Consider the following 55,334-nt stretch of genomic DNA (forward strand, 5'->3'; position numbering starts at 1 on the left):
ATCTCTCCGGGGTGCCCCGCAGCAAGTTGTGGGAGGGGATGAACATGATCGGCCTGGTCGAATCGCGCCGCGAGATCGACGGCCAGGTCGCGATCGAAACCCGGTATTTCATCGGCAGCATCGGCACCAGCGCGACCCGGTTTGCCCACGCCGTGCGCGGTCACTGGGGCGTTGAAAACAGCTTGCATTGGAACCTCGACATCGCCTTTCGCGAGGATGAGTGCCGTGTGCGCCAGCCGGTGGCGCGTGAGAATCTCGCCGTCTTGCGTCACCTCGCGCTCTCACGGCTGAAGAATGATGACACCAAGCTTGGGCTGCAGAACAAACGCTTGAAGGCCGCTTGCAACGAGGATTACCTGACAAAACTGCTCTTTGAGTGGCCCAAAAGTGACGAGAAAACAAAATTATCAGGAAACGCTAATATTAGCAAAGCTTGATGCGATTGCCCTGGCCGCCAGGGCCGGCTCGCGCTGGGCACCTGGCAAGGGCTGTTTCTGTGGGAACACCGCACACACAGCCATCAGCGCACACTGGTGGTGACCTGCTTTGGGTCAACTCAGGCCAAATGAATCCGCTCCAGACTGCCGCGCGTGACATTGCCGCACTGATCCTCGGCCTCGATGTAATAGCGAATATCACCGGCGCCGACCGGCAGTTGCGCGGTGAAGTCATGGGCGATCAATGCGGCGCCGGTCTGCGACGGATAGGGACCGTGATCGTGCATCGGTAGGCGCTGCTCACCGGCCTCACCGCGCAGCACCAGCTCGACCCGCTTCAGCCCCGAGCAGTCGGCGACGAAGCTGTGTACCACCGCCTCGCGCGGGGCATCGAGCAGGCAGCCCTGGCCCCAGCACTTGCCGCCTGGATTCTCCGGCATGATCCAGGGCGGGAAGATGGTCGGCCCGCGCCGATCGCGACCGGCGGCGACCAGCGCGTCGAGTTTGGCCTTCAGCCGGCTGTAGCCCAGGTTGGCTGCGTTGGTCACCTGCTGATCCCACGCCGACTGCCCGGTCCAGTACCAATAGCAGCTCGTTTCTGCGGTCAGCAGCAGGCGCACCGCCTCGGCCAGCGCCGGATGCTCGGGCACGCTGTCCTCGAGCGTGTGTACCAGATCCTGAAAAGCGGTGAGCACGGCCCAGGAGTTGAGATCCGGCGAATAGGGCTGATCGTAGCGGCTGAACCACTTCATGAACTGCGGATCGCCGTTGTCGGCGCCAGCCCAGGAGCCGGGTTCGATGTGAACGACCTGATTCGGGTCCGGCGGGAAGCGCTGCAGATAGTCCTCGGCCGTGGTCAGCTCGAAGCGCGGATCGCGTTGCAGCCACTCGACCAACTGGCCGGTGTTGTGATGGTAGTAGCTGTCGGCGCCGCCGCCGTGGTTGTCGCCATCGGAGTGCAGCAGGAAGAACGGCGGATGCTCGGGATCGAAACTGCCAGTGTCGACGATGCGCTGGTAGAGCTGACCGAGCACATCGGGATACTGCAGCGCACCGAAGCCGCCGCGTGCATCCTCGTTGCCGATGTAACGCTCGGCCGGGATCGCGATGAGCTTGTGCAGCTCACCGTCGGCGTCTTCGTAGCCGACATACTCGGGCCGCAGCAGGCTCGGGCTGATCTTCGAGGCGGCCCAGATGTTGTGCAGCTGCAGCCAGTCGTCGACCGGCGGGTTGACCTGGTCGGCCGGGTTCGGCGGCAGCATGCCTTCCTCGATGCCGGCGTAGGGGTAGTCCTGGCAGGCCCGGAAGCGATGGATGGAGTCATAGATCACCGCCTCGACGCCGGCCTCGACCAGCGCCGGGATCATGCGTACATGGAACGCCGTCTCGGGCGGGAAGAGTACGCGCGAGGCCTCGGCGCCGAACACGCGCTCGATCAGCTGACGATGGCGCTGGAGATTGCGCACGATGTCACGGTGCGGGATCAGCGGCATCAGCGGGTGGTAGAAGCCGAACGCCGAGAACGCCAGGCGCGGGTTGCCGAGCCTGGTCTTGGCGGCCGCCATCTCGCGCAGCGCGCCGTTCCAGCCGCTGAAGCGCCCGCCACAGCGACCCAGCTCGGCGCTGCGCTCGAGCTGCTCGATCAGGGTGCCGCTCCAGCTCGTCGACAGCCCCGCGTGCGCCAGACCGCCATCGATGTACTGGCGCACCGCCGCCGGGACGAAATCGGTGTAATTGCCACCGCGCGAGCCGAAGATCTCGTCCTTCTCGCCATCCCAGTCGTCTGGGTTGGTGGTGTCGTAATAGGGCTGGTGCATGTGCTTGTGGATGCCGAAGTAGAGCTTGACTTCGGCCCCGTTGGACATCGCGGGCTGGACCTGGGCGCTTGTAGAGCGGTGTTCGCTCGCCGCCCGGTCTGCGTCCTCAGCCGCCGCGCCCCCGCCAGCGCGCTCGAGCCGCACTTCAGTGAAGGTCTTGATCCAATCGCCACCGCCGGCCTGCTGGATCTCGGCGCGCCGACAGCCCTCGAGCTGCAGTTCGAGCCGCTCGCCCGCTGCGCGGCCGGCCGGCACCGTCGCCTGATAATGCCAGCGACCGCCGGCCTCCTCGGAGCCGACGATGGCGTCGCCATTGACCAGGGTCTCGCGGCCGGACGCCCGAACGATGATCTGCGGGAATGGGATCTCACCATCGGCGCTGAAGCCAACCCGAAAGGCGGGATAGGCGCCATCAGCGGCCATCTCGAGCCGCGACGGGCATTCGATGCCAAGAAAACGAGTGAAGAGGGGCATGGGTTTGAATCCTTCGATCAACATGATCCATGTATTGTACGATTGTCCCAAGACGGCATGCCGACACAGCCGGCCATGCCCGCTGCCTCCATTGACGCCACCAACCGCAGACGCTGTTGCCAACGACGATGCCTGTATTCAGCCCTCGCGCCCTCGCCGCGCAGCCCCTCCACCCGTTTGTTCGCTCCTGCGCCAGCGCGCTGCTCGCCTCCTGGCTGGCGCTAACGACACCGCTGGCGCTCGCGGTGCTGCCCGCGGCGGTCGAAGGCGAGCCGATGCCGTCGCTGGCGCCCATGCTCGCCGAGACCGTGCCCGGCGTGGTCAATGTCTCGACCGTCACCGAGATCGCGGCCACCGAGCATCCGCTGCTGCGCGATCCGTTCTTTCGCCGCTTCTTCGACATCCCCGGTCATCAGCGCAATCGCGAGAGCCAGAGCCTGGGCTCGGGCGTGGTGATCGACGCCAAGCGCGGCATCATCCTGACCAACCATCATGTGGTGCGCGCCGCCGATGCCATTCGCGTCACCTTCGATGATGGCCGCCGGCTCGAGGCCGAGCTGGTCGGCTCGGACCCGGAGACCGACATCGCGGTGCTGCGGGTCGCGGCCGATGAGCTGACCGCGATTCCGCTCGCCGACTCCGATGCGCTGCAAGTCGGCGACTTCGTCGTCGCCATCGGCAGCCCGTTCGGGCTCGCGCACACGGTCACTTCCGGCATCGTCAGCGCGCTCGGGCGCACTGGGCTCGGCATCGAGGGCTACGAGAGCTTCATCCAGACCGATGCCTCGATCAATCCTGGCAACTCGGGCGGGCCGCTGGTCAACCTGCGTGGCGAGCTGGTCGGCATCAACACCGCCATCCTCGCCCCTGGTGGCGGCAACGTCGGCATCGGCTTCGCGATCCCGACCAACATGGTGAAGATCGTGCTCGAGCAGATCCTCGAGCATGGCAGCGTGCGCCGCGGCCTGTTCGGCGCCGGCGTTCAGGATCTGACCCCGGAGATCGCCAGCGCCTTGGAGATCGATCGCTTTCGCGGCGCCGTGGTCGCCGCGTTGGAGCCCGACTCGCCCGCGTTGCGGGCTGGTCTCAAGCCAGGCGACATCATCACCGGTGTCGATGGGCGTGTGGTGAACAGCGCCAACGATCTGCGCTCCCGGGTCGGCCTGTTGCCGCCCGGCACCCGCATCGAGCTGGAGGTGCTGCGCGACGGCAAGACCCGTCGGCTCAAGGCGCAGATCGACGACCCCTATGCCGATTTTGTTCACGGCGAGACCCTCAGCCCAGCGCTCGAAGGCGCCTTGATCGGCGAGGCAACGCGACGCCCAAACCGTACCCAAACCCGCGTCGTCGTGGTCGGCCCGCTGCGCCCCGGCAGCCCGGCCTGGCAGAACGGCTTGCGCGAGGGAGATCTGATCGTCCAAGCCAACCGCCGCTCGATCGCACAGCTCGATGATCTGGCCGCAGCGCTGAACGCAGCCGGCGGGCTCTTCAGCGCACAAGTCTTCCGCGATGGCCAACTGCTCTTGCTCGCGCGGCGCTGATGCGGCAGCTGAGCCTGCTCGATGGACTCGATCTTGTCGATGCGCCTAACCCACCTGATGCGCCCGACGGACGAGACCTGATCGAGCAGGCTGCTAACGCGGCGCAGAACGATGAGCGAGGGGTGCTCGCGAAGGTCGACCGCGATCCGCCACCTACGGACCATGAGAAGCCGCCAACCATTCCTGCGGCGACGCCTACGGCTGAGGTCCAGGATCTAGCCACCGCGCTAGCCGACACGCTCAACAACGGCCTCTACCTCGGCACCTCGTCCTGGTCTTTCCCGGGCTGGTCCGGGCTGATCTACGGCGCGCCCACCGGCAAGGCCAATCTATCCCGGCAGGGATTGCCGGCCTATGCCCAGCATCCGCTGCTGCGCAGCGTTGGCATCGATAGCGGCTTCTACGCGCCGCTCGATGCAACGAGACTGCGGCACTGGGCCGAGCAGGTGCCAGCGCAGTTCCGGTTCGTCGTCAAGGCGCCGGCCTTGATCACGGATCGCTATCGGCGCGCCGCGCGGGGGCGTCCGATCGGCCCCAACCCCGGCTTTCTCGATCCGGAACAGGCAACAGAGGTCGCGGTGCAGCCCTATCAAGAGGCTTTGGGCAGCAAGGCTGGCGTCTTGCTGTGGCAGTTCCCGCCCATGGCCGGAAGCGATCGCATCGCGCCACGCCGCTTCGCTGAGGCCCTCTATCGCTTCCTGATTCGGTTACCCAAGGGGCCGGTGTATGCGGTGGAGCTGCGCGACGCCGCTCTCCTGACCCCTGATCTTGCCGCGGCCCTACATCATGGTGGCGCCGTCCCCGGGCTGGCGTTGCATCCTCGCCTGCCACCCCTGACCCAGCAGCTGGAACTGTTCTCAGGCTCCGCCGACGACGGCCCGATCGTGATCCGCTGGCTGCTCCGCCGCAATCATCGTTACGCCGAGGCACGCACTCACTACGCCCCCTTCGACCGCCTGTGCGAGCCTGACCCCGAAAGCCGCGCCCAAGTCGCCCGCGCGGTGTTGAAAGCACGAGCACAACGCCGCTCGACCTTCGTCATTGTCAACAACAAGGCCGAGGGCTCGGCCCCGCTCACCTTAGTCGAACTCGCTCGGCGGTTGCATCAATAGCACCCAGGCGAAGCAACAGCCAGGCGCAGCGGCACCTGAGCTGCAATTCCGCTAGCATGCGCCAATGCAAACAGACCCTGCGCCCTGGCGCGCATTCCTGCTCATCTTTCCGCTGTTGGCCCTGGTCCCGATTGTTGGTCTCAGCGGCTATGCGTTCTGGTCGATCTCAACGCGCTTAGACGCCGTCGAGCACCGCGAGCGCTTCGCCGTGGATCTGCAACGCCAAGCCGTCCAGAGCAGACTGCAGGCTGTGGCCACGGACCTCTGCGTACTCGCGCAACAGAACGAGCTTTACCGCCTGCTCCTGGACAACCGACCGCAAGCGCGCTTGGCGATGGCCGCGGAGTACCTCGCGCTCGCGCGCAATGCCGAGGATTACGACCAGATCCGATTTCTAGACGAACGCGGACAGGAGGTCGTCAGGGTCAATCACAATGACGGCTCACCCGCCATTGTCACTGACGCGGCACTGCAGGATAAGTCGCACCGCTACTACTTCAGCGATACCTTTGCGCTTGAGCCGGGACAGCTCTACGTCTCGCCTCTGGACCTGAACATGGAGCAGGGCATCATCGAGCAGCCGTACAAGCCGATGATCCGAATCGGCACCCCAGTGGCTGATGCCGAGGGACAGAAACGCGGCATCGTGCTGATCAATGTGATGGCGCAGAAGATGCTCGATCAGGTCAAGGCCGCCGGCGCCGTCAGTGTTGGTGAGCCGATGATGCTCAACAACAAGGGCTATTGGCTGGTGACACCCGAGCCGCCCCCGACGAGCTGGGGCTTCATGTTCCCGGAGCGCTCAGAAGAGCGGATGGGCCAGCTGTATCCTGCTGTTTGGGAGCAGATCGACCAGCAGCTCAGCGGAGCCATCTACTCGCCCGAGGGTCTGTTCACGTTCGAGAATTATTACCCCCTCAATGGCCTCAAGGGCTGCTTCCAGCGCAATGGCCTCCGGGCTGAGGCGCTGTCCGAGACGGGCTATCGTTGGACACTGGTATCCCATGTACCGCAAGCCGTAATCAACGGCTGGCGCCGTGAGGCCATCTTCCAGGCCGTGATCGCCGGCATTGTGGTCCTGGTGTTGCTCGCCATCGGCACCTGGGCCTGGCTGGTCGTCGCCACCGAACGACGCCGTCACCGCGCGCATCTCGAGTCCTTGGCGCGCTTCGACCCGCTCACCGGCCTGGCCAATCGGATCACCTTCGAAGAGCGGCTGTTGCAAGAGATCGAGCGTTCAAGGCGCCACGAGCGTCGCTTCGCGCTGCTCTACATGGACCTCGACGGCTTCAAGGCCATCAACGATCGCCATGGCCATAAAGCCGGCGACCAGGTGCTGATCGATGTGGCGCAGATCCTGAAGTCCAGCTGCCGCGCCTCTGATCTAGCAGCCCGGCAGGGTGGCGATGAGTTCGTGGTCTTGCTCGCAGAGGTCGCCAACCTTGCCGCGGCGCAGAAGGCTGCCCAAAAGCTGCGCGAAGGCATCGAGGCCTTGTCCTGGAACGAGATGCACGTTGGCGCCAGTATCAGGCTCGCCCTTTGGCCAGACGATAGCGAAGACCCCGAGACCCTGATGCGATTGGCGGATGACGCCATGTATCAGGCCAAGGGCGAGGGCAAGAATCGGATTTGTCTTGCTCTATCATGATCTGCTCTCGAGCCAGCCGCGCAAGCGCTCAACGGCCTCTTGTAGCCGATCGAGCGGGGCAGCATAGGAGAACCGCAGATGCTCAACTTGGCGGTAGTCGCCGAAATCCCGCCCGGGGGTGATCGCGACGCCTGTCTGCTCGAGCACATCCGCGGCAAAGCGCTGGCTGTCGTCGGTGAAGCCGCTCACATCGGCATAGACATAGAAGGCACCGGCCGGCTGTAACGGAATCCGAAAGCCAAGCTGGCGCAACGCTGGAACCAAAAAGTCGCGGCGCTCTTGGAATGCCCGGCGTCGGCGTTCCAGCTCAGCCAAGGTCGCCGGCTCGAAGGCGGCCAGCGCAGCGTGCTGAGAGACGGTCGGCGCCGAGATGAACAGGTTCTGGCATAGCCGCGTGACCGCATCGTCGTAGCCTTCTGGTGTGACTAGCCAGCCGAGCCGCCAGCCAGTCATGCCGTAGAACTTCGAGAAGCTGTTGATCACGAAGAGGTCGTCGCCGTCGTGCAGTGCGCTGCGCACTGGGGTGTCGTAGACCAGGCCATGATAGATCTCGTCGACGACCAGGGCGCCGCCGAGCCGACGCACCTCATCGACGATAGCGCTCATCGGCTCGGGCGCGATCACACTGCCAGTCGGATTCGCCGGCGAGCCGAGCAGCACCGCGCGGGTATGCTCGGTCCAATGCGCGCGGATCAGCTCAGGCGTGAGCTGATAGCCGGTGTCTGGACCACAAGGGATGCGCACCGGCACCCCACCGAAGAGTTGGATGAAGTTGGCGTTGCAGGGATAGCCCGGATCGGCCAGCAGCACCTCATCGCCAGGATCGAGCAGCAGCGCGAAGCTGACCAAGAGGGCCGCGGAGGAGCCCGGCACCAAGGCCACCCGCTCCGGTGCTGGGCGCGCCGCGGCGGGATACTGCGCGGCAATGAGTGCGCGCAGCTCCGGCAAACCTTGCGCAGCGGTATAGCGCGTCTGCCCAGCCTGCAAGGCCACCTGCGCACGCGCGACGATCGGCTCTGGAGTCGGGAAATCCGGCTCGCCGATCTCGAGGTGGATCACATCACGGCGGGCGCTCTCCAGCGCCTGCGCCTTGGCCAGCACTTCCATCACATGAAACGGCTGGATCAGCGCCATGCGTTGCGCCAGGCGGCCTGTCATTGCATCGATGCCGCTCACCATCCGCTGCGCACGAAATTCCTGCTAACGAAAGACGCCTGCAAGTCAATCTTATCTTGAGCGGTTGGCACTATTTCGGCCACAGCCAGGTCTCGAGGTCGGTCACGGGCTCGCGGCGCTCCAGCTGCTGCATGCCCTTCACGCAGCGCAGGATGAGCCAGATCAGCCAGAACAACAGCAGCAGGAAACCGACCAGCACCATGCTGAGCAACATCCCCAGGACGACATAGAGCAACCCAATCCAAAAGGTGCGGATCTGGAATTGATAGTGACTGCGGAGCCAGTCCGGCGCATCACCGCGATACACATAGGCCATGATCACGCCGACAATCCCAGTAACGCCAACCACCAGACTGACCAGATAGAGGATGTAGATGATCTGCGCGTTAGAGGTGGATGAGTTGGAGGTCGATGGCGGGGTTGGCATAGGCTCTTTCATAGCAGCGCTCCGGTCGAACATAAGGACATCGTCTGCATCGGTTGATCGAGCATCGCAACCGTAAACGTCACATCAGCAGACAGGCAGTAACGGAACCATATCAACGAGTCGGCTCCAGGACCGTCAAGCCACGCATGTACGGCTTAAGCACCTCAGGCACCTCAATACTGCCATCGGCCTGCTGATAGTTCTCCAACACCGCGACCAGCGTGCGCCCAACCGCAAGCCCGGAGCCGTTCAGCGTATGCAGCAGCTCGGGCTTGTTGGTCTCGGGATTGCGCCAGCGCGCCTGTAGCCGCCGCGCCTGGAAGTCGCCGAAGCAGGAGCAGGAGGAGATCTCGCGATAGCGTTGCTGGCCGGGCAGCCAGACCTCGAGATCGTAGGTCTTCACTGCCGAGAAGCCGAGATCGCCGGTGCAGAGGGTGACCACCTGATAGGGCAGCCCGAGGCGCTGCAGCACCGTCTCGGCATGGCCAGTGAGCGCTTCCAGTGCGGCGAATGCGTCTTGCGGGCGCACCGCCTGCACCAGCTCGACCTTCTCGAACTGATGCTGACGGATCATGCCGCGGGTGTCCTTGCCGTAGGAACCGGCCTCGCTGCGGAAGCAGGGCGTGTGCGCGACCCATTTGCGCGGCAAGCTAGCGGCATCGCAGATCAGATCCCGCACCAAGTTGGTGACTGGCACCTCGGCGGTCGGGATCAGGTAGAAGTCGCGCTCCGGCCCCGGCACCCGGAACAGGTCTTCCTCGAACTTCGGCAGCTGACCGGTGCCGCGCAGGCTGTCGGCGTTGACCAGATAGGGCACATAGGTCTCGCTGTAGCCGTGCTCTTCGGTGTGCAGATCGAGCATGAATTGGATCAGCGCCCGATGCAGCCGCGCCATCGGGCCGTTGAGCACGGCGAAGCGCGAGGCGGTGAGCTTGGCGGCGGCATCGAAATCGATCCAGCCCGCCGGTACGCCAAGGTCGACATGGTCCTTGGGCTCGAAGTCGAAGGCGCGCGGCTCGCCCCAGCGGCGCTCGACGCGGTTGGCGCTCTCATCGGCGCCATCGGGCACGCTGGCATCGGGCAGGTTGGGGATGCCGAGGGCGATCTCGCGCAGCGCCTGCTGGATGTCCTCGAGTTCGGCATCCATCGCCTTGAGTCGATCGGCAAAGGCGGCGACCTCGGCCTTGATCGGCTCGATGTCCTCGCCGGCCGCCTTGGCCTTGCCGATCGCCTTGGATTTCACGTTGCGCTGATTCTGCAGCTCCTGCACCTCGCCCTGCAGCGCCTTGCGGCGGGTCTCGAGGGCCTCGATGCGGGCGACATCGAGGGCGAAGCCGCGACGCGCGAGCTGCGCGGCGACCTGTTCGAGGTCGCTGCGAAGAAGTTTGGGGTCAAGCATGGTGTGTTCTGTTCAGTCAGGCGAGGTCATAGAATAGCCTGGCACTGATGAGGCCGAACCAGCAAGCGCCGAGACAGAGCAGCACGCTCCCAGCGACGTTCAGCAGCGCGCGCACCGCCTCGCCTTGCTCCACCAGCGCCAGGGTCTCGAGCGAGAAGGTCGAGAAGGTGGTGAAAGAACCGAGAAAGCCGACCAGCAGCGCCGCGCGCCATTCAGGCGCCACCGGGCCACGCTCCACGAAGAACACGAACAGCAGTCCCATCGCATAGGAGCCGAGCCCGTTCACGGCCAGGGTGCCCCAGGGAAAGTCGCGCCCGAGCCATCGATACAGACCATTCGAGACGCCGAAGCGCGCCATCGCGCCGAGCGCGCCGCCGCCCGCGATCACCAAGAGTTGCATCATCCGCGCACCCGTGTCCTCGGTCAGGATTCGGGCCGAATCTTACCCGAACCGGCAAGGCTGACCAAGGTCGCTCGCTGGTGGATGCAAGACGCCGCGTTGACCGACCCTGCGCCTCCGGCTAATCTTTAAGCTTCCTTTCGATCCGCCGAAGTCAGTGAGCGATCCGGATCTTTCGCACTGCGGCCCAGACCCCTTGCTCGTTGCGTCCATGGTCACTGTGAAATGTCCTCAATGCGGAAGCAGCAATATCCGTCGATCCCATAGAAAGACGTCGGACCCGAGCCGCAAGAGCCTTCCTTTTTTCACCCGATTCTTTCGTTGTCGCGACTGTCGTGCGCGTTTCCCGGCACGGGATCTGTCGACACTCTATTCTTGGGGATTGGGTGCCTTCGCTCTATTAGTGATGAGCGCTGCCCTCGCCGTGGTGATGCGTTATCAGCCCGCAACCTTGGAGTATGACATCACCGGGCAAGCGCGCAATGAAATGATCGCTGAAGCTAAAGCCGATACCGAAGCTGAAGCTGAAGCGGACGCCGAGGCGGGGATGCTCGACCACGCCGAGCACAACTACCGCAAGGGCATCGAACTCCTTCGTCGGTCAACCTATCGTGAAGACAGTTCTACGCTCCCCGACGCAGCGAAATGGCTACGGCAAGCCGCCGATGAGGGCCACGTCAGAGCGCAGTTGATGCTAGGCATCCTGCACGAAAACGGTAGCGGTGTTATTCAGGATTATGAACAGGCGCTCGAATGGTATCGCCGCGCGGCCGTGCAAGGCGAGGCCGTCGCGATGTACCGCGTGGGATCGATGTTAAGTAAGGGGATCGGCGCCGACAAAGATCTGATTAAAGCCTACGCCTGGTGCAATATCGCCGCGGCGCGCGGTCATCAGGACGCGGTCATCGACCGTCATCGGATCGCCAAGCTGCTGTCCACCGAGGAGATCAAGGAGGCGCAGCAACAGTCCAGGTCTTTCGATCAGGAGTTGCCCTATCGAGTCGCGGCGCCCTTTACCTTACCTGCGGGTCTATGACGCTCCCGAGCGTTGTTCAATCCCTCATTCATGCTTCGCAGCGGCGGCACGATCCAGCGCGGCGAGGCGCTCGAGCTTTTCCTTGATCCGAATCTCGAGCCCACGCTCGACGGGTTGATAGTAGCGCCGTGGAGCCATGCCATCCGGGAAATACGACTCCCCGGCGGCGTAGGCGTCGGGCTCATCATGGGCGTAACGGTAGGCATGGCCGTAGCCAAGCTCCTTCATCAGCCGGGTGGGCGCGTTGCGCAGATGCACCGGTACCTCCAGCGATCCCTCTTTGCGCACCTCGTCAAGGGCGCTGTTCCAGGCCAGATAGACGGCATTGCTCTTCGCCGCGCTGGCCAAATAGACCACCGCCTGCGCCAACGCCAGCTCACCCTCCGGGCTGCCGAGACGCTGCTGCGCGTCCCAGGCATCCATCGCGATGGCGAGCGCGCGCGGATCGGCATTGCCAATGTCCTCGCTGGCCATGCGCACGAGTCGTCGCGCAAGGTAGAGCGGGTCGCAGCCGCCGTCGATCATCCGCGCCAGCCAGTAGAGGGCGGCATCGGGTGCTGAGCCGCGCACTGATTTGTGCAGCGCCGAGATCTGGTCATAAAAGGCATCGCCGCCCTTATCGAAGCGGCGGACACTACCCTCAATCACCTGCCGCAGCGTCTCAACGCCGATGCGGCGGCTAGCGCCAAGCGCTGGCGCTGACTCGAGCCTGGACCCCTGTGTGGGTGCGCTACCGAGGTCTGGCCCTGAATCCGCCCCTGACCCCGATTGTGGCCCTGATTCAGGCTGGCGTTCAGGGGCGACCGGCACGGCCAGATCAGCAGCCAGCTCCAGCAGGTTCAGCAGCCGTCGCGCATCGCCATCGGCAGCCTCGGCGAGCAAGCGCCGCGCCTCGGCATCGATCAGGATGCGCCCCTGGTCGCTGGTGCCCGAATCCGAGGCCCTGTGGTCTCTGGACCTCACTGTCGAGTCTGTTTGACGATCAGGTTGAGGGGCCATCACAGCGCCCTTAGGGGGATCAAGCGTTGGAGCAGGCGCCAACCCCCGCTCGGAGTCGCTCAGCGCACGATCCGCCAGCTGCTCTAGATCGACCAGCTGCAGCGGCTTCAGCAGATAGACACGCGCCCGCGACAGCAGCGCGTTGTTGAGTGCAAAGGAAGGATTTTCGGTGGTTGCGCCGATAAAGACCAGGGTGCCGTCTTCGACATGCGGCAAAAAGGCATCCTGCTGCGCCTTGTTGAAACGATGAACCTCGTCGATGAACAGAATGGTGCCGCGCTGCTCGGCCAGTCGCACCTGCCGCGCCTCGTCGACTGCGACGCGGATGTCCTTCACGCCCGCCAGCACCGCCGACAGACTCAAGAAGCGGCTGTTCGACGCGGCCGCGATTAGCCGCGCCAAGGTGGTCTTGCCGGTGCCGGGTGGTCCCCAGAAGATCGCCGAATGCGGTCGATCCGCACTAATGGCCTCGCGCAGCGTTCGCCCCGGCGCGAGCAGATGCGACTGGCCGACCACCTCATCGAGACTCCGCGGGCGCATCCGCTCCGCCAGGGGAATCTGCGATAGCGGTGGTTTACTGGAAGACCGGCTCATTGAATCATGCCCGCAACAAACGAGCCGAAGAGTTTACATCTCGCGGGCATGCACCCAGATCAACGCGCCCTGCTCGACCGGCACCGACTCGCCATCCGGGTTGGTCATCGGCGCCTCACCCTCGAGCAACGCGGCGAAGCCCCACCAGCCGGCGCGGGGCATCGCATAGCTGAAGACGCCGTTGGCATCCGCCTTCAGCACCTGGGTCACGAAAGCCGCCGCCGGTGGCTCGACCGAGCCATCATTGCGCCATTCCACCTCGACCGTGGCAAAGGGCACCGGCTCGCCATCGCGGGTCACAACACCGGTGAACAGGTTGCCGGCCCAGAGTCCATAGGGGCGCACCAAGGGCTCGATCTCGACCGGGAAGCCGACCATGCGGTCCCAGCCCTCTTCGGCGCCGAAGGCATCGACCACGGTCTTGGTGTAATGGACGATCATCACCCCCTCGGCGGGTTCCCAATACGGCGCCGGCTCGACGAAGAACAGGTAGTCGCCGGGCTCCGAGACGCGATACTCGGCGCTGTAGGCGCGTTGCCCATCGCGCTCGACGGCCTGCAGCCGAGGCGACAGATCCTCGCGACCCTCGGCTGTCAGCACACCGAAGCGCGCCGGCGTGTCCATCGCCATCGCCGGCCCGCGCTCCATCGGATGGGTGAAGCTCAGTGCCAGTGTCAGTGCCGGACCGGTCTCGGCGGTGAGGATCTCGGTCGAGGGGATCAGCTCGAGAAAATGCGCTTGGGCGGCGATCGGCAGCACCAGGCCCAGCACGGCGAGCAGGCGCGACGCGGCGCCGAATCGGGATTCAGAAGCGGGCTTACACGACATCTTAGGGTCCTCTTGAGTGGTTAGGCTCGGTGGTTTTGGCTCGCTGGCTGTGATCAAGCCCTGATGGCCGATCACAGAATAAGATATTTTTTATATTTATCATATAGCGCAATCTCCACAAACCCATAAAATACATGCAGAATTAGAACTCTACGAAGGCGTCAGAACAGGCTATCCTGATCATTTTGGGCGACGTTAGCGGGTTTTCGTGCGCCCGGTTTCCAGTCCGATAGCGTCAATGCGATACCATGACCGGCACTGGCAACTGTTGGACTCCGTGAATGTCACCTCGAGTCATGCATATTCGAACCACACACCGCACACGCATCGGTCACTCACTCTGGGCGCCGCTGTTCGCCCTGGGCCTCGTTCTGCTCCTCGGAGGCTGCGCCCAGCTGCCCTCGCAGTCGGCCGCCAAAACCAGCGCGCAACTGCCCGACGATGTCGACCTCAACGAGATCGAAGAGATCGAGGTGGCGCAGGAAGCGATTCCCGAACCCCAAGAGGATCCGGAACCCGGGCCGCTCTACGAGTGGGATGGCAGGGGACGCCGCATCAGCCACGTGGTAATCGACACCAACGCGCAACGGGCACGCTTCTATGACGGCCTGGAGCAGGTGGGCTGGACGACCATCGCCTCCGGCGTCTCGTCTCATCCGACTCCCAGTGGCGAGTTCGAGGTCATCGAGAAGGTCGCAAAGAAGCGCTCCAACCTCTACGGTCGCATCTACAACGCGAGCGGAGGGCTGCACAAGAGCAACGCCCATTCTCGCGATCCGATCCCCGAAGGCGGCAAATTCGTCGGCGCTCGCATGCCCCACTTCATGCGCATGACCTATGACGGCATCGGCATGCACGCGGGCGCGATCCCGCAACCGGGCCAACCGGCCTCGCATGGCTGCATTCGACTCCCGGACGAGGTCGCCTCGAGCCTATTCGCCCATGCCGACATCGGCACCCGCGTCACGGTGATTGGCAACGGCCCGGATTATGGCGACTATGCCGAGCGCATTCGCCAGCAGCGCGCGCAAGAAAGACGCAATCGCGTGGCCAAGGCTGAACGCCAGTCCGAAGCCAGCACCGAGGCCCCAGCGGAGCGCAACGAGGATTCAGGCTCCGAGTCACAAACGGAGGCGCAAGCGGAGACGCCGCCACGCACCGATAACACGGCTGCCGAGGCTGAGGAGACCGATTCAACCACGGCCGATCAGCCCGAGACGAGCGTCGGTCGCAGCGAGCCAGTCAATGCACCGTCATCGCAAGATCGGCAAGAGCAAGGGCGCAGCGCACCACCTCGTACAGACACCACCGAGGCGCTAAGCGGAACAAGTGCCGACACTGTCGATGCAGCAGAGACCGCTACCGCCGAAGCACAGGGCTCCGAACCCAGGCAGGCGGTGGAGGATCGAGCGCCCACGGCGCCACGGCGCTTGCCCGCGCCCGAGTCGCCACCGATTCAATCGGTGGATCTTGGCGCTTCAAACAACGACGACGGCTGAATAATCAGGCTCGCTGAACGCGCTCTTCTGTAGAACGCGTCCAGCAACTGTTCATAGGTTCGCCGCCTTGCCGCCTCTGGCCGATGCAAGGCAGAACAGGTCAACGCTTCATCAACGCGCCCACCTGGCGCAAGGCGCCCGGCACGGTGCGCACACCGTCGACGACTCGCTTGAACCAGCCCTCCTCACTCAGGCCGCGCTCGAGCTGCTTGTGCCGAGCGGCGGGCAAGACTGCGGCGATGGTCGTCCATAAGCCATCCAGATTCCACGGCGGCTCATCGGGCGGGACGGCAACGAGCACGCTCCGCGCGGTGGGAATCGACAGGGCCTGCGCGGCGGCCTCCAGCGCCGCGCGCATGCTGACCTCCTTCGGTCGCTCACCCGCGCTTGGCTCATAGGGCGGCGACCACTCCAGCGGTGGATCGAGCCGGTCGGCCTGGGTCGCGACCAGCACCAGCGGGATCGCGCTCAGGCGCGGATCGCTGGCGGTCAGCGCGCGCAGGGCGGCCAGACCGCGCTGATCGGCGGCGCGATCGGCACGGTTGGCCGCCGTCACCCAGAGGATCAGGTCGCTCTCGCGGACCTGTTTCAGCCAGGATTCGCGCGGCGTCTGCTCCAACCCCGGACTGTCCACCAGCACCAGATCGCCGATTCTGGGCTGTTCCAGCTGATAATGGGCAAAGGCCTCCGAGGGCCGCGTCACACCAATCGGCACCTGAGCGACACCCAGCAGCGCGTTCAGCAGGCTGGATTTGCCCACATTGCGTTGGCCGGCCAGCACAATGGTCAAGGGCGCCGACGCTTGTGGCGACTTGGCTGGCGGCGTGGTCGCGAGCAGCTCATCGGCGCGGCGTCGATAATGGCCGGCATAGAGGCGGATGAACACCTCGCCGACCTCGCGCGCGAGAATCGCCGCGACCCGCGCCTTGGCCGCCGCACCGAGCACGTCCACGGCCTTGGAGACGGCCAGCCCCCGCACCTCGTAGAGGACGGCCGAGAGGGGATTGACCCAGCGTAACGCCCGCGCCAGTCCCAACAAGGGGGGCATCGTACTGGTGCTGGTCTGATAGACATCCAGCATCAAATCGACCTTGATGTGGCGCATCACCGGGAAGTTCCGGGTCAAGGTCTCGCGCAGCGCACGCGCAAGCTCCTCGTTCATCAGCAACACTTCCGCCAGCGTGAAGCGCAGCGCCGCCTTCGAGAGCCCCGAGGCGAGCTGTTCGTTCGCCGGATCGCCCACGGGTTCGCCTTCCGGCGTATAGGCGATGGCAACGGCGTTGACGGTGCGCAACAGCAGATCGCGAATCCTCTCCGCTGTCTGCAGATCCTCCGCCGTGGCCCCGGCGACGATCTGCTCGAGCGCGGCGCGCGCCTGTTGCTCGCCCGGTGCGGCATGTGGATCGCCGGGCGCGACCCTGATCTCATGCGCGCGGACCTCCCGCGCGCGCCCTCCCCAGCCGTGCCGAACCAACACCAGCGGGATCAGGGTCAGCGCCACGAGGCTGATCGGCCAGTACCAGAACCAGCCCTGTTGCCAGAGAAACGCCAGCCCCAACGGCAGCACCAGCACGAAGGGCGCCGGCACCAGCACGATCACCAGTAGCTCGCGCCAATAGGGGCGAAGACTGTGAGCAGTCTGTTTCAACCCGTTCAACGGCTTCTTCAACGCTCTCGCTCCTGATCCTTGCGCGCTTCGTAACGCCGACGCGCATCCTGCAAAGCCTGCTGGTAACGCTCGCGCAGTACCTCATGATCCGGTTCACGCCCCGCCGCGCGCTCGCTGAAGTAATACAGCGCCGCCTCGCCGATCGCCCAGGTGATGGCGAAGGTCCAGGCGGCGACCACCGCAGTCCCCCAGCCCAGCCCGAGCTTCAGCCCCTGCTGAACGAGCCACCGGCCGCCGAAACCGAGCACGAAGCCGGTGCCCAGCGCGGCGACCAGCTCGCTCCATTGATCGCGGGATGCCGGCTGCCCATAGCGCCGGGCGATCTGATTGACCATGGTGGCTTGCAGACTGGCCGAGCCCAAACCGCCGATGATCGGCGCCGGCACTGCATTCGCCGCCACCGCCGCCATCGTCCAGGGCAGCATCACCTTGGTGCGCACCTGCTCGGCTTGCGAGAGGTTGACGGATGAGCGCAGGCGCATCACGGTTTCCGGCAAGACCTGCTCCAGCACCTCCCACAGGCGTTGGGCACCATAGTCGCTGGGAGGCAGGCCCTGTTCCGGGCGCGTGAAATCCAGCGGCACGAACAGCGGCGGATGCTGGCCAGGCAGATCGGCGAACAGTTGCCGCTGCGCCAGCATGGACTGGCGCAGTTCATCGGGCAGACCGGGCAGCACCCAATCGCTGTCGTCGCCGGTGAAGGGATAGGGCAGCAGGTGGCGGTCGTGGCGGCGATAGCCATGATGCAGGCAGGTCTGCGCGACCAGCAGCGGCCACTCGGGATGCTGGGCGCGCAGCGGCTTGAGGACCGCGAGCACGTCTTCCAGCGCCAGGTCATCGACCCGCGCCACCACCATGATCACTTGCGCCTGGTCGCTGGCGTGTTGGAGATCGACCGCCGGATCATCATCGGCGACATCACTCAGGCCCCGAGTATCGAGAAAGCGCAGCACTGGGCGCTCCTCGGGGAAGGCATACAGGCGCAGGTCCTTGGTCATCGGCACGAAGCCGTTGCCGATCTGGTCATGCGCTCGGCCGACGATGTCGGCGACGATGCTGGTCTTGCCGGCTTGGGTCTTACCGAGCAGCCAGATGGTGGGTGCCTCGGCCCCGGCCCAGACTTGGGCCTGCGTGATGCGTTGGCTCTGCTCGTCGCCCTCGTCAGTGGCTTTGGTCGCCCTCGCTGTCTTCATAGCAAGGCCCAACGCTTCAGCGCTCTGAGCCCTTGCGCCCCGGAAACGCCACCACTTCGGCGCGAGCCTCACGCGTGGCACCGGCGTTCCCTGCTCCTGGCTCCGCCCCCGCCTTGAGCTTGGGCATCGGCAGCATCCGCACCTGCTCGCGGCGATGGGAAAGCAGGCCTGTAGGTAGACCGGCCAGGGCCTCGATGTCTTTCGGATGCAGGCGCAGCTGGGCAAGGAGCTGCTCGACGCTGAAGCCGCCCTGGGTCAGCAGCAGGCGGATGGAACGCTCCATCAGGCGCGGTTGCTCGAGCGTCAGGCGCTCGTCCTCGGGCTCGGCGCGCACCCAGCCACGGGCGCTGATGTATTTGAACAGCCGCCCGGCGTGCTCCTCGGTGATCAGCCCCAGATCCTTGCAGCGGTAGATCATGGCGCCGATCGACACTCCCCAGCGCGGCTTGAGGGTGCGGAAGGCCTCGAGCGAGATCTCGGGCAGCTCGTTGACGAAGCCATCGGCGGGCATCAGCAAGGCGCTGGCGAAGCGGTGCGCCTGGTTCTCCAGCTCCTTGAACTCATCGCGATGGGTCAGTGCGCTCTGATCGACCTGGCGATGCAGCACCAGATGGCCAAGCTCGTGGGCGGCATCGAAGCGCAAGCGCACGGCGGTGCGTTTGTCGGCCGAGAGCAGCACATAGGGACGGTCATCGGCCAGCGACCAGTGCGAGACGCCATCGATGGACGGTGCCGCGAAGGCACAGCGCCCGACGACGATGCCGGCATTCTCCATCACCAGCAGCAGGTCCGGGATCGGTGCACGCCAAAGCCCCCATTGCTCGCGCACACGCGCGGCGGCCTCCTCGATGTCGCACTCCTGCAGGCGCTCGACATTCCCGCCACCGAGGTCCGGCACCGCCGGCGCGGGCAGTTCGATCCAGCCCTGCAGGTCGTGGCTGATGCGCTGCAGCCAGAGCAGGTGCTGGGTGATGCGCTCGCGCGAGCGCTGGGTAGCGTTGGCCATGGAGCGGAAGAAGCGCGGACGCTCGCCGGTCTCGAAAGGGAGATTGAGGAAATAGTCGCGCGGCACGCGCAGCACCTTCGCCAGCGCCTCGAGGGCGGCCGGGTCGGGCGTCTGCTGGCCCGATTCCCATTTGCTCACCGTCGGTGCCGAGCGCTTCACGGCAGTAGCCAGGGCAATGCGTGTGAGTCCCCGGGCGAGCCGTGCCTGCGTCAGTTGTGTCGCCTGAAAGCCAGGGGTGCGTGCGCCCATGGTCGTTACCCTTACTCCTGTGTTCAGTGACTGGAAGCCCGCCCGGCCTGGTCTTGATGCTGCTTGAGCACGGGCCGGGCGCGGTCGACTGGCTGCTCGGCCTGGTCGGCATAGGCGGCGTAGAGCTGATCGAGCGTCTTGAGCAGATGCCAGCCCCGAAGATCGCGCGTGGGGATACCAAAGCCGAGGCGCATCGGCAGAGTCTGGTCCTGCCCGGTGCCGGGGCGCGCGTAGAGCACCATGATAATGGCAAGAATGCCGGCATCTGGGTCGCACTCATCCCACAGCGCGAGCTGCTCACCGTTGCTTGGATTGTTGCGCGCCAGGGTCTGCTTGTACTCCTTTGCCTCGATCGGGTCGCCCCAGTGATCAACCTTGGCATGGGTGATGAGGAAGTTGCCGCTCATGGCCAGCGCGAAGGTGTGCGTGTTGGCGTGTTCGAAACGGTAGCGCATACCGACATCCTCGGCGCTGAGGCGGAAGGCCTCGCCGCGCTCGAAGTAACGCGTGGTGCCCAGGCGCATGCGATGCGCGGGAACCTCGGGTGGCGTGCGGACCGCTTGCTCGTGAGCGATGGCGGTGCAAGCGCACATCCGCTCCTCGAGCCGGTGGAAGAAGTCCTCGGGGATGGCGGTGAGGGCGGATTGCAACAGATCAGGCATCGCGACGGTACCTCGGGACGGGCTCAAGTTCGGGTTTCGCAAGGCTGAGAATAGCGCGAAAAACGTTCGTTGACCGAGCCTAGGCGCTCTGGTGGTCGCATGCGCCTTGCGGATCTCGCCCACCCTGTCCGTGCGCATCGAGTTTGGGATCGCTGACGGTGATGCAGCGTGTCTCCTCAAGCATGGCGCCCTCGACAGGATTCGAACCTGTGACCTACCGCTTAGGAGGCGGTTGCTCTATCCTGCTGAGCTACGAGGGCGAGAAGTCGTCCATGTTAACGCGCTCGGACCGTGCCGACCAAGCCGAAAGCGCACGCATGGGGTGACAAAGTGCCCAACTCCACTTAAACTAAGCGGTCTGGCTGAGTGGCAGAGTGGTTATGCAGCGGCCTGCAAAGCCGTGGACGCCGGTTCGATTCCGACCTCAGCCTCCAGATTCTCAAGCCTGCAAAATGAGGCTCCTCGTGATCCGATTGCCCACGGGAGCCGTGCTTTGTTCCGCCCTCGACCCCAATGCGCGTGAGGCACCATGAGCACACTGACGCATTTCAATCGGGCTGGCGAGGCGCGGATGGTCGACATCGGCACTAAGCCCGACACCGAGCGCCTGGCCCTGGCCGAAGGGCGCATCCGCATGCAGCCACAAACGCTGCACCAGATCCAGCAAGGTGACCATGCCAAGGGCGACGTGCTCGGCATCGCGCGCATCGCCGGCATCATGGGCGCTAAGCGGACCGCCGATCTGGTGCCACTCTGCCATCCATTGGCGCTGACCAAGGTCGACTGCGACTTCGAGATCATCGATGAGACCGGGAGCGGCAGCGAACCGGCGGTGATCTGTCGCGTGACGGTGGCGACAAGCGGCCGCACCGGCGTCGAGATGGAGGCCCTCTGCGCAGTGCAGATCGCGCTACTGACCATCTATGACATGTGTAAGGCAGTGGATCGCGGCATGATCATCGACGCGGTGCGCCTGCTCGAAAAACGCGGCGGGCGCAGCGGCCACTGGGTGCGCGACGCGTGAACGAACCGGCCACCCATCCCTTCTTCCAGCGTGCGGCCTTTCTCAGCGCCGCGCCGGATCTGGCGGCAACCCCGGACGATAACGGCTATGAAGTGGCCGTCGCCGGACGCTCCAATGCCGGTAAGTCGAGCGCCATCAATGCCCTCTGTCATCAACGCGGACTCGCGCGCACCAGTAAGACACCGGGGCGCACTCAGCAGTTGATCTTCTTTCGCCTGGATGACGAGCGCCGGCTCGTGGACCTGCCCGGCTATGGGTTCGCGAAGGTCTCGTTGTCGATCAAGCAACGCTGGCAGCTGTTGATGGAGCGCTACCTGGAGCATCGCGACTCGCTGAAAGGGCTGGTGGTGGTGATGGATATTCGCCATCCCCTCACCGATATCGATCAGCAGATGATCGGCTGGGGAATCGCCGCTGATCTACCGCTGTTGCTGTTGCTGACCAAGGCGGACAAACTCAAGCGCGGCGCGATCGCGCGCAGCCTGACCGAGGTCCGCAAGGCGCTGTCGGCGGCGTCGGTGCCGGTCGAGGTGATCGCGTTTTCCGCTGTCAGCCGCCTCGGCTTGGAGCAGGCTCAGGACCAGATCTCGGACTGGCTCGCGGTGGCGCCCCGGCCTCAAAATTCGCCGGCTGCGGCCCCTTGAATGATCGTGCGCAGGGTATCGCGCACATCGATGGCCGCCTGCTTGAGTTCCGCCGGCAGTTCTTGACCGCCGTGGATCATGAAGTCCAGGTTCATCGAATAGAGCCAGAGCTTGCCGTCGCGATCTTCGACCACGGCAATCCGGCAGGGCATGAAGCCACTGTAGTGATTGCGATACTCGAGCATCATTTTGCCGACCTGCGCATCACAGAATGACAAGAAGTTGACGTAGCGATAATCCTCCCCGGTCACCGCCTCGACCTGCTGATAAAAGGGTGACTCGCCGACGAAGAGCAGGTTGTTGGTGGTCGCGAGGCTCTTCAGTGAGTCGACGACCTCGTCGGTGCTGAGTCCTTCTTCCACCGGCACCGACCACATCATAGCGCCACCAGGATCGCCCGTCTCGAGCAAGGTCGCGACGAAGTTCGAATAGACGGGGACGAACTCCGGATCGAAGTCGGCCAACTTCGGCCCCAACCAGAGTGTGGCAATCAGCAGCGTCGCCAAGGCGAGCCCGCCGATCACCGCGAGCAGATTACGAATCAGAGTCATGCCGGGCTCCCAGGTAGAGGGCTGAAACGGCCAACGGCTATCGGGGAGTCCGATGAGCCGTCGGCCGACATCGCCTAGCCGAGGCCGATCAGTTAGCGCCAGCGGCCGGGCCAGCGCTTGGCGCGGCCGACTGCTCAGGCATCGGTGGCATTTCGTGCATATCGGGCATTGCCGGCATCTCGGGCATGTCGCGCATCATCATCGGCGGCATCTGATGCATGCGCGCGCAGCCGGGCCCCATGTTGTCGCACTTTGGATGCATGCCGTGATGGCCGACATGATGGCCACCGTGGCCCGGGTAGCCATAACCCTGCTGGCCGTGCCAAGGCCGCGCACCCCAAGGCTGCTGGCCGCGACCTGGACCCATGGGCGGCATCTTCGGAGCCTCGGGCTGGTTAGCGCCACCGAAGAGCGCAGCGATGGCCTCCTTCTGCTCATCGCTCATCGCCTCGATGGTTTCGCGATAGTCGTTGTAGCGCTCGAGCATCTCTTGGCGACGCTGCTCGGCCTTCTCGCGCATCTCCTCGATGCGCTTGGCCCGTTCCTCCATGGCGGCTTCATAGCGTTGTTGCATCTCGGCGCGCATGGCTTCCATCGACTCCGCCGTGGGTGCCTCCGGCATCCGCGAAGCGGGGTTGGCCGGGGCCGATTCGGCCGGCGCCTGCGCCTCGGTTTGCTTAGGTGTCTCGGCTTGCTTGGGGGCTGCGGCTTCCGCAGCCGGTTCGGCTGGCTCGGCGGACTGCTTTGCTTCTTCCTCGGCAACGGCGGCGCCACCCAGGCTCAGAGAGAGGGCAAGCACGGATGCGAACGAGAGGAAACGATCTTTATGGGTCATGGTGGTGGGACTCCTCATCTTGACGTGGCTTCAGGGATGGAGGGACGCGGCGACCATAGCACGGTTGCCACAGGCGAGAAAGTGGTGGCTGAAAGCCCGTGAGACGTGCGCGAAACCTGCGACAGTCGCTCGAGAGCGTATAGAATGCAGGAATTCAAGGGGGTTTCAAGGCAAGTTTGATGCAATCAGGAGAGCGAGCCATGCGTATCGGCGATCTGATGGCGACAAGCGGTGTCAAGTTCGGCACCAGCGGCGCCCGTGGCCGGGTCGAGGACATGAGTGACCTGATCTGTTACGCCTATGCGCAAGGCTTCTTGCGCTACCTGCTCGGCAACGGGACGCTCGCGCTCGGCGCCGAGGTCGGGCTCGCCGGTGACTTGCGCGCCAGTACGCCGCGCATCCTCGGCGCCTGCGCCAAGGCCGTGATCGACAGCGGTTGCCGGCCACGCGACCTCGGCCGCATCCCGACACCCGCGCTGGCCGCCTACGGGATCGCCCAGGCCTGGCCGACGCTGATGGTCACCGGCAGCCACATCCCGGATGATCGCAACGGCATCAAGTTCAACCTCCCCAGCGGCGAGATCCTGAAGGCCGACGAGGATGGGATTCGCGCGCAGCCGATCACACTGCCGGAGGGGCTTTTCGATGCCAGCGGCGGCTTCATCGACCCGAGTCAGGCCGCGCTCCCGCCCGAGGAATCAAGCGCGCTCGAGGCCTATGTCGCGCGTTATCTGGACTTCTTTCCGCCCGACTGGCTCGCCGGTCTGCGCATTGGCCTCTATGAACACTCGAGCGTCGCGCGCGAGGCGCTGTTTCGGGTCCTCACCGGGCTCGGCGCCGAGGTCGAGCGTCTCGGCTTCTCCGAGACCTTCCTGCCGGTGGACACCGAAGCGATTCGCCCCGAGGACATCGCGCTGGCCCGCGACTGGGCGGCGACGGGACGCTTCGATGCGCTGGTCTCGACCGATGGCGATGGCGACCGACCGCTGATCGGCGACGAGCAGGGCGCATGGCTGCGCGGCGATATCGCCGGCGTGCTCTGTGCCCAGCACTTGGGCGCCGCTGCGGTGGTGACGCCGATCAGCTCCAACACCGCCTTGGAGCGCAGCGGCTGGTTCACGCGCGTGGAGCGCACCCGCATCGGCTCGCCCTATGTGATCGCCGCCATGCAGGCGCTCGCGGCGCGCGGCATCGGGCCCGTGGTCGGGTATGAGGCCAACGGTGGTTTTCTGACCGCCTCCGACATCGAGCGCCAAGGCCGGCGACTGCCGGCACTGCCGACGCGCGACGCGGTGATCGTCGCAGTCACCCTGATCGGCGCCGCGCGCGCCAACCAGCAGCCGCTCTCGGCCTTGGCCCAGTCGCTCCCACGGCGTTTCACCGACAGTGACCGACTCAAGGACTTCCCGAGCGAGTTGAGCGCCGAGTGCTTGGCGGCCTTCCAGACCGGCGATGCCGAGGCCGACCGCGCCGCGCTCGAGGCGGTGTTCGCCGCCGAATTCGGACCGGTCACCTCGGTCGACCATACCGATGGTATCCGCATGACCCTCGCCGGGGGCGACATCCTGCATCTGCGCCCGTCGGGCAACGCACCGGAGCTGCGCGCCTATACCGAGGCCGACAGCAGCGCGCGCGCCCAAGATTTGAGCCAACGCTGTCTGGCCATGCTCGAGCGCTGGCGCGACTGAGGAGATCGCGGCTCAATCGGGTCGCCACGCCGTCTCGGCTGTCAAGCCCAAGGATCTGGAGGCGCGGGAAGCGCACGTCGGGGCGAATGACCAGAACGCCGAATCAGACGTCTCTGCATCGTCCCAGGGGTTGCCCCATCGCGCGTCTGGCCGGACCGAGGGCGCGGTAACGCTCGGCACGCGCCTCCAAAAGGGAGAGGTCTGCCGCATCGAGCTGCTGCTCGAACGCCTTCAGTCTGGCCTCGGCCGACTCAGGGCCAGAGGCCTCCAAGACTAACCCAATCAGCGTGGGATCGATGAGCCGCGCACCACCGCCACTCAGGACAATCCGCAGGGTCGACAGGGTCTGCGCCCGATCGGCGCGATCCCAGTCCTGCGAGCGCACCCGCTCGAGGCCGAGCACGGCATCGGCATGCAACGCCACGGGATAGTCACCCGCGTCGACCAGGATCAGCAGATCGCCCGTCGCCGCAGGCTTGAGCGGCGCGCCGATCAGCACCGCAGGGCTGACCACCGGCACCAGCTCGCCCCGCAGATCGAACGCGCCCACGAGATACTCGGCGGTGTCGTCGAGCGCCGTCAGGCGCGGCAGTGACAGGCAGGTGCGCAATTGCCCGGCGGCAACCGCATAGGTCTGGCTGGAGAGCGCGAACACCACGCACTCCTCGGTGTTGGTCAAGACCGGTTGCGCGGTGATCGCGAGCGCGGTCTGCTCGGCTAGGCTCATGTGGGGCACTCCCGGCCAGCGTGGTCGACTTACCAAGCGCCGGGGGGGCGGAGCAAGACGACGCACCACCTCGGCGGCATTGCGCTAAGCCTAGTCCAAAATGACGGGTTTTTTGCGCCCGATGGGCCGATTCGCCTCCGCTTCAGTCGATGGGTCCTTCGCGCAGCAGAGGACGCATCGCGCGCAACAGGTTGGCGAACAGCGGCGGATGACCGGCCTCCTCGCGCGCCAGCAAGTCCTTCATGTGCTCGCGCCGGGTCGGCATCTGAAAGCAGGCGGGGCAACTGTCGGGTACCACCGGCAAGCCGGCGTTGCTGGCGAAATCGCGCATCTGGCGCTCGCGGCAGTAGACCAGCGGGCGGATGATGCGCACATCCCCGGCATCGTTGCGGTAATGCGCCTTCATGGTGCGCAGTTGGCCACCGTGGAACATCGACATCAGCAGACTCTCGGCCAGGTCGTCGAGATGCTGGCCGAGCGCCAGCACGTTGTAGCCATGGGCGCGACAGAGCCGGTACATGATGCCGCGTTTCATGCGCGCGCAATAGGCGCAGAAGGAATCGCCATCCATGTGCTCGCGCGCCTGTTCCATGATCGGTTGGCGTTCATAGTGCCAAGGCAGGCCGCGTTGGTCGTACCAGTCGGTGAGCGGGGCGGGATCGAAGCCCGGCACCTCGGGGTCGATGGTGAGCACGGCGAGGTCGAACCGCACCGGCGCATAACCGCGCAGATGGCGCAACACCTCGAGCAGCGAGAGCGAATCCTTACCGCCCGAGACCCCGAGCAGGATGCGATCGCCGTCGCGGATCATCGCGAACTCCGCGATCGCCCGCCCGACCTGTCGCAGCAGTGACTTCGGCGGACGTATCGGTTCGGGCGGGAGTTGCGCTGACATCGGGTGACTCGATTCCTGATTGATCTCGCTTCCTCGCTGATGATGCTCGGATCAACGCCGAGGCGGGCTCACTGATTGACCGCCGGCGCGCGCCGGCGTGCGCGCTCGGCCGCCGGCTCCAAGGCGCGCCGGCGTGGACTGCGCAGCACGAAGCGATGCTGCTCCAACTGCCAGCCATCGGCGCTCGCGGTTAGCACCAGGCAGGAGGGACCGCCGGCGGTGCGCACGCGACCGGCAGCGCCGGGATTCAAGACCCAGGGCCGCGCCTCGCGATCATCGGCCAGCACATGGCTGTGGCCATAGCAGATGGCGCGCGCGTGCGGATAGCGCGCGCGCAGGCGCTCATGGCGCCGGGCCGCCGGCAGGCGATGACCGTGTACCAGCACCAGCTCACCGCCGGGCAGTGCCACATGGGCCTCCCAGGGGATGCTGAGCAGCAGCTCGCGCTGGTCCTCGGGCCATTTGCGCGCGACATCATTATTGCCCAACACCGCATAGACGCGCCCGCCGCGTGGCTGCAGTTGCGCCAGCACGTGGGCGTTGCCGATGTCGCCGGCATGCAAGGCACTGTCGCAATGCGTCACCAGCGCGGCAATCCGGGGATCCAGGTAGCCGTGGGTATCGGCCACCAGCGCAACGCGCACCGCACTCACGCGGCGACCTGGGACGGCTGACTAGGCGGCGGGCGCATCGGTCAGTTCATGGTCAGCACGAGCTTGCCGAGCGTGCCGCCGGCCTCGAGCCGACGGTGGGCGGCGGCCGCCTGTGCGAGCGGAAAGCGTTCGGCGACATGGATACGCAGCTCACCGGCGTCGATGTATTCGCCGCAGCGCCGCAGGATCTCGCCTTGGTGCGCGAGCGCGGCGGACAGGCCCTTGAGCTGGGGCGTGAGCATCAGCTCCAGGCTGATACGCAGATTGCGGTTGCGAATCTCCTTGAGATCCAGCTCCGGGCCCGGATCGAGGATGCTGACCAGATCGCCATAGACCGCCATCAACGGGATCGTCTCGCGGAACACCGCCGGCCCGACGGTATCCAGCGCGACATCCACACCCTCGCCCTGGGTCCAGTCCGCGAGCACGTCGCGCAGCGATTCCTCGCGGTAGTTGATGGCGTACTCGGCGCCGAGTTCGTGGACGAAGCTGGCCTTCTCGGCGCTGCTGATGGTGGTGGCAACGCGCGCGCCGGCGAGCCGGGCGAGCTGAATCGCCACATGACCGACGCCGCCGGCGCCGCCGTGGATCAGCACGCGCTGGCCTTCCCGCAGGCCGGCGCGGTCGAAGAGCGCCTCCCAGGCCGTGATCAGCACCAGCGGCGCGGCGGCGGCCTCGGCGAACTCCAGCGCGGCGGGCTTGGGCTGGGCGATGGTCTCATCGACCACGATGTACTCGGCATCATTGCCGTGCGGCCCGCCCAGACCACCGTGGCAGAACCAGACCGCATCGCCGGGTTGGAAGCGCGTCACGTCCGCGCCGACGGCCTCGATCACACCGGCGCCATCGCAGCCGAGCACGGCCGTGAGGGTGTCTGGGATCAGGGTGCCGCGCGAGCGAATCTTGGTATCCACTGGGTTCACCCCGGCCGCTTCCAAGCGCACCAACACCTCGGTGGCCGATTGGATCTCCGGGCGCGCTAGCTCGACCAGGGCCAAGACATCCGGCGTGCCCGGCTCACGCATCTGTATCGCCTTCATTGCCTCTCCTCGCGATTGACTCGGACGAACATTGTGCAGGATGACACAGGCGTGTGTTTCCCGCTCAAGCCGCCGTTAGGGTACTCGACGGCGTTGCTCGGTGCATGCTGCCGGCGCCGAATCCCGCATGTACACTACACTGACCGAGCGGATGAGGTGACGAGTAGAACGACATGCAAATCGAACACTGGCACGCTGACCACGATGGCCCCTTGAGCGAACTGGCCTTACGGCACAAGCTCGAACGGCGCGGTTATCGCGTCTCGCGCTTCGTGTACTCGCCCGGGATGTTCTTCCCCGCCCATGATCACGCCGAGGACAAGATCGATGCCGTGCTCTCGGGCCGCTTTCGCGTCACCATGCAAGGCTGGGAATCGGTGCTCGAGGCCGGCGACTTGGTGGTGGTGCCGAAACACGTCACCCACACGGCGGAGGTGGTCGGCGAAGAGCCCGTTGTCAGTCTCGACGGCGTTCGCTAGTTTGCATGACACACTGAGGAAGGATCTAGCCACCGATGCCAACCATCATGCTCGTCGACAACGGCTCCAGCCGGCCCGATGCGACCCTGGCACTGCGGGGCCTCAGCGATGCGCTCGCGCAGCGGCTCGGCCAGCCGGTGCATCCGGTCTCGCTGGCGCATTCCTCGAAGGTGCCGGCGCAGGCGCTCGATGGACGGCCCGCCGACACGCTCGAACCCTTTCTCCTGCGTCAAGCCGCTGCCGGCGCGCAGGACTTTCTCGCCGTGCCGCTGTTCTTCGGTCCGAGCCGGGCCCTGACGAGGCTGATTCCGCAGACGGTCGCCCGAGTCGCTGATGCTGGCCCGCAGGTTCGGGTCGAGGTCGCCGATGAACTCTGCCCGCTGCCACGCGGCGAGCCGCGCTTGGCGGCGATCCTCGATCGCTCGATTCGCACGGCGATGCGCTCCCTCGACACAGGAACGCGCATCCAGGCGCTCCTGGTCGATCATGGCTCGCCGATTCCGGCGGTGTCAGCGGTGCGCCACTGGCTGGCGGGTCGATTGAAGTGCCTCGCGCGCGGTGATTATCAGCTCGGCGAGGCGGCGATGGAGCGCCGCCCTGGGGCCGATTATGCGTTCAACGGTGCCTTGCTCGAAGAAGCGCTGGAGGCGATCGGCAAGGAGCAGGCGCAGGCTCAGGCTCAGGTGGTGATTGGGATGCAGTTCATCGGGCCTGGGCGCCATGCGGGCCGCCATGGTGATGTCGAGCAGATCTGTGCGCAGGCGCGGGCGCGATTTCCCGGTTTGGAGATCCGTATCTCGCCGCTCGTGGGGGAGGATGAGGCGCTGATCGATCTCTTGATCGAACGCGCCGAGCAGCGGTTGCAAGCGCGTGGCGGGGCGTCCCTGCTCCGCCATGGATAGCCGCAGGGGGCTAGTCCTGGGCGTTGATGGGGCGCAGGTGATTGATCTTGAAGGAATAGCGATCGTCTTTATCGCTTGGGTCCAGCCCCAGTGCGAGCATCTTCTGCTTCATCCAGGCCGGTAGCACACCGCGTGAATAGACGTTATTGGGATTGTCCGGATCAACGTAGAGGGTATAACGACCGGAGCCGGATTTCCCGGTTTTCTTGATCCCCGCACCGCGCCGGCGGCGTGGTGTGAGCTGATCGGCGATCTCGTCGACATCGTGACCGCGCTCATTGATCATGGCGTGGATCTCTTGCACCAGCTCGAGCTTTTCCGCTTCCCAACGTTCGTTGAGCGCCTGCTTGAGTTGTGCTTCTTTTTGTTTGGTTTGTTGAATCTGGCTTTGCAGCTCTTCAGCTGAAAGATGTTGATATTCCACTAATCGCCTCCGGGGCGGATGAATCTGAAACTACTAAGCCCAGCACGTGCGAAGCCCGTGCCGGGTGTGATGTAACCGAGTTGATCAGTCTGCGAGAATCGCCGGAACGTCGAACCTCGCTCGCCGAGCGCGAGCTTGCCGCAGACTTCGAATGGCGCAATGACCAGGGTGGTGAGCTAGGCCTGTTGCATGATAAATGCTGACGGATACCCTGTTCCGACAGTCCGTTCATGGTCACTGATCTTAATTTAAACAGAACCGAGAAAAAGTCAAGTAAAACCGGACAAGCAGATCCCTTTTTGCCTAACCGATCACGAGGACAAACCCTGATGCTGTTCTATCTCAAACTCTACCTACTGACCCTACCCGTTTTCTTTCTCATCGATCTGCTCTGGCTCGGCGTCGTCGCGCGCGGGATCTATCGCAATAATCTCGGGCATCTCCTCGCTGAGCGGGTGGATTGGGCTGCCGCCATCATCTTCTACCTGATCTATATCGCCGGCATCTTATTATTTGCCGTCGCCCCTGGATTGGCGGCCGACTCACTGCGCAAAACTGCCCTTTTGGCGGCAGGCTTCGGCTTTTTCACCTATGCCACTTATGAACTCACCAATCGCGCAACCCTGCCGAACTGGCCACTGAAGATCGTCCTGATCGACACCCTCTGGGGCGTGGTGCTCTGCACCCTGGTGGCCATAGCCGCCCACCTCATCGGCAAGCAGTTGCGCTAAGACAATTCAATCTCGCTGGAGCCGATAGCGGGTCCCGCAATAAGGACAAATGAGTTCACCACTGGGTTCCTCATCGATCGGCAAATAGACCCGAGGGTGCATGTTCCAGACCTCATCGCCGGGCAGCGGACAGCTCAGCGGGAGGTCTTTCAGGGTGACCAGGCGCGCGTTGGTATCCGCGGGCGGTGGCTTGACACCGGCGGTGTCGAGGGCAGGATCGACGATCTGTTCTTGCATTGAATCACTCTCTATTCAGCACCCTGGCTCAGAGGTAGGTGAGCCACTCGGTATGGGCGTCGCTATGGTCTTGCACAACGTCGAAATACATCGATTGCAGCTGCTCGGTGATAGGACCGCGGGTGCCGGAGCCGATCTCACGACCATCGACCGAGCGAATCGGCGTCACCTCGGCGGCGGTGCCGGTGAAGAAGGCCTCATCGGCGATATAGACCTCATCGCGCGTGATGCGCTTGGTCACCACCTCGAGCCCGACCTGAGCGGCGAGGGTCATGATGGTGCGTCGGGTAATGCCATCCAGCGCCGAGGTCAGCTCGGGCGTATAGAGCACCCCATCGCGCACCAGGAAGACGTTCTCGCCACTGCCCTCGGTCACATAGCCTTCGGCGTCGAGCAGCAAGGCCTCGTCATAGCCATCGCGGATGGCTTCCTGCAGGGCCATCATCGAGTTCATGTAATTGCCATTCGCCTTGGCCCGGCACATGGTGGCATTGACATGATGGCGCGTGAATGACGAGACGCGCACGCGAATGCCCTGCGTGATGGTCTCCTCGCCGAGGTACGAGCCCCAGTCCCAGGCGGCCACGATGCAGTGCACGCGCAGATTATCGGCGCGCAAGCCCATGCCCTCGGAACCATAGAAACACATTGGGCGGATATAGGCCGAGCGCAGGCCGTTTTCACGCACCGCCAGACATTGCGCCTCATCGAGGGTCGCGCGGTCATAAGGGATCGTCATGCCGAGGATGTGCGCGGAGTTGAACAGACGCTGCGTGTGATCCTGCAGCCGAAAGATCGCCGGACCGCGCGCGGTTTCATAGGCGCGCACACCCTCGAACACGCCCATCCCATAATGCAGGGTATGGGTGAGTACATGCACTTGGGCCTCACGCCAGGGCACAACCTTGCCGTCGTGCCAAATGAGACCATCACGATCGTGCATCGTCATTGTTGTGAAACTCCGCTTCCAAAGGCCCGCAGGGCGCAGGCGTGATGAGACCGCAGGTTGGCTGCGATCAGCTCTAGGGCTCGCGCTATGACGCCATCAACTGGTGCCAAATGGCGATCACGGCGGCCCGCTCCAGGCCGAGTCGAGCCTCCTCGACCAAACCGGCGGTATCCTGCAGCGCACGGCGATGATAGGCGGCGCGCAGGGCCTTGTAGGCCGAGGTCAAATCGGCGCCGACCGCGTCCGCCAAGAGGCCCAATCGGATCAGCGTCTCGAGCAACCGGATATTATCGGTCCAGCGCGTGAGATCAGGATGCTCACGGGCCCAGCGCAGAACCGCGTATTGGACCATAAATTCGATGTCGGCAATACCACCCGCGCCCTGTTTGAGATCAAACCAACCCGCGCGCGTCTTATCCAGATTGGCGCGCATCTTCGCGCGCATGCTGCGGACCTCCTCGCGTAGCGGCTCCGGTTCGCGCGCGCGCTGTAGGATCTCGGCGCGCACGCGCCCAAAGCGCTCGCCCAGGCGCGGATCGCCGGCGATGGGCCGCGCCCGCACCAGGGCTTGATGCTCCCAGGTCCAGGCGCTCTCGACCTGATAATCGGCAAAGGACGCCAACGAGCGCGCGATCCGGCCCTTATTGCCATCCGGGCGCAGGCGCATGTCGACCTCATAGAGCACGCCGGAATAAGTCGGCGTGGTCATCACATGGATCAGCCGCTGGCCAAGGCGCACATAGAACTGCTCGCTGGCCACCGGCCTGGGGCCCTCGGTCATGGTGCCAGCGCACGCCTCGTCGTAGACGAACACCAGATCGAGATCGGAGTTGTAGCCAAGCTCGATGCCGCCGACCTTGCCGTAACCGATGACGCTGAAGCCCGGCGCCGTGCGATCGGTCCCGGGCGGGCTGCCGTGGCGTTCGACTAAGTCGTGCCAGGCGATCTCCAGGCTGCGCGCGGTGGTGACCTCGGCGATCTCGGTGAGATAGTCACTCACCACCATCAGCGGGATGGCGCCGGTGACATCGGCCGCCGCGACGCGCAAGCGGTTGCCTTCGGCGAATTGTCGCAGGCGCTCCATGCGCTGCTCGAGATCGCTCGCCTCGACGCCGGAGAGCAGCTGATCGAGTTCCTGCTCGAGCGCGGCCCGATGCAGGGGCTCGAACAGCCGGCGGGGATCGAGCAACTCATCGAGCAGCAGCGGCTGGCGGGCGGTGCGCTCACCGAACCATGGGCTCTTGGCGCTGAGCCGCACCAGTTGATGCAGGGCATCGGGATGCTCGGCGAGCAGATCCAGATAGGCGGTGCGCCCCAGCACGGCCTCCAGCACCTTGAGCACGCGACCGAGCGTGAGGTCGGGCGCGCCACAGGCGGCGACTTCCTCGAGCAAGCGCGGCATGACCAGCCCCAAGCGGGCGAGTCCGCGGTTCGACAGGCCCCGGCGGTCGGCGGTCTCGTGGAAATCGAGGATCGCTCGCCAGGCCGACTCGGCCTCCTCGAAGCCGGCCGCTTCCAACAGCGTGAGCGCCTCGGCCTGTTCCGGCGCCCGCTCCCAGAGGCAAGCCACCGAGGTTGCGGTTCGCGGCGGCTCATCGGGGTCGGCGAAGACCTCATCGAAATGCCGTTGCACGCGCGCGCGATGCGCGTCGAGATCCGCCGCGAACGCATCCCACTCGGCATAGCCCATCGAGCGGGCCAAGCGCTCACGCGCCGGGGCGGCGCTCGGCAGCGAATGCGTCTGCTCGTCGCGCCAGGCCTGCAGGCGATTCTCGGTCAGGCGCAGGAAGCGATAGGCGGCGCTCAGCTCGGTCACCGTGTCGGGCTCCAGCAGGCCCTTGTCGCCGAGCAGGGCCAGCACCTGCTGGATGGGGCGCACCTGCAGCTCCGGCTCGCGGCCACCACGGATCAATTGAAACGATTGGCCGATGAACTCGATCTCGCGGATACCGCCAGGGCCGAGCTTGATATTGTCGGCCATGCCCTTGCGCCTGAGTTCGCGGTCGATCAGCCCCTTGAGATGGCGCAGCGAGGCGATGGCGCCGAAATCCAGATACCGGCGATAGACGAAGGGCCGCAACATCGCCTCGAGATCGGCCTGATCCTCGGGCGGTCCGGCCACGACCCGGGCCTTGGTCATCGCATAGCGCTCCCATTCACGCGCCTGCGAATGATAGTAGCCCTCCATCGCATCGAAGCTCATCGCCAGCGGGCCGGCATCGCCGAACGGCCGCAGCCGGGTATCGACGCGAAACACGAAGCCATCGACGGTCTTGGCGTTGAGTGCTTTGACCAGGCGCTGACAGAGGCGACCAAAGAACTGCTCGACGCTCAACTCGCGTGGACCCTCCGCCACCCGCCCGGCGCTCGGGAAGGCGAAGATCAGGTCGATATCCGAGGACAGGTTCAGCTCACGCGCGCCGAGCTTGCCCATGCCCAACACCAGCAGCGACTGTGGCCGCCCGTGGCCATCCTCGGGCATGCCCAGTTCGGCGCGCGTCCAGGGCTCGAGCAGGCGCAGACTCTCGCGGATGCAGCTATCGGCAAGCGCCGTCAGATCCTCGAGGGTCTCGTCCAGCGCCGCCCAGCCGGCCAGGTCACGAAAGACGATGCGCAGCATCTGTTGGCGCCGGAAGTGGCGCAGGATCTGCTGCAGCTGCGCTTCATCGGCGACCTCGGCGAGCGCCGCGCGCAGTCGTTCGCTCATCTGCTCGGCGCTGGAAGCGCGGCGCAGCGCCCCACTCTCGAGCAATTCGGCCAGGCTGTGCGGATGGCGGGCAGCGGTCAGGGCAACGAATTCACTGCCCTCCCAGACGCGTGCACGCGCCGCTGTGAAGGCCTGATCCCGAGGCACCTCGAGGCCCTGCTCCAGCGCCCAATCGCACCACTGTTGCCAATGGCTGTCGTTTGCGCTCTCTTGGATCTCTTGCATCAGTGCGGGCGAAGCGGGGTACAAGGTTCAGGATTCATGGTTGTTCGCGCTGCATGCGATCCAGCCGCCCTTGCGCAAGGCGCGCCTCGGTGGTCTGCGGGAAACGCCTCACCACTTCCTCGAGCACGCGGCGGGCCGCATCGAACTCATCCTGTTCATAGGACACATAGCCGAGCTTGAGCATCGCTGCCGGAACCTTGGGGCTCTGCGGATAGTCGGTGATCAACTGACTGAATGCGCGCTGCGCGGCCGGGTAATCCTGAGTCACATAACCGATTTCGCCCAGCCAATAGCGGCCGTTATCGGCGAATTGCCCCTGCGGATAGCGCTCGACCATGTCGCTGAAGGCGCTGCGGGCCGCCGCATAGTCGCGCGCCTTGAGCCGCTCGAAGGCCTCGCGATACTGCTCGCGCTCGCCCCCGCTGGAAGTCTCCGGCGCTGGCAGCCCGAGCAGGCCGGGGTCCACCGGGCGCACCCGCTCGCGCTCGGATGTCAACGCGGCTTGTCCAGGCAGGACAAAGGCAGGCTCATTCGGCCCGCCATCGGCGGCCGGGTCGAATGAGAGCGAGCTGGGGCTGGGTAAACGGCTGCTGTCGCGTTCGTCGGCGCCGAAGCGGCTTGACGCGGGCGCCCGGGACTCAGGCTGGGGCTCAGGCTGGGGCTCAAACTGGGGCTCAAACTGGGACTCAAACGACGCCCCCCCGATCCCTTCCCGTCGTAACAGATACTGCTGGGTCTCGACTTGGCCGCGCAGCTCCTGCACCTCCTGCTGGAGCTGCTGGAGCTGCAATAACAGCTCGGAGAGCGAGCGCTCGTTCAGCATCCGCTCGAGCCGGGACAGACGCGCCTCGACGGCGGGCTCGACGGCCAGCGCCGGATTCAGCGCCGTGGTCAGGATCATCAGCACCAGTGCTAGTGCCATCGACGCCAGGAAAGGACGAGATTGCCGCATCAGGGGCCGCCTCTCAGTAGACCAGCTCGACGCGGCGATTCTCGCGCCAAGCACTTTCAGTGCGCCCCGGATTGGCCGGGCGCTCCTCCCCATAACTGAGGCTGCTCAGCCGCTCGCCAGGGGCACCCTCGGCCATCAGAAAACGTCGCACCGCCTGGCTGCGTCGTTCCCCTAGGGCCAGGTTGTACTCGCGCGTGCCACGCTCATCGGTGTGGCCCTCGAGCCTGACCTCGGCCTCCGGGGTCTTGTAGAGGTAATCGGCATGCGCGCGCAGCAGATCGGCATATTGCGGCTGGATCGTCGTGGCGTCATAGTCGAAATAGATCACCTTCCGAAAGAGCGGACTCGCAGGATCATCGAGCGGCGAGCGCTCGCGCTCCTCGGCCGCGCCCGCCCAGGCGCCCGCGCCATCCCTGGAGGCATCCAAATCCTCGGCGCTCGGCGCCTCCGGCAGCGGTGGTCTCGACGTTGCACAGGCACTGAGCACCAAGCTCGCGGCGACGAGCAACAACGAAAGCGGTCGATCGATCATGCAGACCCTGCGATGGTAGTGGGAAGAGATTCAGGGTAACAGCGGCGACCAAGCCGGCTCGCGCACCTCGCCCGATTCCTGCGACAGGCGCTGACCCGAGCCGCCCGCGATGGGCGTCACTGACAACACGCCACGGCCATTGTTTTGGCTCGCATAAATTACCATGCTGCCGTTGGGCGCGAAACTCGGCGACTCATCGAGTGCGCCATTGCTCACCAATCGCCGCGAGCCGCCGCCGTTTGCATCGGTGACCAGGATCTGGAAGCGGCCATTGACCCGCGTCACCATCACCAATGACCGCCCATCCGGCGCGTAGCTGGCGGCGGCGTTGTAGTCGCCTTCGAAGGTCACCCGCTGCGCCGGCCCACCGCTCGCCGACACCCGATAGATCTGAGGTCGCCCGCCCCGATCCGAGGTAAAGACGATCTGGCGGCCATCCGGCGACCAGGCCGGTTCGGTATCGATCGCATAGTGATCGGTGAGCCGCGTCAATTGCTTGCTCGCCAGCTCCATCACATAGATGTCCGGATTGCCGTCTTTCGACAGGGTCATCGCCAGCCGACGCCCGTCCGGCGAGAACGCCGGCGAGCCATTGATCCCCTCGAAGCTGGCCACGCGCTCGCGCCGCCCGCTGGTCAGTTCCTGGATGAAGATGCTCGACTTGCTCCCCTCGAACGAGACATAGGCCAGCCGCTGTGCATCCGGCGACCAGGTCGGCGACATGATCGGATCGGCCGAATCGACGATGGTCTGCGGATTGTAGCCATCGGCATCCGACACCCGCAGCGCGACCCGCGAGTCGCTGCCGCGAGGGCCGGAGGTGACATAGGCGAGCCGGGTCGCAAAGACGCCCCGTTCGCCGGTCAAGGTCTCATAGATCTGATCGGCGATCCGGTGCGCGGCATGGCGCAGCCCACGCTCGCTCGCGCGCAGCGAATGGGAGGCGATCTCGTCGCCGCTGAAGACATCGAACAGGCTCCAGCGCAGGCTGTAGCCGCCGCCCTCGGCCGGGCTGATCTCACCGATCACCAGGTTGTTGATATCGAGCAATTGCCATTCGCGAAAATCGATCTCGTCCTGGCGATGCGGCATGTTCAGCATCTCGCGTCGGGGCAGCGAGCGGAAGCGACCACTGCGACTGAGATCGGCGCTGATGACGTTGGCCAGATCAACGCCAGGGCGCGCGCTCTCGCGCTCGCCAAAGGGCACCACCGCGATCGGTTGCGCGCCCTCGACGCCACCGGTCACCTCGATGGTGAGTTTGGCCTGAGCCTGGCCGATCGCCAGCATGAGAACACAGGCGAGCATCGGTATCAGCACATGGCTTGGGCGTTGCATCATATCGTCTCCCTCGGATTGCCGGCTCAAGGCCGAAAGATAAGATCGAAGTCGCGGAACAGCTCGAACTCATCGCCCTCTGGAACCGGCAACGGTGAGGCCTGATAGATGGCGGCGACCACGGATTGGTCGAACGCGGCCTTACCGCTACTCTCGACGACGCGAACGCTGCCGGCAATGACCGCACCGCCCGGCTCGAGCTGCAGATTCACCCTGGTTTCCAAATCCTGGCGCTGTCCCTGGGGTCGCACCCAGTATTGTCGCACTTGATTGGTGATCAGGGGCGCCCAGCGGTTCGTGATCTCCGCTGCCGAGGCGCCGCCCCGCCGGCCAGTCTCCCGATCATCGCCTTCCTCTCGCCGGATGGTTTCCTCCGCCTCCAGTGCCTCCCGCATCTCTCGCTCGCGCGCCTCGGCCTGTTCGGCCTCGCGCCGGCGTCGCAGTTCCTCGCGCTCGCGCTCTAGTTCGGCCTGGCGCTCGGCCTGGCGGCGGCGGGCCTCCTCCTCCGCTTGGCGCTGACGTTCTTGCTCAGCCTTGCGTTCGGCCTCACGCCGCGCGGCTTCCTCGGCCCGACGTTGGGCCTCCGCCTCCGCTTGGCGCTGGCGTTCCTGTTCAGCCTTACGTTCGGCTTCCCGGCGAGCCGCCTCTTCGGCTAGGCGCTGGCGCTCCTGCTCGGCCTGGCGCTCGGCCTCACGCCGCGCGGCCTCTTCAGCTAGACGTTGGCGTTCCTGCTCAGCCTGGCGTTCGGCCTCACGGCGAGCCGCCTCCTCCGCTTGGCGTTGGCGTTCTTGCTCAGCCTGGCGCTCGGCCTCACGGCGAGCCGCCTCTTCGGCTAGGCGCTGGCGCTCCTGTTCAGCCTGGCGTTCGGCCTCACGGCGGGCCTCCTCCTCCGCTTGGCGCTGGCGTTCCTGTTCAGCCTGGCGTTCGGCCTCACGGCGAGCCGCCTCTTCAGCTAGGCGCTGGCGCTCCCGTTCGGCCTGGCGCTCGGCCTCACGGCGCGCGGCTTCCTCGGCCTGGCGTTCGGCCTCTGCTTCGGCCCGACGCTGGGCCTCTGCTTCCGCGCGCCGCGCTCGCTCCGCCTCCAACCGGGCTGCCTCGGCGACGGCCTCGCGCAGGCGTTGCGTTTCCGATGACTCGGGTTCCGGCTCCGGCTCGGGCTCGGGCTCGGGCTCGGGTTCCGGCTCTGGTTTTGGGATCGGCTCTGGCAACGGCCTCGCTGCTTCAGCCGTGTCGGGGCTGCCGGCGCGCAAGTCGGCAATTTGCTCCGCGATCTCCGGTGATCGACCCATTTGCGCCTGGATCATCTGCTCAAAGGCACCGACGCGCTCGCTCCGCACCCGCCAATCGATGCCGACCACCATCAACACCAGTAGCACTAGGTGCAGCAGGATCGACCAGAGATAGGCGCGCGGGAAGCGCTGCAGGATCTCCCACATGACAGGCCGATCAGCGGCGCTCCTCGCCCACGCCGGACGCTGGTGGCCGGGTCACCAGGCCGACACTGGGGATGCCCGCGGCCTGCGCGGCGACCATGGCGTCGATCACAACACCGTAGTCAACCGTCGTGTCGGCGCGCACGACCACGGCGAGCCCCGAGTCGCGCGCGCGCGCCGCGCGCAGTTGTTCGTAGAGCCGTCGTTGATCGACCGGCAGCGGCTCGGCCTCGCCGAGATCGAGATAGGTGTCGCCAAAACGGTCGATATGGATGATCACCGGCGGCGCGCCCTCGCCGGCCTGTGGTTGCGCGTCGGCCGCGGGCAGATCCACCTTGACCCCCTGGGTGATCAAGGGCGCTGTCACCAAAAAGATGACCAACAGCACCAGCATCACGTCGATATAGGGGACGACGTTGATCTCGGCCATCGGCCGGCGACGCTGGCGACCGTTTCTCCTCGTCATGGTGCTGCTCGAGCGATCACGCGCAACTTCGGGACTCAGCCCCGGCCTTGCCGTTGCAGGAGGATCGAGAACTCTTCCATGAACTCCTCGTAGCGGCTATGCAGACGCTCGACCTGACTCACATAGCGGTTGTAGGCGACCACCGCGGGGATCGCCGCGAGCAGGCCGACGGCGGTCGTGATCAGGGCCTCGGACATCCCCGGCCCCACCAGGGCAAGGGTGTTCTGCTGCATGTTGCCGAGCGCCTGGAAGGCATTCATGGTGCCCCAGACCGTGCCGAAGAGACCAAGGTAGGGGCTGGTGGAGCCGACCGTGGCGAGGAACGGAAGGTTGGACTCGAGCCGATCCATCTCCCTGCTCAGGGCCACCCGCATCGCGCGCTCGGCGCCTTGGATCAGGCCCGCGCTATCGTCCGGCCTGACCTTGCGCAGGCGCACGTACTCCTTGAAGCCGTTGCGGAAGATCCCCGGCAGGCCGTTCAAGCGCGCGTCATCCTGGCCGAGTTCACGGTAGAGCGCGCTGAGGTCGCCACCGGACCAGAACTGTTGTTCGAAGGTATCGGCGCGCGCGCGCGCCCGACGGAGCACCCGCGCGCGGTCGAAGATCGCGGCCCAGGACAGGACCGAGGCGAACACCAGCACCAGCAGCACCAGCTTGACGACCAGCCCCGCTTGCGCGACCAGATCGATCAGTGACAGTTCAGAGCCCATGGGTGATGTCTCCGTTGGCGCCGCCTCTGTCGGTGGACGGAGCGAGCGCGTTCAGCACGGCCTCCGGGATGCGGGTTGGACGTAAGTGATCGGCGTCAAGACAGGCGATATTGACCTGCGCCCGGCAGCAGACATGATCGTCGCGGGCAGCAAGGATCCGCTGCTCGAAATCGATGCTCGCGCGCCGCTGCGCGGTCAGCCTCAGCGTCACCCGCAGCGCTTGATCCAGAGCAGCCGGACGCACGAAATCCAGGGACATCTTGCGGACCGCGAAGAGGATACCCTGCTCAGCGCGCAGCCGCGCCTGCTCGAAGCCGAGCGCGCGCAGCCATTCGGTGCGCGCGCGCTCGAGAAAGTGCAGATAGCGCGCGTGATAGACGACGCCGCCGGCATCGGTATCTTCGTAGTAGATGCGCACGGGCCATTCAAAGACCGGGGCCTGCGGGGACATGGCAGTGGATCGAGGCACAGCGATTGTGGGTTGGACACCAGCATCGGCGCGCGGATGTGCGCCAGCACAGCCGACGATTCTACCTGGATCAGGCGCGAACGCCATGGCCCGCGCGAGGCCCACGCAATCACAGGCGGCTGCAGCTGGGACGGTAACGCGCTTGGTGAGTTCCCGTGGTACCTAATGCATGCATGCGCCCCGGCCCGGAGCTGGTCCCCGGAACGGAACCCGCTGCCTATTCCGCCGGGTGCGACGGGCTTGGCTCCAATTCAGGCAGGTCGGGCTGTGGTGGCAACAGGCCGAAGTGCTGATAGGCGGTGTTGGTCGCCATGCGCCCGCGCGGGGTGCGCATCAGATAGCCCTGCTGGATCAGGAACGGCTCGAGCACATCCTCGATGGTGCCCCGCTCCTCGCCGATCGCGGCGGCCAGGCTCTCGACCCCGACCGGCCCACCATCGAACTTCTCGATCACCGCGCTCAGCAGCCGCCGGTCCATGTGATCGAAGCCGCGCGCATCGACCTTGAGCATCGCCAGCGCCTGGTCGGCGACCGCGCGGCTGATCTTGCCATCGGCGCGCACCTGGGCGAAGTCGCGCACCCGGCGCAACAGCCGATTGGCGATCCGCGGGGTGCCGCGCGAGCGGCGCGCGATCTCGGCGGCACCCTCGGCATCGGTCTCGATCGCCAGGATCTCGGCCGAGCGGCGCACGATGCACGCCAGGTCTTCGTCGGAATAATATTCGAGCCGCTGCACGATGCCGAAGCGATCGCGCAGCGGCGAGGTGAGCAAGCCGGCGCGGGTGGTCGCCCCGACCAGCGTGAACGGCGGTAGATCGAGCTTGATCGAGCGCGCCGCCGGTCCATCGCCGATCATGATGTCGAGCTGGAAGTCCTCCATCGCCGGATAGAGCACCTCCTCGACCACCGGGCTGAGGCGATGGATCTCGTCGACGAAGAGCACATCGCCGGACTCGAGGTTGGTCAGCAGTGCGGCGAGATCGCCGGGCTTCTCCAGCACCGGCCCCGAGGTCTGGCGCAGGTTGACCTGCATCTCGTGCGCGATGATGTGCGAGAGGGTGGTCTTGCCGAGCCCCGGCGGGCCGAAGATCAGGGTGTGATCCAGCGCCTCGCCGCGACCGCGTGCGGCGCCGATGAAGATCTCCATCTGCTCGCAGACCGCCGGCTGGCCGACATAGTCGGCGAGTCGGCGCGGGCGGATGGCGCGATCAATGGCACCATCATCGCTGGCCGCCGCAGGACTGATAACACGCTCGGGCTCGGTCACTGTCAATGTGCTGGACGGGGTTGGTGATTGCGGCTGACCGCAGACCATAGCACAGGCCGGTGGGGCTTTGGCCGCACGCTCAGCTTGGTGTGACGGACTTGAGTGCCGCGCGGATGATCTCCTCCGATGTCTTCGCCCCATCATCCGCTGCGCGCGCCATGCGGTTCGCATCCGGCGGCTTATAGCCGAGCGCGATCAGCGCGCCGATGGCATCGGTGAGCGGATCATCCGGCGCCGTCATCGGCATCGCCGTGGCCGCCGCTGGCGCCCCGGCACTCGGCGCGGGCGGGTCACCGAGTTCGGCGATGCGGTCCTTCATCTCCATCACCAACCGCTGCGCAGTCTTCTTGCCGATGCCGGGTAGCCGGCTCAGCATCGCGAGATCCTCTTGCTCGACGCATTGGGCGAAGCGCGCCGCGTCCATCCCGGAGAGGATCGCCAGCGCCATCTTCGCGCCGACGCCGGTCACACGCAGCAAGGCGCGAAACAGGGCGCGATCGTGCTCGCTGCGAAACCCATAGAGCACATGCGCGTCATCGCGGATCAGCAGATGGGTCACCAGCGTCACCGATTCACCGACCGCCGGCAGATCGTAGAAGGTCGACATCGGCGCCTCGACCTCGTAGCCCACGCCGCCACAGTCGATCAGCACCTGTGGTGGATGTTTGGCGATGATCTCGCCGCGCAGGCGCCCGATCATGGCCGGAAATCGCGCCAGCTCGCCGCCGCCCGCTTGCGCTGCGGGATGCCCATCGAATGGGCATGGCAGAGCGCGATGGCGAGCGCATCGGCCTCGTCCTCGCCCGGTTGATCGCTGAGCGACAAGAGCACACGCACCATCTGTTGGACCTGGAATTTCTCCGCGTTACCGGTGCCGACCACCGCGAGTTTGACCGATTTGGGGCTGTATTCGTGCACCACCACCCCGCCCTTGAGGCCGGCGCAGAGCACCGCGCCGCGCGCCTGACCGATCTTCAGCGCGGCGGTCGCATCGCGGGCGAAGATCAACTGCTCGACCGCCATCTCGTGCGGGCGATGCTCGGCAACCACCGCCGCGACCTGATCGAAGATCAAGCCCAATCGATCCGGCCAGGCATGCTGCCCGACCCGCACGCAGCCGCGCGCGATGCAGATGCTGCGCTGGCCATCGGTATCGATCACGCCATAGCCGGTGTTGCGCGAGCCGGGATCGATGCCGAGCACGCGATGGCGAAGCGGCGGCTGTGACATGGGGATGGCCCGCTGCTGCTCAGTTGTCGAGCGCGGCCATGATCTCGTCGGGAATGTCGGCGTTGTTGTAGACCTCTTGCACGTCGTCGAGATCTTCGAGCGCATCGACCATCTTCAGCAGCTTCTCGGCGCCCTCGGCGTCGAGTTCGACCTGGGTCGCGGCGTTGAAGCTGACCTCGGAGACACTGGTATCGAAGCCGCCGGCGGCCAGTGCGTCACAGACCGCACTGAACTCCTCCGGAGCGGTGATCACATCGAGCGAGCCATCATCGTTGACCACCACATCCTCGGCGCCCGCCTCGAGCGCGGCCTCCATCACCGCGTCTTCATCGGTGCCGGGCTGAAAGCTGACCACGCCCTGCTTCGCGAACAGGTATGCCACCGAGCCATCGGTGCCCAGGTTGCCGCCATACTTGCTGAATGCATGGCGCACCTCGGAGGCGGTGCGGTTGCGATTGTCGGTCATGCAATCGACCATCACCGCGACACCGCCGGGCGCATAGCCTTCGTAGCGGATCTCCTCGTAGTTGTCGCCATCATCGGCGCCGGCGCCGCGCTTGATCGCCCGCTCGACGGTATCGCGTGGCATATTGGCGCCAAAGGCCTTGTCCATCGCCAGACGCAGGCGTGGATTCGAGCCAGGGTCGGCGCCGCCTTCGCGGGCCGCGACCGTGACCTCACGGATCAGCTTGGTCCAGATCTTGCCGCGCTTCTTGTCCTGCGCAGCCTTGCGGTGCTTGATGTTGGCCCATTTACTATGACCGGCCATGTGACGCCCTCGATTCTTGGTCCCACGACAGGGTGGGACCATTAGCTACTATGGAATAGCTCGCCAGTCTATCATCGGCCGCAAGGCCACGGCAGCTAGGATGAGCGCATGCGGTTCCTTTACCCGATACCGATGATGCCGCAGAATCAATGTGCCAAAGCCTTGCCCCAACCCGCTACCGGAAGCGCCCGAGGAAGCCCTCATCGTGTCTCAAGAAATGATCTTCGAGCATCCGCTGAACGAACGCATCCGCACCTTTCTGCGGCTCGAGCATCTGTTCGAGAAGGTCGACTACTTCGTTGCTCAATCAGCGCATTGGAGTACCCGCGCCGCCCTGGACGGACTGCTCGATATCGTCACGATCACCGCCCGCGCCGATATCAAGACCGAGCTGCTCAAGGAGATCGATCGCAACCTCTCGACGCTCGCGCGGGTCCGCCATCAGCCGGGCGTCGATCAAAGCGCGCTGAAAGAGGTCGTCGATGGTCTGGAGCAGGCCGCCGCCAGTATCCACGACATTCCCGGGCAGATCGGCAGCAAAGCGCGCGATGATGATTTCCTCAAGGCGATCGCCCAGCGCAACAGCATCCCGGGCGGCGCCTGCAGCTTCGATGTGCCGCTCTATCATCACTTCCTGACCCAGCCGATCGAGCAGCGCCGCGCGCGCATGGCTGGCTGGACCGATGAGATCCAGCCCGTCAGCGAGGCCATCCGGCTCGTGCTGTCGCTGGCCCGCACCAGCGCCACCCCGAGACAACTGATCGCGCCCGAAGGCTTTTTTCAGGAGGCGCTGGACCTTCAGGTTCCGGCCCAACTGATCCGGGTCGGCATCGGGCTGGAGTGGGCCGTCTATCCCGAGATCAGCGGCCACAAAAACCGCTTCAGTCTGCGCTTCATGGAGGCGAGCACGGCCGGGCGGCCGGTGCAGTCGTCCGAGGACGTGCCCTTCAAGCTGACCTGCTGCGTGTTCTGAGACTCAGTTGATCAGGTGATCGATCAGCCTGAATCCGGCCAGGTAGGTGCCCGCCGCCGAGCCCAGGGTGCTGAAGATGAAGACCAGCAGCACGCGCGAGACCCGATTCCGCCACCAGCCGCGCAGGCTGGTGACATCGTCGCGGAGGCTGCCGAAGTCACCGACGGCGGGGCGCCGCAGCGAGAGTTCGATGGCCCCGGTGACCATGCCAGCGCCGATGGTGGGATTGAGCGAGGTCAAAGGCGCCGCGCAGAAGGCGCCCAGCACCGTGAGCGGATGCGCGCCGGCGAGCGCGGCACCCAATGCCGAGAGGCCGCCGTTGATCAGCACCCAATCGGCGACCATGTGCCAGCCGAGTTCGGCGCTGCGGGCGAAGCCATAGGCGAAGACGGTCAGGATCACCACCGCCAGGAGCCAAGGGAAGACGCGCCAGAAGCGCGACGGCGGCGGCACCCGATCGAGCGCGGCGATGATCTCGGCTGGCGCCGCCGGCTCATGCGCGAGCTGCTCCGAGAGCCCCTTCAAGTGCCCGGCGCCGACCACGGCGAGGATGCGCTGGTATCCGTGTTGCTCCGCCTCTTGCCGCAAGCGGGCCGCCATGTAGCGGTCGCGCTCGGCGATCAGCGGCGCGAACAGGCGCGCGCGATCCTGCGCGAACTCGGCGAAGGCGGTTTCGAGGATGTCCCCTTGCTTGAGCTGTTCGACCTCGTCCTCGGTGACCTGCTCGCGCGTGAGCAGCCCGACGAACAGGCCGCTGAAGAGGTTCAGGCGCTGCCAGAAGCCAAGCGCGTGCGCGGCCCGGCGCAGGGTGATGCCGATCTCGCGGTCGATCAGCAGCACCGGGACTCCACGCGCCTCGGCCAGACGCAGGGCCATGCGCTGCTCGCCCCCGGGCTCGATCCCGAACTGGTCCGCGATGCGTTGTTGATAGGCGCCCAAGGCCAGACTCGCGGCGACCATGTAGGCCCGTTTCTGACGGATGACCGCGAACAGATCGAGGCCCGCGAGTGCGTCGGGGTTCGTCAGCGAGTCGGCGCGGCTTCGACAGAGTTCAACCGCAACGGCATCAAGCTCAAGCCCCTCGTCGCCAAGCAGTTCGGCGACCTTATCAGTGCTCGCCCGCGAGACATGGGCGGTCCCCAGCAAGGTCAGCTGCGTGGACCCGATCTGGGTGTTGCGGATCGGTTCTTCGGGCGTTTCACTGCTCACGGATACAAGGTCGGGGGCTGCAGCACATTGAAGATGCATGATATACCGGGCGTGGGCGGCCTGTCGTCATCGGTGATCCACAGCAGCCAGACAGCCACTGGCTCGACTGGCACCAGCCCCTGGGCTTCGCCTATGATCCCCGACCTGATCCAATCCAATCGTCGTTCGATAAGTGACTGGCTGGCTATTATGCCGAGGAGCCCCGTGACCGATCAGCTACTCGCTCTTCTATTGGTGTTCCTGCTTGGCTGGTTCTGGCTCGATGCCTCACGCGCGCGCGAAATGGCGGTCGGTCTCGCGCAGAGAGCCTGCCAGGAGCGGGATGTGCAACTGCTCGACCAAGCGGTTGCACTGCACCGGCTAGGGCTGCGCTGGCGCCCCCAAGGACTGCGCATTCGCCGTGTCTATCGGTTTGAGTTCAGCGAGGAAGGGATTGGGCGACGCACCGGATACCTAGTGCTGCTCGGACTCCATCTGGTCGATCTAAGCCTCGGGCTTCCCAAAGCCAGTGATGACGCTTGAGCCAGCGGGTCGAGCCAATCGGCCCAGCTAACAGGCCCCAAGCCTTAGCTCCAGCTCCGCCGCTATTTGACCACGCGCAGCGCCGGTCGCTTGACCTTCTCATCCGATCCATCGGAGGAGCCTGTGCCCGCGTCGGCCTCGCCGGTCTCTTTCGCCTCATCTTCGGCGGACGCTGGGTCACTGCCGTCTTCATCGGCGAAGAGCATGCCCTGACCATTCTCGCGTGCATAGATGCCGACGACCGCAGCAATCGGCAGCTCGACCGGAAACGGACGACCGCCAAAACGGGCCGAGAAGAGGATGGCCTCGTTACCAAGCACCAGACCTTGGACGGCACTCGCGGCCACATTCAGCACGATCCGCCCGTCAGCGACATAGTCGCGCGGAACAATCACATCCGGCTGTTCCGTATCCACCAGCAGATGTGGCGTCATTTCATTATCAGCGATCCACTCATAGAAGGCGCGGATCAAGTAGGGTCGATTCGACGTCATCGGCTGCTCCGAGAGTCTAGGCCAGATCGGTAACCATTTCGCGCTCCGCCTCAGTCAGGCTGAGGCGGAACGATGGCCATTCAAACATACGCGCGGCATACCCGGTAACGGGACTTGCCGCTACGGGGAGTTCGAGTTCGAGGATCGGCAAGCGCCACAGCAGCGGCGCGACGCAACAATCGACGAGCGAGAACTCATCGCTCATGAAGAAGCGGTTAGCCGCAAAGATCGGTGCAACCGCCACTAGGCTCTCAACCAATTCTTGACGTGCCTGACGCGCTGTTGCTGCATCCGCGGTGCGGATAATACGCATCCGATCGTACCAATCACGATCGATGCGATGGATGAACAAGCGAGCATTCGCTCGCCCCACCGGGTCAACCGGGAGCAATGGCGGGTGTGGGAAACGCTCGTCCAGATACTCCATGACGATCAGGGATTCGTACAGCCTCAAGTCACGATCGACCAGGGTCGGAACCGTGCCATAGGGATTGAAATCCATCAGCTCCGCCGGAAAAGCCCGTGCATCGACATCAACGATCTCAATGTTGATGCGCTTCTCGGCGATCACCATCCGAACGCGGTGACAATAAGGGCAGGTGGAATCAGAAAAGAGCGTCATGGTCGATCGTCTGTTGCCAGCCACTGGGCGCTATTTCCTGACGAGGAGCTTACCACCGCGCAACGGGGAACGCTGAGGTAGGCTACAAATGGTGATGGGAAGATCCCAAGGACAGGGGCCCACTCTCCCCGGAGCCTGGCACCAATACGGAAGCATACACCGAATTCCGTCTCTCGGGGTCAACAGGAAGCCCGCTCGACGCCCTTCAGCCCGATCCCAACGCAAAAGCGGTCGGCAACGTTTAGCTGCCGACCGCTAATCTTGGCCCAATACTAACAGTCGGCAGGGAGATGAATCCTGCCGACACTGTGCCGGTCAGTGGATATCCTTCCAGAACTCGCGCTTCATATAGAAGGCTAGGATGAACATCAGACCCAGGAACAGGAGCACATAGAGCCCGAGCTGGCGACGCTCGAGCTTATAGGGCTCGCCGACATAGGTCAGAAAGTTGGTCAGATCCCGAACCATCACATCGTACTCGGTCGGGGTCAGCTGGCCGGGCTCGACCAGTTTCACGTCGATCACATGCCCGCCGTCTTCCTCGCCATGACCACCCGCATAAACCGGTGCCTGAACGCCCTGTAGATGGGCGAACGGATGCGGCATGCCAACATCCGGGAAGACCAGATTGTTGACCCCGTAGGGACGGCTGTCATCGACGTAGTAGGACTTCAGGTAGCTGTAGACCCAATCCGGCGAGCGCCAACGGGTGACGAGCGTCAGATCCGGGATCTCGGTGCCGAACCAGGCCTCGCCATCGGCGGGCTTGAGCGCAGTGGTCATCATATCGGTCGGCGCGGCATCGCCGAACAGCAGATTCTCGCGCAGTTCGTCCTCGGGGATACCCAGATCCTGGGCCATGCGCTTATAGCGCATGTACTTCAGCGAATGACAGCCCTGACAGTAATTGACATAGTACTTGGCGCCACGCTGCAGGGAGGCCTGATCCTTGAGATCAATATTGGCATCCTCGAGCTTTGGGCCATGACCGCCAGCGGCCATCACCGCCAACGGGGTCAACAAGAGGGCGAGTGCAAGGATTGCGTGTTTCATGACGTCACCCTCTCCGGAACTGGCTTCGTCTTTTCAAGCTTGGTGTAGATCGGCATCAACAGGAAGAAGGCGAAGTACACCACGGTGAAGATCTGCGCAAGCAGGGTGTAGAGATCGGTGGAGGGCATCAGTCCAAGATAGGCCAGCACCACGAACGAGACGGCGAAGGCACCCAGGAAGAAACGCGAGAGCACACCCTTGTAGCGCATCGAGCGCACCGGGCTGCGATCGAGCCAGGGCAGCAAGAACATGATCAGGATCGCACCGAACATCACCACCACGCCCGGGAACTGCGAGCCCCCGATCGGCGGCACAGCGCGCAACATCGCGTAATAAGGCGTGAAGTACCACACCGGCGCGATATGCTCGGGCGTCTTCAGCGGATCGGCCGGCTGGAAGTTCGGCGCTTCGAGGAACAGTCCGCCGAGGTCTGGAGCATAGAACACGACCGCCGAGAAGATCGCCAGGAAGATGATGAGGCCGGTGATGTCCTTGACCGTGTAGTACGGATGGAACGGGATGCCATCGGCAGGCTGATTCGGATCCCACTGGTTACCCTTCGGCCCCTTCTTGATCTCGATGCCATCCGGATTGGTCGACCCCACCCGATGCAGGGCGACGATGTGGACGAACACCAGCCCCACGAGCAGGAACGGAATCACGAAGTGGAAGGCGAAGAACCGGTTGAGCGTGACGTCGGAGATGACGTAGTCACCACGCACCCAGGTCGAGAGATCGGCACCCACCTCGGGCACGGCGGCGAAGAGGTTGACGATGACCTGCGCGCCCCAGTACGACATCTGTCCCCAAGGCAGCAGATAGCCGAAGAAGGCGGTCGCCATCATCGCCAGATAGATCACCACGCCGATGATCCAGAGCAGCTCGCGCGGATTCTTGTACGAGCCCCACATCAACCCGCGGAACATGTGCAGGTAGACGAGGATGAAGAAGAACGAGGCGCCGGTGGAGTGGATATAGCGCAGCAGCCAACCCCAGTTGACATCGCGCATGATGTACTCGACCGAGGCGAAGGCCTCAGCAGCCGATGGCTTATAGGCCATCGCCAACCACAGACCACTGACGATCTGGATGATCAGCACCACTAGGGCCAGCGAGCCGAAAATCGACCAGAGCCCCATGTTTTTCGGTGCATAGTACTCGGCCAGATGCGCATTCCAGACATGCATCACCGGAAAACGCTTATCCAGCCAACCGAGAAACCCTCTCGGCGCTGTTTCTACCGTCTCAACGCTCATCAGGCGGCTCCTTCTTCATCCTCACCGATGAGGATGGTGGATTCGTTCAAATACGTATGTTTCGGGATGACGAGATTCGTCGGTGCCGGAACCCCCTTGTAGACTCGACCCGCCAGGTCGAACTTCGACCCGTGGCAAGGGCAGAACCATCCACCCTTCCAGTCAGGACCGAGATCATCCGGCGCCACCTCGGGGCGATAGGTCGGCGAGCAGCCCAGGTGGGTGCAGATGCCGATCGCCACGAAATAGCGTGGATTGATGGCGCGCTCCGGATTCTGGCAGTACTCGGGCTGCTGCGTGGCCACCTCCGAGCCCGGATCGACCAATTTGGGTTCCAGTGTTGGCAGCGACTCGAGCATTTCGTCGGTGCGATGCACCACCCAGATTGGCTGCCCGCGGAACTTCACGCGCAGCAGCGCGCCGGGTTCCAGCTTACTCACGTTGGCCTCGACCGGAGCGCCGGCGGCTCGCGCCCTTGCGCTCGGATTCATGGAGGCGATGAAAGGGACGGCCACAAAGCCGACGCCGACAGCACCGACTGCGCTCGTTGCGGCGATGAGGATGCGCCTGCGACCCTTATCCGTGCCTTGTTCGTTCATGCGTTTGTCGACCCCTCGCTAGGCTCGATGAACGACCTCCCGCGAGACGAGACGGTCGAACACTCTGATGATGAAAATAAGAATATCGCTAAGCTTTGCATAACCGACCGCACATTCTCCATGAAGCGGCCAACCCAGGTCAAGAAAGCCCCCGACTGATCAGGGTTTTACAACGCCTATAACCAAGTTCGCATTAGAGCCGAGTGCTCGGCGATGAACCACGACAAAGGTCAAAAAACCAGCGCTTAGCATGGGTTTGTCGCTGGATCTTAAGACATGCTCGGGCATTATGACCGTTAGACAGGGTTCTCGACCTCGATATACTGGTGTTCAAGGCCGAAATGAGCGGCTAGGTGCGTACCTAGGGCCTGAACCCCATAGCGCTCGGTCGCGTGATGACCGGCGGCAAGGTAGTCGATGCCCAACTCGCGGGCGAGATGCACGGTCTGCTCCGATATCTCACCGCTGAGGTAACAATCGACCCCCAACTCTGCGGCTCGCTCGATCGCGGCCTGCGCAGCGCCGGTACACCAGGCGAGACGCCTCAGGGGACGGTTGACCACGGTGACGTGCAAAGGTTCGCGTCCCAGAGCACGCGTGACGCGCTCGGCAAACGCCACGCCTGGTAGCGGTTCAGCAAGATTGCCACACCAAAGGAGATCGTCCACGCCGGCACTCGGACGCGCATCCAGCAGCCCGAGCAGGTCCGCCAGTTGGCGATTATTGCCGAATTCTGGATGCGCATCCAAGGGCAGATGATAGGCAAACAGGCTCAGCCCAGCGCGCATCAGCGCTCTGAACCTGCGCCCTTTGAGCCCAGTCAACGCGGCGGCCTCGGACTTCCAGAAAAACCCGTGATGCACTAGGAGCGCGTCAGCCTCGGCCTCAATCGCTGCATCGATCAAGCGCTGACTCGCGGTCACCCCCGTCACCAGACGGCGCAGCGGGCGGTCGCCTTCAATCTGCAACCCATTAGGGCAATAGTCGGTAAAACGCTCGACACCCAGGAGAAGGTTGCAGTAGTCAGCGAGTTCGACGGCGGAGGTCATTCAGGTCACCCAAGGCCTCGGATAAAAGGGATACAACGCGGCCAGCGCTCGCTCATGCCATGACCTATTTACCATACCACACTCATCCTTCTCGGCTTCATGACCGCAGCCGCCGTCCATCGCTCTCATCGAGGCTTAGCGCGGATAGAGGGGTGCAAGCGGCTCGTCAGAGGTGCGAGCAGACGCCGACTGAGCCCCCAAGCCATCCTTGACCGCCAGCCACAACGCCTCGCCTTGCCAATCAGCCTGACCATCAGGATCACCGTAAAGGCGACGCTCTAACGCTCTAATCGCCGATCCGCCTCGCTCGGCGCGCTCCGCCAAGGCGCGTAGGCCGCTCGGTGGCGCATCCGGCCAGATCTGGGCAGCCCAAGCGAGCAATGCCGTTGCGGCCGCCTTCGGATCATTGCGCTCGCAGGCACTCTGCACGGCAACGCGCGAGTGTCGTGCCTGATTCGACGCACTGCTGCGCGCCCCGCCCTGCACCGCCGACGCTGGCGTCGCCGGCCGAGACAGCCAGCGCCCATTCAGCCAGCGCCCGTGCAGCCAACGCCGATGCCGCCAGAGCAAGCCGACGCCGAGTGCAATCAGCGCAATGAACAGCAGCCCCCAGAGCCTTTTGAGCATCCAGAAACCAGTGTCCGTATCGACACCCGATCCAGCATCCGACTCAGCACCCGCACCATCGCCCTCGCCGGCCCCAGCAGCCCCCATGTCAGCCTGACCCGAGCCCTCAGCAGACTGTGCTTGTGCGTCAGCCTGTGCCTCGTCCACTCCAGTGCCCCCGCCGACCTCTTCCGCCCCCTCAAGCACTTCAGCATCGGCAACCGAGCCGGTCACGGTCAACGCCAGCGCTGGCACTGTGGCAGTGCGTTCTTCGCCCGTCTCGGTCTGCCACCAGGGCACCTCGATGCGCGGCAACTCGATCTCTCCCGCGCGCGTCGGGATCAGCGTCCACTGCTGGCGGCTGAGGCCGATCAGGGTCTCGCCGTCACTGCGTGTCTCGGTCTGGGTCTGGCCCGGATAGACCCGCAAGCCGTCCGGCGTCGGGATCTCGATCTCTGGGATCTGATTCCCGGCCAACCCCTTGGCAATCACGGTCAGGGTCCGGGTCGCCGGCTCGCCGAGCACGAGTTGCGGCGTCTTGCCATCCTCGGCGCCCTGCCAGGCGTCTTGGATCTCGAGTGCCGTCGCGGGCAGCCAGTGCTCACCGCTGAAGTCTTTGGCGCGGGCCGCGACCTCGAGCACCAGCGCGCCGCTCTGCGCGCGCGCCGGCTCGCCGCGTTCGAAGAGCGAGCCGCTGGGCCCAAACCGCAGGCCACCAGGCATGCGCTCGAACAGCGGATCAGCGAACAGGTTCGGCAGACCGTCTCTCGCGAGCGACCCCGGCGATCGTCGCGCGCGCTCGGTCTCGAGTTCGGCCTCGAAGATGATCGGCGGGAGACGCAGTGTCCCGCTGCGCTCCGGGCTCAAGCTGTAGCGGCGCTCGATGACCCGATACTGCTGACCCTCGCGCGTGACCAAGTGGCCTCGATCGCGACCGATCTGCGTCAGCACGGCGTCCTCGAGCGTTGGCATCTCGATCGCGTAATCGAGCAGCGGCCGCGCGCTGTAAGCACGCACCACCAGCGGCACCTGCTGCTGGACCACGAGGCTATCCGACGGGGACTCACCCGGCGAGGGCTGTTCTGCCCACCCGCCATTAGCGCCCAACTCGACCTCGAGCCAGACCTCATCGCCGGGCGCGCCCAACCCACCCTCGGGCACCGCATCGACCTGCACGCTCAGCGGCTCGGTGGCCACCGAGCCGACCTGGATCGAGGGAATCTCCAACTGGCCTACCCGTTTCGGCAGCAGCGTGATCCGCCAACTGAGCCTGTCCGAGCGCCGACCATTGACGATCTGGGTCTGCTGGGACGTATTGATGCCCGCGACCTCGAAATCCTCGTCCAAGGGGGCGAGATCGGGGCCCTCGCCCGACACGCGTCCCATGACGCCACCAGCAGCGCCGCCAGCGACCTCGATCGTCAACAGCACCCGCTCGCCTTCGTAGACCTGGGTCTGGTCGAGCGAAGCACGCACCTCGGCGGCCAGGCTCGATCCCGGCAGCAGCACCAGCAGAGCGAGACACACGAACAGGCACCCGCCACGTCTCGCGAGGGACGCTAGTGGCGCGAGTACCGCTATGGGCGCGACAGCGGCAACGGTGCGCTCATGTCGAGAGACGAAAGCAAAGGTCATCGCATTCACCAAGACGTCTCGTTAGCAGGCTGATCAGCGCCATTCCCGCGCATCTGATACTGATAGAGGAATTTGCGGCGCAACAGCTCGGCCGGATCATCGGGGATGCGCCGCAGCCATTGATCAGCCGTTTGCCGTGCCTCGCGCTCGCGCGGCGCTGGCTCCGTGGAAGCCGCCTCGGCCATGGTCTGCTGAGTGCGCTCATCCATGGCCTTATCCTGCTGATCACCAAGTCGATCGACATGCTCAGCAGCGTCCGCTTGCGCGGCCTCCTCGCGATAGTCGGCACCTGCTTGCTCGTCACGTTCAGCATCGGCGGGCGAACCAGTCGGCGGCGCGGGGGCATCCTGTGGCGACGCCTGGGCGTCTTGGTCTCCGATCTGAGGCTCGTCACCATCAGCCGGTTTCGGTTGATCGGGCGATCCCGACGTCCCATTCGCCGAGGTCTCGGCCGCGCCTTGATCGAGAGCGTTGGACGGATCGGCGGACTCGGTAGCACCTCGCTGTTGTTGCTCGTCCTCAGCCTCTTGCGCCCCTCCGTTGGCATCCTGCGACTCCCCGTCATCCTGCCGCGACTCGTCGCCCTGATCCTGATCCTGATCCTGATCCTGCGGCGGCGGGGACTGCTGTGCTTGCGAGCGCAGCGCGGCCTCGACCTGCGCCCGGTTATAGCGAGCGTCCTCGAGCCCAGGATCGCGCGCGAGCGCCTCATCATAGGCGGCCAAGGCCGCCTCCAGCTCGCCGCTGCGCGCCAACGCATTGCCGCGATTGTAATGCGCGGTGGCGCTGTCATTCGTGCCGAAACGGGCCGCCGCTTGCGTATAATCGCCGAGCCGATAAGCGGCGCTGCCAGCCCGCTCCGCATGCGTTGCCAGCTCCCGCGCACGTTCGAATTCACCCGCCGCCAACGCCCGCGCCGCCTGTTGCTCCGGGCGCTGCCAGAGATCCGCCCAGCCGAATGCCAGTGCCGGTCGTGGCAACAGCAGCGCGCCGGGCGCGAGCGTGATCAGCAGCAGCGCCAGCCAACCGCGCCGAAAGGCAAGCGCCGCCAAGGGCACCAACAGCAGCGCGATCCAGGGGCCCAGCTCACGCCAGCGCTCGGCGAGCATGGGATCGCGTTCGGCGAGCGCGCGCGGACGGGCGTCGGCATCGATCAGCACACGATCCAGATCGCGATCGCTACTGCTAAGCGAGGCATAGCGACCCGCACCGGCCTCGGCCAGTTGCTCCAGCGCGGCGCGATCGAGGCGCGCGAGCACCGCTCCATCGGCGC

At 65.0% G+C, this 55,334-nt stretch carries 55 protein-coding genes, 2 tRNA genes and 1 pseudogene (1 of these 58 running past the window's edge); 16 read left to right on the top strand and 42 right to left on the bottom strand.

What is annotated here, in order from left to right; translation table 11 throughout:
• Positions 1–437, top strand: a 437-nt coding sequence (locus CCR82_RS16150; RefSeq protein ID WP_201246843.1) for an ISAs1 family transposase, incomplete at its 5' end; no start/stop codon positions are given.
• Between the two features lie 9 nt (positions 438–446).
• A pseudogene (locus CCR82_RS16155) lies at positions 447–569 on the top strand (YjbQ family protein); the annotation flags it as partial.
• Here CCR82_RS16155 and CCR82_RS16160 read toward each other — a convergent pair.
• Complete coding sequence (locus CCR82_RS16160; RefSeq protein WP_201246844.1) at positions 557–2,728, bottom strand: polysaccharide deacetylase family protein; 2,172 nt, start codon at positions 2,726–2,728, stop codon at positions 557–559. The pseudogene CCR82_RS16155 and the gene CCR82_RS16160 sit on opposite strands and share 13 nt — an antisense overlap.
• 128 nt (positions 2,729–2,856) lie before the next feature.
• Here CCR82_RS16160 and CCR82_RS16165 point away from each other — a divergent pair, with 128 nt between their 5' ends.
• From CCR82_RS16165 to CCR82_RS16175, 3 genes are all read left to right on the top strand, one after another.
• A complete protein-coding gene (locus tag CCR82_RS16165; protein WP_201246845.1) occupies positions 2,857–4,269 on the top strand; it encodes a DegQ family serine endoprotease in 1,413 nt (470 codons plus the stop codon).
• A complete protein-coding gene (locus CCR82_RS16170; RefSeq protein WP_201246846.1) occupies positions 4,269–5,381 on the top strand; it encodes a DUF72 domain-containing protein in 1,113 nt (370 codons plus the stop codon). Before CCR82_RS16165 ends, CCR82_RS16170 begins: the two co-directional genes overlap by 1 nt.
• Before the next feature lie 64 nt (positions 5,382–5,445).
• Entirely contained in the window at positions 5,446–7,029 is a 1,584-nt protein-coding gene (locus CCR82_RS16175) for a sensor domain-containing diguanylate cyclase (RefSeq protein WP_201246847.1), read from the top strand.
• Here the strand turns inward: CCR82_RS16175 and CCR82_RS16180 are convergent.
• The 4 genes from CCR82_RS16180 to crcB form a co-directional block, all read right to left on the bottom strand.
• Positions 7,024–8,187 carry an aminotransferase class I/II-fold pyridoxal phosphate-dependent enzyme gene (locus CCR82_RS16180; protein ID WP_201246848.1) on the bottom strand — a complete coding sequence of 388 codons (1,164 nt, stop codon included), beginning with the start codon at positions 8,185–8,187 and terminating at the stop codon, positions 7,024–7,026. The genes CCR82_RS16175 and CCR82_RS16180 overlap by 6 nt on opposite strands.
• Positions 8,188–8,275: 88 nt before the next feature.
• The gene (locus tag CCR82_RS16185) at positions 8,276–8,644 is read right to left on the bottom strand and encodes a DUF4870 family protein (RefSeq protein ID WP_242513549.1); all 369 of its coding nucleotides are present in this window, start codon (positions 8,642–8,644) and stop codon (positions 8,276–8,278) included.
• Positions 8,645–8,744: 100 nt separating this feature from the next.
• Positions 8,745–10,031 carry a serine--tRNA ligase gene (serS, locus tag CCR82_RS16190; RefSeq protein ID WP_201246849.1) on the bottom strand — a complete coding sequence of 429 codons (1,287 nt, stop codon included), beginning with the start codon at positions 10,029–10,031 and terminating at the stop codon, positions 8,745–8,747.
• Between the two features lie 16 nt (positions 10,032–10,047).
• Complete coding sequence (gene crcB / locus CCR82_RS16195; RefSeq protein ID WP_201246850.1) at positions 10,048–10,434, bottom strand: fluoride efflux transporter CrcB; 387 nt, start codon at positions 10,432–10,434, stop codon at positions 10,048–10,050.
• A 403-nt stretch (positions 10,435–10,837) separates the two neighbouring features.
• On the opposite strand from crcB, the gene CCR82_RS16200 reads away from it, so the two are divergent.
• Entirely contained in the window at positions 10,838–11,467 is a 630-nt protein-coding gene (locus tag CCR82_RS16200; RefSeq protein WP_201246851.1) for a tetratricopeptide repeat protein, read from the top strand.
• Positions 11,468–11,491: 24 nt separating this feature from the next.
• Here CCR82_RS16200 and CCR82_RS16205 read toward each other — a convergent pair whose 3' ends face one another.
• Together CCR82_RS16205 and CCR82_RS16210 are read right to left on the bottom strand one after the other, a co-directional pair.
• Positions 11,492–13,006, bottom strand: a complete 1,515-nt coding sequence (locus CCR82_RS16205) for a replication-associated recombination protein A (RefSeq protein WP_338073195.1) — start codon at positions 13,004–13,006, stop codon at positions 11,492–11,494.
• A gap of 87 nt (positions 13,007–13,093) precedes the next feature.
• A complete protein-coding gene (locus CCR82_RS16210; protein WP_201246853.1) occupies positions 13,094–13,888 on the bottom strand; it encodes a DUF4198 domain-containing protein in 795 nt (264 codons plus the stop codon).
• Positions 13,889–14,184: 296 nt separating this feature from the next.
• On the opposite strand from CCR82_RS16210, the gene CCR82_RS16215 reads away from it, so the two are divergent.
• Positions 14,185–15,387, top strand: coding sequence for a L,D-transpeptidase family protein (locus CCR82_RS16215; RefSeq protein ID WP_201246854.1), 1,203 nt, complete (start codon positions 14,185–14,187; stop codon positions 15,385–15,387).
• A 100-nt stretch (positions 15,388–15,487) separates the two neighbouring features.
• Here CCR82_RS16215 and CCR82_RS16220 read toward each other — a convergent pair whose 3' ends face one another.
• The 5 genes from CCR82_RS16220 to CCR82_RS16240 form a co-directional block, all read right to left on the bottom strand.
• Entirely contained in the window at positions 15,488–17,056 is a 1,569-nt protein-coding gene (locus CCR82_RS16220) for a GTPase domain-containing protein (RefSeq protein ID WP_201246855.1), read from the bottom strand.
• Positions 17,053–18,249: a YcjF family protein gene (locus CCR82_RS16225; RefSeq protein ID WP_201246856.1), complete on the bottom strand. Its 1,197-nt coding sequence runs from the start codon at positions 18,247–18,249 to the stop codon at positions 17,053–17,055. Before CCR82_RS16225 ends, CCR82_RS16220 begins: the two co-directional genes overlap by 4 nt.
• A 16-nt stretch (positions 18,250–18,265) precedes the next feature.
• Positions 18,266–19,504 carry a helix-turn-helix domain-containing protein gene (locus CCR82_RS16230; RefSeq protein ID WP_201246857.1) on the bottom strand — a complete coding sequence of 413 codons (1,239 nt, stop codon included), beginning with the start codon at positions 19,502–19,504 and terminating at the stop codon, positions 18,266–18,268.
• A 23-nt stretch (positions 19,505–19,527) separates the two neighbouring features.
• Positions 19,528–20,166: a hypothetical protein gene (locus CCR82_RS16235; protein WP_201246858.1), complete on the bottom strand. Its 639-nt coding sequence runs from the start codon at positions 20,164–20,166 to the stop codon at positions 19,528–19,530.
• Positions 20,167–20,349: 183 nt separating this feature from the next.
• A tRNA-Arg gene (locus CCR82_RS16240) sits at positions 20,350–20,426 on the bottom strand.
• A 100-nt stretch (positions 20,427–20,526) separates the two neighbouring features.
• On the opposite strand from CCR82_RS16240, the gene CCR82_RS16245 reads away from it, so the two are divergent.
• The 3 genes from CCR82_RS16245 (at position 20,527) to yihA (ending at position 21,834) form a co-directional block, all read left to right on the top strand.
• A tRNA-Cys gene (locus CCR82_RS16245) sits at positions 20,527–20,600 on the top strand.
• 95 nt (positions 20,601–20,695) lie between these two features.
• Positions 20,696–21,190, top strand: coding sequence for a cyclic pyranopterin monophosphate synthase MoaC (moaC, locus tag CCR82_RS16250; protein WP_201246859.1), 495 nt, complete (start codon positions 20,696–20,698; stop codon positions 21,188–21,190).
• Positions 21,187–21,834, top strand: coding sequence for a ribosome biogenesis GTP-binding protein YihA/YsxC (yihA, locus tag CCR82_RS16255; protein ID WP_201246860.1), 648 nt, complete (start codon positions 21,187–21,189; stop codon positions 21,832–21,834). The genes moaC and yihA overlap by 4 nt, the downstream gene beginning before the upstream one ends.
• Here the strand turns inward: yihA and CCR82_RS16260 are convergent.
• Both CCR82_RS16260 and CCR82_RS16265 read right to left on the bottom strand, forming a co-directional pair.
• Entirely contained in the window at positions 21,807–22,385 is a 579-nt protein-coding gene (locus CCR82_RS16260) for a DUF302 domain-containing protein (protein WP_201246861.1), read from the bottom strand. The genes yihA and CCR82_RS16260 overlap by 28 nt on opposite strands.
• 88 nt (positions 22,386–22,473) lie before the next feature.
• The gene (locus tag CCR82_RS16265) at positions 22,474–23,220 is read right to left on the bottom strand and encodes a hypothetical protein (RefSeq protein ID WP_201246862.1); all 747 of its coding nucleotides are present in this window, start codon (positions 23,218–23,220) and stop codon (positions 22,474–22,476) included.
• A 200-nt stretch (positions 23,221–23,420) separates the two neighbouring features.
• Here CCR82_RS16265 and CCR82_RS16270 point away from each other — a divergent pair, with 200 nt between their 5' ends.
• Positions 23,421–24,908 carry a phosphomannomutase gene (locus CCR82_RS16270; RefSeq protein WP_201246863.1) on the top strand — a complete coding sequence of 496 codons (1,488 nt, stop codon included), beginning with the start codon at positions 23,421–23,423 and terminating at the stop codon, positions 24,906–24,908.
• A gap of 103 nt (positions 24,909–25,011) precedes the next feature.
• On the opposite strand, the gene CCR82_RS16275 is transcribed toward CCR82_RS16270, so the two are convergent.
• From CCR82_RS16275 to CCR82_RS16290, 4 genes are all read right to left on the bottom strand, one after another.
• Entirely contained in the window at positions 25,012–25,635 is a 624-nt protein-coding gene (locus tag CCR82_RS16275; protein WP_201246864.1) for a chemotaxis protein CheW, read from the bottom strand.
• Positions 25,636–25,777: 142 nt separating this feature from the next.
• Positions 25,778–26,530 carry a PP-loop family protein gene (locus tag CCR82_RS16280; RefSeq protein WP_201246865.1) on the bottom strand — a complete coding sequence of 251 codons (753 nt, stop codon included), beginning with the start codon at positions 26,528–26,530 and terminating at the stop codon, positions 25,778–25,780.
• A gap of 68 nt (positions 26,531–26,598) precedes the next feature.
• Positions 26,599–27,183: a metallophosphoesterase family protein gene (locus CCR82_RS16285; protein WP_201246866.1), complete on the bottom strand. Its 585-nt coding sequence runs from the start codon at positions 27,181–27,183 to the stop codon at positions 26,599–26,601.
• Positions 27,184–27,224: 41 nt separating this feature from the next.
• Positions 27,225–28,223 (bottom strand): zinc-binding dehydrogenase, encoded by a 999-nt coding sequence (locus CCR82_RS16290; RefSeq protein WP_201246867.1) that lies wholly within the window; start codon positions 28,221–28,223, stop codon positions 27,225–27,227.
• Between the two features lie 173 nt (positions 28,224–28,396).
• Between CCR82_RS16290 and CCR82_RS16295 the strand changes: the two genes are divergently transcribed.
• Together CCR82_RS16295 and CCR82_RS16300 are read left to right on the top strand one after the other, a co-directional pair.
• On the top strand, positions 28,397–28,702 hold the full coding sequence (locus CCR82_RS16295; RefSeq protein ID WP_201246868.1) for a cupin domain-containing protein: 306 nt from the start codon (positions 28,397–28,399) through the stop codon (positions 28,700–28,702).
• Between the two features lie 35 nt (positions 28,703–28,737).
• The gene (locus CCR82_RS16300) at positions 28,738–29,604 is read left to right on the top strand and encodes a sirohydrochlorin chelatase (protein WP_201246869.1); all 867 of its coding nucleotides are present in this window, start codon (positions 28,738–28,740) and stop codon (positions 29,602–29,604) included.
• Between the two features lie 10 nt (positions 29,605–29,614).
• Here the strand turns inward: CCR82_RS16300 and CCR82_RS16305 are convergent, their stop codons facing one another.
• Entirely contained in the window at positions 29,615–30,028 is a 414-nt protein-coding gene (locus CCR82_RS16305) for an H-NS family nucleoid-associated regulatory protein (protein ID WP_201246870.1), read from the bottom strand.
• Between the two features lie 329 nt (positions 30,029–30,357).
• Here CCR82_RS16305 and CCR82_RS16310 point away from each other — a divergent pair, with 329 nt between their 5' ends.
• Positions 30,358–30,759, top strand: coding sequence for a DUF2177 family protein (locus tag CCR82_RS16310; protein ID WP_201246871.1), 402 nt, complete (start codon positions 30,358–30,360; stop codon positions 30,757–30,759).
• A 6-nt stretch (positions 30,760–30,765) separates the two neighbouring features.
• Here the strand turns inward: CCR82_RS16310 and CCR82_RS16315 are convergent, their stop codons facing one another.
• The 14 genes from CCR82_RS16315 to CCR82_RS16380 all read right to left on the bottom strand — a co-directional run bounded on the left by CCR82_RS16315 (position 30,766) and on the right by CCR82_RS16380 (position 44,043).
• Complete coding sequence (locus CCR82_RS16315; protein WP_201246872.1) at positions 30,766–30,996, bottom strand: zinc-finger domain-containing protein; 231 nt, start codon at positions 30,994–30,996, stop codon at positions 30,766–30,768.
• Positions 30,997–31,024: 28 nt separating this feature from the next.
• On the bottom strand, positions 31,025–31,945 hold the full coding sequence (locus tag CCR82_RS16320; RefSeq protein WP_201246873.1) for a branched-chain amino acid transaminase: 921 nt from the start codon (positions 31,943–31,945) through the stop codon (positions 31,025–31,027).
• 85 nt (positions 31,946–32,030) lie between these two features.
• Positions 32,031–34,877, bottom strand: coding sequence for a bifunctional [glutamate--ammonia ligase]-adenylyl-L-tyrosine phosphorylase/[glutamate--ammonia-ligase] adenylyltransferase (gene glnE / locus CCR82_RS16325; protein ID WP_201246874.1), 2,847 nt, complete (start codon positions 34,875–34,877; stop codon positions 32,031–32,033).
• A 34-nt stretch (positions 34,878–34,911) separates the two neighbouring features.
• Positions 34,912–35,829 carry a tol-pal system protein YbgF gene (gene ybgF / locus CCR82_RS16330; protein WP_201246875.1) on the bottom strand — a complete coding sequence of 306 codons (918 nt, stop codon included), beginning with the start codon at positions 35,827–35,829 and terminating at the stop codon, positions 34,912–34,914.
• A gap of 13 nt (positions 35,830–35,842) precedes the next feature.
• Positions 35,843–36,361, bottom strand: coding sequence for a peptidoglycan-associated lipoprotein Pal (pal, locus tag CCR82_RS16335; protein ID WP_201246876.1), 519 nt, complete (start codon positions 36,359–36,361; stop codon positions 35,843–35,845).
• Positions 36,362–36,391: 30 nt separating this feature from the next.
• Positions 36,392–37,699, bottom strand: a complete 1,308-nt coding sequence (tolB, locus tag CCR82_RS16340; RefSeq protein WP_201246904.1) for a Tol-Pal system beta propeller repeat protein TolB — start codon at positions 37,697–37,699, stop codon at positions 36,392–36,394.
• A 26-nt stretch (positions 37,700–37,725) separates the two neighbouring features.
• Positions 37,726–39,135: a cell envelope integrity protein TolA gene (gene tolA / locus CCR82_RS16345; protein ID WP_201246877.1), complete on the bottom strand. Its 1,410-nt coding sequence runs from the start codon at positions 39,133–39,135 to the stop codon at positions 37,726–37,728.
• Positions 39,136–39,145: 10 nt separating this feature from the next.
• Entirely contained in the window at positions 39,146–39,598 is a 453-nt protein-coding gene (gene tolR / locus CCR82_RS16350) for a protein TolR (protein WP_201246878.1), read from the bottom strand.
• 35 nt (positions 39,599–39,633) lie between these two features.
• Entirely contained in the window at positions 39,634–40,308 is a 675-nt protein-coding gene (gene tolQ, locus CCR82_RS16355) for a protein TolQ (protein ID WP_201246879.1), read from the bottom strand.
• On the bottom strand, positions 40,298–40,759 hold the full coding sequence (ybgC, locus tag CCR82_RS16360; protein WP_201246880.1) for a tol-pal system-associated acyl-CoA thioesterase: 462 nt from the start codon (positions 40,757–40,759) through the stop codon (positions 40,298–40,300). Before ybgC ends, tolQ begins: the two co-directional genes overlap by 11 nt.
• Before the next feature lie 235 nt (positions 40,760–40,994).
• Entirely contained in the window at positions 40,995–42,044 is a 1,050-nt protein-coding gene (ruvB, locus tag CCR82_RS16365) for a Holliday junction branch migration DNA helicase RuvB (RefSeq protein ID WP_201246881.1), read from the bottom strand.
• A 79-nt stretch (positions 42,045–42,123) separates the two neighbouring features.
• A complete protein-coding gene (gene ruvA / locus CCR82_RS16370; protein ID WP_201246882.1) occupies positions 42,124–42,744 on the bottom strand; it encodes a Holliday junction branch migration protein RuvA in 621 nt (206 codons plus the stop codon).
• Positions 42,741–43,274 (bottom strand): crossover junction endodeoxyribonuclease RuvC, encoded by a 534-nt coding sequence (gene ruvC / locus CCR82_RS16375; RefSeq protein ID WP_201246883.1) that lies wholly within the window; start codon positions 43,272–43,274, stop codon positions 42,741–42,743. The genes ruvA and ruvC overlap by 4 nt, the downstream gene beginning before the upstream one ends.
• A gap of 19 nt (positions 43,275–43,293) precedes the next feature.
• A complete protein-coding gene (locus tag CCR82_RS16380) occupies positions 43,294–44,043 on the bottom strand; it encodes a YebC/PmpR family DNA-binding transcriptional regulator (protein ID WP_201246884.1) in 750 nt (249 codons plus the stop codon).
• Between the two features lie 205 nt (positions 44,044–44,248).
• On the opposite strand from CCR82_RS16380, the gene zapD reads away from it, so the two are divergent.
• Positions 44,249–45,016: a cell division protein ZapD gene (zapD, locus tag CCR82_RS16385; RefSeq protein WP_201246885.1), complete on the top strand. Its 768-nt coding sequence runs from the start codon at positions 44,249–44,251 to the stop codon at positions 45,014–45,016.
• A gap of 3 nt (positions 45,017–45,019) precedes the next feature.
• Here the strand turns inward: zapD and CCR82_RS16390 are convergent, their stop codons facing one another.
• Positions 45,020–46,225 (bottom strand): TraB/GumN family protein, encoded by a 1,206-nt coding sequence (locus tag CCR82_RS16390; protein ID WP_338073196.1) that lies wholly within the window; start codon positions 46,223–46,225, stop codon positions 45,020–45,022.
• A gap of 204 nt (positions 46,226–46,429) precedes the next feature.
• On the opposite strand from CCR82_RS16390, the gene CCR82_RS16395 reads away from it, so the two are divergent.
• Positions 46,430–46,747: a DUF3301 domain-containing protein gene (locus tag CCR82_RS16395; RefSeq protein ID WP_338073197.1), complete on the top strand. Its 318-nt coding sequence runs from the start codon at positions 46,430–46,432 to the stop codon at positions 46,745–46,747.
• Between the two features lie 62 nt (positions 46,748–46,809).
• On the opposite strand, the gene CCR82_RS16400 is transcribed toward CCR82_RS16395, so the two are convergent.
• The 8 genes from CCR82_RS16400 to CCR82_RS16435 all read right to left on the bottom strand — a co-directional run.
• Positions 46,810–47,241, bottom strand: coding sequence for a ClpXP protease specificity-enhancing factor (locus CCR82_RS16400; protein ID WP_201246888.1), 432 nt, complete (start codon positions 47,239–47,241; stop codon positions 46,810–46,812).
• 16 nt (positions 47,242–47,257) lie between these two features.
• The gene (locus CCR82_RS16405) at positions 47,258–47,863 is read right to left on the bottom strand and encodes a glutathione S-transferase N-terminal domain-containing protein (RefSeq protein ID WP_201246889.1); all 606 of its coding nucleotides are present in this window, start codon (positions 47,861–47,863) and stop codon (positions 47,258–47,260) included.
• 315 nt (positions 47,864–48,178) lie between these two features.
• A complete protein-coding gene (locus CCR82_RS16410) occupies positions 48,179–48,916 on the bottom strand; it encodes a cytochrome c1 (RefSeq protein ID WP_201246890.1) in 738 nt (245 codons plus the stop codon).
• Positions 48,913–50,172 carry a cytochrome b gene (locus CCR82_RS16415; RefSeq protein ID WP_201246891.1) on the bottom strand — a complete coding sequence of 420 codons (1,260 nt, stop codon included), beginning with the start codon at positions 50,170–50,172 and terminating at the stop codon, positions 48,913–48,915. Before CCR82_RS16415 ends, CCR82_RS16410 begins: the two co-directional genes overlap by 4 nt.
• Positions 50,172–50,771 carry a ubiquinol-cytochrome c reductase iron-sulfur subunit gene (petA, locus tag CCR82_RS16420; protein ID WP_201246892.1) on the bottom strand — a complete coding sequence of 200 codons (600 nt, stop codon included), beginning with the start codon at positions 50,769–50,771 and terminating at the stop codon, positions 50,172–50,174. The genes CCR82_RS16415 and petA overlap by 1 nt, the downstream gene beginning before the upstream one ends.
• 296 nt (positions 50,772–51,067) lie before the next feature.
• Positions 51,068–51,820, bottom strand: a complete 753-nt coding sequence (locus tag CCR82_RS16425) for a Nif3-like dinuclear metal center hexameric protein (RefSeq protein ID WP_201246893.1) — start codon at positions 51,818–51,820, stop codon at positions 51,068–51,070.
• A 135-nt stretch (positions 51,821–51,955) separates the two neighbouring features.
• Positions 51,956–53,953 carry a BatD family protein gene (locus CCR82_RS16430; RefSeq protein WP_201246894.1) on the bottom strand — a complete coding sequence of 666 codons (1,998 nt, stop codon included), beginning with the start codon at positions 53,951–53,953 and terminating at the stop codon, positions 51,956–51,958.
• Positions 53,954–54,066: 113 nt separating this feature from the next.
• Positions 54,067–55,334, bottom strand: the 3' portion of a protein-coding gene (locus tag CCR82_RS16435) for a VWA domain-containing protein (protein WP_201246895.1). The gene runs 712 nt beyond the window's last position; only the last 1,268 of its 1,980 coding nucleotides appear in the window; its start codon lies off the right edge, out of view; the stop codon is at positions 54,067–54,069.

Origin of the sequence: Halochromatium salexigens (assembly GCF_016653295.1) — a bacterium.
GTDB lineage: Bacteria > Pseudomonadota > Gammaproteobacteria > Chromatiales > Chromatiaceae > Lamprobacter > Lamprobacter salexigens.

What these genes read in the sequence shown, in the direction of transcription:
- CCR82_RS16160 (WP_201246844.1), bottom strand. Translation starts at nt 2,728, where the DNA reads ATGCCCCTCTTCACTCGTTTTCTTGGCATCGAATGCCCGTCGCGGCTC.
- CCR82_RS16165 (WP_201246845.1), top strand. Translation starts at nt 2,857, where the DNA reads ATGCCTGTATTCAGCCCTCGCGCCCTCGCCGCGCAGCCCCTCCACCCG.
- CCR82_RS16170 (WP_201246846.1), top strand. Translation starts at nt 4,269, where the DNA reads ATGCGGCAGCTGAGCCTGCTCGATGGACTCGATCTTGTCGATGCGCCT.
- CCR82_RS16175 (WP_201246847.1), top strand. Translation starts at nt 5,446, where the DNA reads ATGCAAACAGACCCTGCGCCCTGGCGCGCATTCCTGCTCATCTTTCCG.
- CCR82_RS16180 (WP_201246848.1), bottom strand. Translation starts at nt 8,187, where the DNA reads ATGACAGGCCGCCTGGCGCAACGCATGGCGCTGATCCAGCCGTTTCAT.
- CCR82_RS16185 (WP_242513549.1), bottom strand. Translation starts at nt 8,644, where the DNA reads ATGAAAGAGCCTATGCCAACCCCGCCATCGACCTCCAACTCATCCACC.
- serS (WP_201246849.1), bottom strand. Translation starts at nt 10,031, where the DNA reads ATGCTTGACCCCAAACTTCTTCGCAGCGACCTCGAACAGGTCGCCGCG.
- crcB (WP_201246850.1), bottom strand. Translation starts at nt 10,434, where the DNA reads ATGATGCAACTCTTGGTGATCGCGGGCGGCGGCGCGCTCGGCGCGATG.
- CCR82_RS16200 (WP_201246851.1), top strand. Translation starts at nt 10,838, where the DNA reads ATGAGCGCTGCCCTCGCCGTGGTGATGCGTTATCAGCCCGCAACCTTG.
- CCR82_RS16205 (WP_338073195.1), bottom strand. Translation starts at nt 13,006, where the DNA reads ATGCGCCCGCGGAGTCTCGATGAGGTGGTCGGCCAGTCGCATCTGCTC.
- CCR82_RS16210 (WP_201246853.1), bottom strand. Translation starts at nt 13,888, where the DNA reads ATGTCGTGTAAGCCCGCTTCTGAATCCCGATTCGGCGCCGCGTCGCGC.
- CCR82_RS16215 (WP_201246854.1), top strand. Translation starts at nt 14,185, where the DNA reads ATGCATATTCGAACCACACACCGCACACGCATCGGTCACTCACTCTGG.
- CCR82_RS16225 (WP_201246856.1), bottom strand. Translation starts at nt 18,249, where the DNA reads ATGAAGACAGCGAGGGCGACCAAAGCCACTGACGAGGGCGACGAGCAG.
- CCR82_RS16230 (WP_201246857.1), bottom strand. Translation starts at nt 19,504, where the DNA reads ATGGGCGCACGCACCCCTGGCTTTCAGGCGACACAACTGACGCAGGCA.
- CCR82_RS16235 (WP_201246858.1), bottom strand. Translation starts at nt 20,166, where the DNA reads ATGCCTGATCTGTTGCAATCCGCCCTCACCGCCATCCCCGAGGACTTC.
- moaC (WP_201246859.1), top strand. Translation starts at nt 20,696, where the DNA reads ATGAGCACACTGACGCATTTCAATCGGGCTGGCGAGGCGCGGATGGTC.
- CCR82_RS16260 (WP_201246861.1), bottom strand. Translation starts at nt 22,385, where the DNA reads ATGACTCTGATTCGTAATCTGCTCGCGGTGATCGGCGGGCTCGCCTTG.
- CCR82_RS16265 (WP_201246862.1), bottom strand. Translation starts at nt 23,220, where the DNA reads ATGACCCATAAAGATCGTTTCCTCTCGTTCGCATCCGTGCTTGCCCTC.
- CCR82_RS16270 (WP_201246863.1), top strand. Translation starts at nt 23,421, where the DNA reads ATGCGTATCGGCGATCTGATGGCGACAAGCGGTGTCAAGTTCGGCACC.
- CCR82_RS16275 (WP_201246864.1), bottom strand. Translation starts at nt 25,635, where the DNA reads ATGAGCCTAGCCGAGCAGACCGCGCTCGCGATCACCGCGCAACCGGTC.
- CCR82_RS16280 (WP_201246865.1), bottom strand. Translation starts at nt 26,530, where the DNA reads ATGTCAGCGCAACTCCCGCCCGAACCGATACGTCCGCCGAAGTCACTG.
- CCR82_RS16290 (WP_201246867.1), bottom strand. Translation starts at nt 28,223, where the DNA reads ATGAAGGCGATACAGATGCGTGAGCCGGGCACGCCGGATGTCTTGGCC.
- CCR82_RS16295 (WP_201246868.1), top strand. Translation starts at nt 28,397, where the DNA reads ATGCAAATCGAACACTGGCACGCTGACCACGATGGCCCCTTGAGCGAA.
- CCR82_RS16300 (WP_201246869.1), top strand. Translation starts at nt 28,738, where the DNA reads ATGCCAACCATCATGCTCGTCGACAACGGCTCCAGCCGGCCCGATGCG.
- CCR82_RS16310 (WP_201246871.1), top strand. Translation starts at nt 30,358, where the DNA reads ATGCTGTTCTATCTCAAACTCTACCTACTGACCCTACCCGTTTTCTTT.
- CCR82_RS16315 (WP_201246872.1), bottom strand. Translation starts at nt 30,996, where the DNA reads ATGCAAGAACAGATCGTCGATCCTGCCCTCGACACCGCCGGTGTCAAG.
- CCR82_RS16320 (WP_201246873.1), bottom strand. Translation starts at nt 31,945, where the DNA reads ATGACGATGCACGATCGTGATGGTCTCATTTGGCACGACGGCAAGGTT.
- glnE (WP_201246874.1), bottom strand. Translation starts at nt 34,877, where the DNA reads ATGCAAGAGATCCAAGAGAGCGCAAACGACAGCCATTGGCAACAGTGG.
- ybgF (WP_201246875.1), bottom strand. Translation starts at nt 35,829, where the DNA reads ATGCGGCAATCTCGTCCTTTCCTGGCGTCGATGGCACTAGCACTGGTG.
- pal (WP_201246876.1), bottom strand. Translation starts at nt 36,361, where the DNA reads ATGATCGATCGACCGCTTTCGTTGTTGCTCGTCGCCGCGAGCTTGGTG.
- tolB (WP_201246904.1), bottom strand. Translation starts at nt 37,699, where the DNA reads ATGCAACGCCCAAGCCATGTGCTGATACCGATGCTCGCCTGTGTTCTC.
- tolA (WP_201246877.1), bottom strand. Translation starts at nt 39,135, where the DNA reads ATGTGGGAGATCCTGCAGCGCTTCCCGCGCGCCTATCTCTGGTCGATC.
- tolR (WP_201246878.1), bottom strand. Translation starts at nt 39,598, where the DNA reads ATGACGAGGAGAAACGGTCGCCAGCGTCGCCGGCCGATGGCCGAGATC.
- tolQ (WP_201246879.1), bottom strand. Translation starts at nt 40,308, where the DNA reads ATGGGCTCTGAACTGTCACTGATCGATCTGGTCGCGCAAGCGGGGCTG.
- ybgC (WP_201246880.1), bottom strand. Translation starts at nt 40,759, where the DNA reads ATGTCCCCGCAGGCCCCGGTCTTTGAATGGCCCGTGCGCATCTACTAC.
- ruvA (WP_201246882.1), bottom strand. Translation starts at nt 42,744, where the DNA reads ATGATCGGGCGCCTGCGCGGCGAGATCATCGCCAAACATCCACCACAG.
- ruvC (WP_201246883.1), bottom strand. Translation starts at nt 43,274, where the DNA reads ATGTCACAGCCGCCGCTTCGCCATCGCGTGCTCGGCATCGATCCCGGC.
- CCR82_RS16380 (WP_201246884.1), bottom strand. Translation starts at nt 44,043, where the DNA reads ATGGCCGGTCATAGTAAATGGGCCAACATCAAGCACCGCAAGGCTGCG.
- CCR82_RS16400 (WP_201246888.1), bottom strand. Translation starts at nt 47,241, where the DNA reads ATGACGTCGAATCGACCCTACTTGATCCGCGCCTTCTATGAGTGGATC.
- CCR82_RS16405 (WP_201246889.1), bottom strand. Translation starts at nt 47,863, where the DNA reads ATGACGCTCTTTTCTGATTCCACCTGCCCTTATTGTCACCGCGTTCGG.
- CCR82_RS16410 (WP_201246890.1), bottom strand. Translation starts at nt 48,916, where the DNA reads ATGAAACACGCAATCCTTGCACTCGCCCTCTTGTTGACCCCGTTGGCG.
- CCR82_RS16415 (WP_201246891.1), bottom strand. Translation starts at nt 50,172, where the DNA reads ATGAGCGTTGAGACGGTAGAAACAGCGCCGAGAGGGTTTCTCGGTTGG.
- petA (WP_201246892.1), bottom strand. Translation starts at nt 50,771, where the DNA reads ATGAACGAACAAGGCACGGATAAGGGTCGCAGGCGCATCCTCATCGCC.
- CCR82_RS16425 (WP_201246893.1), bottom strand. Translation starts at nt 51,820, where the DNA reads ATGACCTCCGCCGTCGAACTCGCTGACTACTGCAACCTTCTCCTGGGT.